The sequence below is a fragment of the Phytohabitans aurantiacus genome (genome assembly GCF_027923225.1).
GTDB classification, from domain to species: domain Bacteria; phylum Actinomycetota; class Actinomycetes; order Mycobacteriales; family Micromonosporaceae; genus Phytohabitans; species Phytohabitans aurantiacus.
On the sequence record NZ_BSDI01000047.1, the window covers coordinates 1 to 57,671 of the forward strand.

Here is a 57,671-nt window from a genome sequence, read left to right on the forward strand (position 1 = left end):
CGCCCCCGCGCCCCGCCGCCTCTAGCTCAGCAGGGTTACATACACCAGGCCCAGCACGACGACGACGAACAGCAGCACCAGGCCGCCGACCAGCAGTGTCTCGCCCATGCCGCCGCCGTCGCGCTCATCACCCGTGGCCGGCACGTTGTTCCTCCAATTTCATCCCACCTGGACTTCGCGGAGGTTAGCGAGGAAGATCTACAAGCCACGAGAGTCCATTCCGCACTGCGAAATGGACAAAGTGCCTTTAAACAGGCTGCGTCCGAGACAGTACGCGGAGTATCAGCTGGCCGGTCTCGTCGAGCCGCCGCCGCGGGAACCGGGCCGACGCGCCGACCACCGCGAGCGCACCGGCTACCCGACCGTCGACGAACACCGGGGCGGCCGCCGCGGCGGTACCCGGCAGGAACTCGCCCGACTGGACGGCGTACCCGGTCAGCCGGCATGCCTCCACCGCGGACCGCAACCGTTTCGGGTCGACCACCGTGAGCGCCGTGCGGGCGGCGAGCCGGAGTCGCGGTAGGACGGCGGTCAGCTCGTCCGGCGGCAGAGCGAGCAGGATGGCCTTCGCCAGGCCGCCGCTCGCGAGCGACATGCGGCGGCCGACCGGGGAGATGGCCGGCGGCGGGTGGTCTCCCGCCCGCTTGCCGATGATGACCACGCTGAGGTCGGTCCAGTCGACCTCGGCGACCAGCACTGTCTCGCCGGTGAGCCGGACCAGTTCGTTGGCCGGCTCCTCGGTGAGGTGGGTGATCGGTGAGCTCTGCGCCACCTGGCTGCCGAGTTCCAGCAGGCGGATGCCGAGCAGGTACGCGCCGTCCGGGTCCTGTCGCAGGAAGCCGCGGTCGATCAGCGAGGCGGCGATCCGGTGCGCGCTCGGCCGGGGCAGGCCGACCGCCTCGGCCAGTTCGGCGAGTTGCAGGCGGGGGTGCGCCGCGCTGAAGGCGCTCAGGATGTCGAGCGCCCGCTCGACGGAGCGCACCCCCCGCCGGCGATCAGGATCGGTCACGGAGGGTTCTGTATCGCGCCACGAGGTCAGCGGTGGACGTGTCGAGGCCCGGCACCGTCTCACCGGAGGTCAGGGCCGGCTCGATGCGCTTCGCGAGCACCTTGCCCAGCTCGACGCCCCACTGGTCGAAGCTGTCGATGTCCCAGATCGCGCCCTGCACGAACACCTTGTGCTCGTACAGCGCCACCAGTTGCCCCAGCACCGACGGGCTCAGCTGGTCGGCGAGGATCGTCGTGGTGGGCTTGTTGCCGCGGAACGTGCGGTGCGGCACCTGCTCGGCGGGCACTCCCTCGGCGGCCACCTCGCCGGCCGTCTTGCCGAACGCGAGCGCCTGCGCCTGCGCGAACAGGTTCGCCATCAGCAGGTCGTGCTGCGCGGCGAGGCGCGGGCTCAGCTCGGCCACCGGCCGGGCGAACCCGATCAGGTCGGCCGGGATCACCTTGGTGCCCTGGTGCAGGAGCTGGTAGTACGCGTGCTGGCCGTTGGTGCCGGGCGTGCCCCAGACCACCGGGCCGGTCTGCCAGCGCACGGGGTGCCCCGAGCGGTCGACCGACTTGCCGTTGGATTCCATGTCGAGCTGTTGCAGGTACGCGGGGAACTTGGCCATGTAGTGGCTGTACGGCAGTACCGCGTGCGACTGCGCGCCGAAGAAGTTGCCGTACCAGATGCCCAGCAGGCCGAGCAGCAGCGGCGCGTTCGCCTCCGGCGGCGCCGTGCGGAAGTGCTCGTCGACCAGCCGGAACCCGTCGAGCATCTCGCGGAACCCGTCCGGCCCGATCGCGATCATCAGCGACAGCCCGATCGCGGAGTCGTATGAGTAGCGGCCGCCCACCCAGTCCCAGAACTCGAACATGTTCGCCGTGTCGATGCCGAACTTCGCCACCTCGTCGGCGTTGGTCGACAGGGCCACGAAGTGCTTGGCCACGGCCGACTCGTCGCCGCCCATGCCCTCGACGAGCCAGGCGCGCGCCGAGTGCGCGTTCGTGATCGTCTCGATCGTGGTGAACGTCTTCGACGCCACGATGAACAGCGTCTCCGCCGGGTCGAGGTCGCGGGTCGCCTCGTGCAGGTCGGCGCCGTCGACGTTGGACACGAAGCAGATGCCGAGGTCACGCTGTGTAAACGGGAGCAGCGCCTCGTACGCCATCGCCGGACCGAGGTCGGAGCCGCCGATGCCGATGTTGACGACCGTGCGGATGCGCTTGCCGGTCGCGCCGGTCCAGGCGCCGGAGCGCACCGCCTCCGCGAACGCCGCCATCTTGTCCAGGACCGCGTGCACGGCCGGTTCGACATTCTCGCCGTCGACCTCGATGACCGCGTCGCGCGGCGCGCGCAGCGCGGTGTGCAGCACGGCGCGGCGCTCCGTGACGTTGATCTTGTCGCCGCGGAACATCGCGTCGCGCAGCTCAGCCACCCCGCGGGCCGCCGCCAGGTCGCGCAGCAAGCCCAGCGTCTCGTCGGTGACCAGGTGCTTCGCGTAGTCGATGAAGAGATCACCCACCTGGACGGTGTACCGCTCGGCGCGGCCCGGATCGTCGGCGAAGAGGTCGCGCAGGTGCGTCTCGCCAAGCTCGTCGCGGTGCTTCGCCAGCGCCGCCCACTCCGGCGTCTGGTCGAGGCGCGTGCTGTCAGGCATGCCTTCGTGCTCCCTGGTCGGGGTCGTGTCGTCAACCCCCATCCTGCCTCAGCGGATGACGAGCACCCGGTATACCCGCGCCCTGATCATGAGTGGAGGTGCGCCGCTACCTCCTCGGCGGCCAGACGAGCGGCGCGCTCGGCGGTTTGCCTGGTCGCACCGGCCAGGTGGGGGGTCAGGACCACGCGGGGCGCGGTCAGGAGGCGGGACGCCGGCGGTATCGGCTCCTCGGCGTACACGTCGAACGCCGCACCGCCCAGATGCCCCGACTCCAGCGCGTCGACGACCGCTTCGTAGTCGAGCAGACCGCCCCGAGCCGTGTTGACCAGTACGGCACCGCGGGGCAGCCGGGCCAGCTCCTTGGCGCCGACCATCCCGGCTGTCTCGGGGGTCAGCCGCGCGTGCAGGCTGACCGCCGCGCTGCGCTCCAGCAGCTCGTCGAGCCCCACCGACGCGACGTCAGGGGCGTACGGGTCGTGGACCAGTACCGTGGCGTCGAAGGCGCTCAGGATCCGGCCCACCCGCTGCCCGATCGCCCCGTATCCGATCAGTCCCACTGTCGCGCCACTCAGCTCGCTGCCGACCGCGTCCAGCGCGTACAGGTCGCTACGCCACTGGCCCGCCCGCACTCCATTGTGGATGTCCGGGATCTGCCGAAGGGCGGCCAGCAGAAGGGCGATCGTGTGTTCGGCCGCCGCGACCGCGTTGCGGCCGGGTGTCGCGCGCACCGAGACGCCGGCGGCGCGGGCGGCGTCGAGGTTGACGTTGACGGGGCCGCCCCGGCAGACGACCACGAGCCGCAGGGACGGGGCGGCCGCGAGCACCCGGGCGGTGAACGGTGCCATCTGGGTGATTGCGATCTCGGCGCCGGCCACCGCCGCCACCAACGTTTCCTCGTCGCCGGACGCCTCGTCGACCTCGGCCACCGGCCCGAACGGCGTGTGCGGCCACGGCAGCGTCAGCTCGTGTATGTCTAGTGTGGTCATCGCGGAGCCGAGACGGTCGCGCAGGGCCTCGACGATGAGCGTGGGAGTGACGAAGTGGTCGCCCGCCACCAGTACCCGGGTCATGATGTCCCCTCCCCGGCCCAGAACGGTCGCGCCTGGGCGATGTGGTGCAGGTACCGGGAGTACCCGGTCTCGTAACGGTCGCGGACGCTGGGATCCGGCGCGAAGGTCTCGCCCTCGGGCGCCGGTAGTGGCGGCAATCCGAGCACGCGCCGCGCGGCGAGTGCCGCGCCCCGCGCCCCGATCTCCTGCCCGCCGAGCACCCGCACCGGCCGTCCCAGCGCGTCCGCGAAAATCTGCGCCCACTCGGGCGAGGCGACGCCACCGCCGCACGCGGTCAGTTCGCCGGTGAGGCCGGCCGCTTCGAGGTTGTGCCGGGCGCTGTAGGCGATCGCCTCGCAGGTGGCCCGCACCACGTCGGCGCGGTCGGTGCCCAGGTGCAGCCCATCGATGCGGGCGCGGGCGCGCGGCGCGACGAACGGCGCGCGTTCGCCCGCCTCGGCGAAGAACGGCAGCACGGTCAGCCCGTCGGCGCGCCCGGCGGCGAGCAGCCCCGGCAGGTCCACGATGGACGCACCGACGAGACGCAGCACCCAGTCGAGTGCGGCGGTGCCGACCATCGCGGGCAGCGCGCGCAACCAGCGGCCGTCATCCCACGTACTCAGGGTCAGCCCGCTCGGTTCGCCATCGGTGTCCACTGTGTCCGTCAGTACCTGGCACGCGAGCGTGGTGCCGACGATGAGGAGGCCGTCGCCGACAGCGCCGACGCCCGCTCCCCAGGCCGACGCTGGCAGGTCGTAAGGCGCCGCCACGACGGTGGTGCCGTCTGCCGCGACGCCGTGCGGCGCCGCCGTGACGGGCGCCAGCAGATCCCGCCGGTGGTCCAGGCCGCACGCCGCGATCAGCTCTTCGTCGTACGCCCGGCGGCGCGGGTCGAGAAACGGTGCCGACGCGTCGGACGGGTCGGTCGCGCGCACGCCCGTCAGCCGCTGGAGGATGACGTCCTTGCAGTACGCCGCCGTGGCTGCCCGGTCCAGTGTGGCCGGCTCGTGCTTGTCCAACCAGGACAGTAGCGGTCCCGCCGAGCCAGGGAAGAGGTGGTTGCCGGTGCGCCGGTACACGAGATCGAGCAGGCCCTCGGCGGACCAGGTGTCGAGCACGGGCGTCGCGCGCGCGTCGAGCCAGGATATCGCCGGCCGGACCGGCCGGCCCTCGGCGTCGACGAGCCAGAGCCCGTCTCCCTGCGCCGTGACCCCGACCGCGGCGATTGGACTGTCCACTGTGGCCCGAAGCTCCGCGAGCACGGCCTCGACGGACGCGACGACCTGGTCGGTGTCCTGTTCGTACCGTCCCTCGCCGGCCCGGTCGAGCACGGTGGGGCGGGCCGCGCGGGCGAGCGGCACACCATCCCCGTCGAACGCCACCGCCTTCGTGACGGTCGTGCCCGCGTCGACGCCGATGACCACGCTCTTAGCTGATCTCGTACCGGACACCGTTCTCCCGCATCTCCTGGAGCGTGCTCTCCGGCGCCTTGCCGTCGGTGAGCACCAGGTCGAAGTCGCTCAGCGGAGCCAGCCGGTGCAGCGCCGCCCGGCCCAGCTTGGTGTGGTCGACCATCAGCACGCTGCGCTGTGCGGCCTTGATCATCGCCCGCTTGACCAGCACGATCTCCTGCTCCTGGTGGTACGCGTACCGGCCGGAGACCGCCGACGTCGACGCGAAAAGCAGGTCGACGCGCAGCGACTCGATCGCCTCCACGCACGGCACGCCGAGGAACGAGTCGTGCGTCGGGTAGTACTCGCCGCCGAGCGCCAGCAACCGCAGCCCCTGCACGCCGGAGAGCAGCTTGATTGTCTCGAGAAAGTTCGTGATCACGGTCAGTGGACCCGCGTCTTCGAGGAGCTTGGCGACCTCGAGGGTGGTGGTGGAGTCGTCGAGCATGACCGCCATGCCGGGCTCGATCAGCGTGCGGGCGCGCCTGGCGAGGGCGAGCTTCTCCTCCTTGGCGGCGCGCAGGCGGTACGACACGTTCGACTCGAACACGCTCGACGGCTGGGCGCTGACCCCGCCCCGATACTTGCGCACCACGCCCTGCCGCTCCAGCTCGTCCAGGTCGCGGTGGATCGTCATCAGGCTGACGTGGAACATTTCGGCCAAATCGTTCGCCGACACCGACCCGTGCTGCAGGACGTGCTCGGCGATCTCGGCCTGGCGCTGGGCGGGCCGGCCCCGTTCGGGCGTGTCGGTCGCGGTCATGCCATCCATCCTTGGGCCACCGGCACGTTGTACGCCAGCAGCGCGGCCGGTCCGCCCGGCCGGTCGTACCGGAGGGTGGTCGCCGCGACACTGTCGTACACCGGCAGCCGCCGCCGGTACTCACCCAGTGGCACGCCCAGCACGGCGCACGTGACCAGCCGGATCAGCGTGTTGTGCGCGACGACGAGCACCTTGCCACCCGGGTCGGCGGCCACCAGGTCGGCGAGGGCGGCGCGCGCCCGGTCGACCGCCTCGGCCGGCGGCTCCCCGTCTGGAAAGTGGTACTCCGCCGGATTCGCCTCGAACCACGCGACCGCCTCCGGATCGTCCGCCCGGACCTGTTCGAGCGTGCGCCCCTCGGCCACCCCGAAGTCCAGCTCGCGCAGTCGGGGCTCGACGGTCGGCGCCAGGCCCGTCGCGGCCGCCACCGGCGCGAGTGTGGCGACCGCCCTGCCCAACGGCGAGCTGACCAGCGATGTGAACTTCTCACCCGCCGCCCAGCGTGCCAGCGCCTCGGCCTGCGCCTCCCCGTGAGCGTCGAGCGGCACGTCCGACCGCCCCGCGTACCGGTTGGGGTGATGCCAGACCGTCCGCCCGTGCCGGACCAGCACCACGGTCGTCCTCACGATCCCTCCTTCGCGTACGCGGCCAGCGCCCCGTCGAGATAGCCACGCTCGGCGAGCGCGTCGACGAACCGGGCGTAGGGCTCGGCGAACCGCTCGGGCCCACCTGGCCGCGGCGACACGACCTCCGCGATCCGCACCATGCGGGCGGCCGCGGCGCCGACCGAGCCGTCGCCGGCCGCCGCGACCACCGCCATCCCGAACGCCGGCTCGGCCGCCGCCGGAAGCACCACGTCGCGGCCGAGGACGTCCGCACGGAGCTGGCACCAGTACTTGCTCCGAGTCGCGCCGCCGGTCAATGACAGTGAACCGTCGACCATTGCACCGAGGCGCTTGAGGTACTGATAGCAGAGGCGCTCGACGAAAGCCACTCCCTGCAATGTGGCGGCGTACCGGTCAACCTCACTCGCGAATGCACCGAGCTCGAACGGCTCAGCGCTCGGATCCACGAACGGAAATCGCTCGCCGCGTCGCACGAGCGGATACGCGAGACCGCCCGACGGTTCGTACCGAGCCGCCTCCACGTCCATGACCGCCGGGTCGACGCCCGGAAAGCGCAGCTTGAGCACACCCGCGCCGACATTCGAGGCGCCGCCAGGCAGCCAGCCGCCGTCGGGGTGACGGTGCGAATAGACCGCTCCGTGCGGGTCGGCGAGGCGCTCCGTGCTCACCCCCTTGAGGACGAGCGTGGTACCGAGTACCGAATTCCAGCTGCCGGGTTGCAGCGCGCCGGCCGCCACCTGCGCCGCACAGCCGTCGGTCATACCGGCTCGCACCGGCACCCCGACCGGCAGCCCCGTATGCGCGGCGCCCGCCTCACCGACCCGGCCGATCGCCGTGCCCGGCCGCACCACGTCGGGCAGCACCTCGACCGGGATCGCCAGCTTCTCCAGCACCGCCGCCGGCCACGCCCCACCATCGAGGTCGTACCCGGTCTTGAGCGCGTGGCTCCAGTCCGTCGCCACCGGCGCGCCGGTGAGCCGCCCGGCCAGGTGGTCCGCGCAATGCTGCAACGTCAACTCGCCGCGCCCGGCCGCCGCCCGCACCTCGGCCGCCCCGTGACGCAGCGTCCACAGCAGCTTCGGCAACGCCCAGGACGGCTGCATCCGGTGCCCCAGCGCCGCCCAAAGATCAGCGCCGGCGGCCGCGACCTCTTCCGCTTCGACCGCGGCGCGCGCATCGTCATACATGAGTGCGGCTGTACGCGCACGGCCGTCCCGCCCAGCCAGTAGAAAGGTGCCGGACGTGCCGCAGATCGCGACACCCGTCACGCGCTCGGCGTCGACTCCCCGCAAAGCCTGCCGGCACGCCCGCCCGAGCACCGCCCACCACTGCGCCGGGTCCTGCTCATGCCGCTCACCCGCACGCACACTGTCGAGCCGCCCGGCCCCCCGCCCGACGACGTCACCCGTGCCACTGACAACGAGCACCCGCAAACTCTGCGTGCCAACATCGACACCGACGCAGAGCCCGCGCTCCAGATCTACCACCATTGCGCGTTAACTTAACACACTGATGTGTGCACCTAACACCACTCCTTGCGACAACCCCCACCCACCTCTTCCCCCTACGCCCCCGCCCACCCCCCGTCGGCCGCCCTTCGCGCGCCCACGCACCCCCTTCGCGCGCGCCCACGCACCCCCTTCGCGCCGATCAAGGGCGAATGCACGTGGTTGGATCTCTTTCCGCGTGCATTCGCCCTTGATCGATGGAGATCTCCTTGATCCGCGAGCCAGCAAGGTCGTAGGTGTCGTCGTCCGCGGATGCCGGGTCATCCCCCGACCACGCCCCCGTTCACCGATCGCTTCGCGGCGCAAGCGCGCGAAGCGCCGCGCCATGCGCTAGCAGACACCCTCGCGCGGAGATCTTGGAGCTCTACCGTCGCCAGGACGACGGTAGAGCTCCAAGATCTAGCCATGGCGGTCGGACGGCGGCCCGCAGCCGCCGCAGCCCTGCGGCGATCTTGCAGTTGTCATGACCCAAACCGGGGCAATCCACCAGGCAACCGCAAGATCGCCGCAGGGCTCGGAACAGAGCCGCGGTCGCCGGCGCCGCGCCGCCGGAGGCGGCGGGCTCCCTTGCGCTGTTGCCGTCGATCAGGGACATCTCCATCGATCAAGGGCAAAAGCACGCGGAAAAGAGATCCAACCACGTGCATTCGCCCTTGATCGGCTAAGAGAGACGGCGCGGCGCGGCGCGGGCCAAGCGGCGCGGAACGGCCCAAGCGGCGCGGCGCGGCCCCAGCGGCCCCGCCGCACGCGGCCTCGTCGCGAGCGGGGAGGCTGACCCACTCGGCGGCGCAGTGGGATGGGGTTAGAGGGGTTTGGCGTAGCAGAGGCTGGTCTGCCAGCCGTCGTACGGCGGGTAGTTGGGGATGCGACTGAAGCCCGCGCGCTCGTACACCGCGATCGCTTCCGGCTGGCGTACGCCGGTCTCGAGTTTGATGCGGGTGCGGCCCAGTCGCACCGCTAGGCGCTCCGCCTCTGCCATCAGCATGCCCGCGATGCCGCGCCCGCGCATATCCGGCGGCACATACATGCGCTTCAGTTCGCTGTCGCCGTCGTCGAGAGGCTGGACCGCGCAACAGCCCGCGGCCACGCCGTCCACTGTGGCCAGTAGGAAGCGGGCCGCTTCCTTTACCGTGGGATGCTCGAAGTCGATTTCCTCGGGGTAGCGCGCGTCCAGCTCCGCGCGCAGCGCGGCCACCAGCGGTGCCAGCCGCCCGTCAGCAGGATCCACCTCGATGATGTCCATCGTTACGCTCCCATGCAGATTAGTTCCAGTTGCTTGTCGATGACCCGCGCGACGAGGTCGGGCGGGTACGAGTCGGGGGTGGCGACCGCGCTGAGCGCCAGGCCGTCCAGGCAGGCGACGAGGGCGCGCACCCGCACGTCGAGGTCGTCGGGTGGCGGGGTGCTCGCTTCGGCGTACACGTCGCGAAGCAACCCGGTCAGGCGCCGCACCCATGATTCGTGCCGCACGGTGTGTTGGGTTTGCAGTTCGGGGTCGGTGCGCGCGGCGAGCAGGAAGTGTGCCCAAACGGTCGAGCCGAGTACCCGGTCGTCGTCGAGCGGGAGACCTTCGAGCAGTACCGCGCGGAGGCGGGCGCGGGCGCCGGGCTGTGGCGGGAGTGCGTCGATGCGCGCGGCCATCCGGCGGTGCATGACGTCGCGGGCGTGCGTGAGCAGGGCGTTCTTGTCGCGGAAGTAGTGGGCGACGCGGCCGGTGGTGCAGTCGGCCGCGGCCGCCACCGAGCGCATGGTGAGCCCTTCCAGGCCCCGCTCGCGTACTACCCGCCAGACGGCTTGCGACAGCTCGCCGCGGCGCTGGTCGTGGTCGACATACCTAGGCACAGCACCCCCGTTGCATCACGGTTGTTACGTAACAAGCGTGACGGTACCACACGTTACTATAAAGAACATTTACTGATCTACAGGAGGGTCCATGGGCGTGATTCCCGCACCGATGGAGGTCCGGCCGGCACCGGGGCAGGACTTCCGGCTCGGCCCGGACACGGCGATCTTCACGGAACCGGGCTCCGCGGAGGCGCGCCGCATCGGTGAGTACCTCGCCGCCCTCCTCCGGCCCGCCACCGGGTACCCGATCCCGGTCACCGACGAGAACACAGCGACCATCACGTTGCGACTCGGAGGTGGCGGGCTCGGGCCCGAAGGGTACCGGCTGACGACCAATGTGGATGGTGTCAGCGTCCGCGCGGACGCCCCCGCCGGGCTCTTCGCGGGTGTGCAGACGCTGCGCCAGCTCTTGCCCGCGGACATCGAGTCACCGGCCCTCGTCGCTCGTGAGTGGACGGTGCCAGGCGGCGCGATCGCCGACCGCCCACGCTTCCCGTACCGGGGCGCGATGCTCGACCTGGCCCGGCACTTCCACACGCTCGACGAAATCAAGGCGTTCGTCGACCAGATCGCCGCGTACAAAGTCAACCACCTGCACCTGCACCTCACCGACGACCAGGGTTGGCGTATCGAGATCCTGAGCTGGCCGAAGCTGACCGCCGGCGATGGTGGGTCCGGTGTGGACGGTGCGGGGGGCGGTTACCTGACGCAGGCCGAGTACGCCGAACTGGTGGCCTACGCGGCCGAGCGCTACGTCACCGTGGTACCCGAAATCGACATGCCCGGACACACCAACGCGGCTCAGGTCGCGTACCCCGAACTCAACGGCGGGATCGCCGCGACGCCGCGCACCGACACGGCGGTCGGTTACAGCTCGCTACGCGGCGGTGACGAGGTGACGTACGCGTTCGTCGAGGACGTGGTGCGCGAGCTGGCCGCGCTGACTCCCGGCCCGTACCTGCACGTGGGCGGCGACGAGGCGGACGCCACACCCGACGGCGACTACCGCACGTTCATGCGCCGGATCATCCCGATCGTCGAGCGGCACGGTAAGAAGGTGCTGGGCTGGCACGAGATCGCGAAGGCCGACCCGCCCGCGTCGGTGGTGCCGCAGTTCTGGGGCAGTGCGGGCACGCACCCCGAGGTTGCCGCCGCCGCGACCCGGGGCGCCCGCGTGCTCATGTCACCGTCCAACCGCGCGTACCTGGACATGAAGTACACGCCGGACACCCCGCTGGGCCTGGACTGGGCCGGCTACATCGAGGTGCGCGACGCCTACGAGTGGGACCCTGCCGCGCAGATCGAGGGCGTGGGTGAGGCGCACGTGCTGGGCGTCGAGGCACCACTGTGGTCGGAGACCATGCGCACGCTCGCCGACGTCGAAACCATGACGTACCCGAGGTTGCCGGCCATCGCCGAGGTGGGATGGTCCGCTGTGGACCGGCGCGACTGGGAGTCCTTCCGCCACCGCGTGGCCGCCCACGCTCCACGATGGACACTGCGCGGCACCGCCTTCCACCGCTCTCCGCAGATCCCCTGGGAGTATGATCAATGACGCATTGATCAAGGGGAGGCATTTCGGATGCAGCGACGTACCATCCTGCGCGGCCTGGCCGCCGGCGCCATCGCCGGACCCACCGCCGCCGTGCTCGGCTCCAGCGCGGCCCAGGCCGCGACCAGCTACTACGTGGCCACGACCGAGCAGGTCAAGAACAAGGTCATGGTGTGGCACAAGAGCAAGACCTTCACGGACGCCAACCTGCACTGGAGCTTCAGCCCGGGCGGCGGGGTGTGGTCGAACCTGTCCGACGTGAAGATTCGCAGCACGTCGGCGCAGGGCTGGATCGCGCTGGTCTGCGCGTCGGGCGGCAAGGCCGGCATCATCGACATCGGCAGCGAGAAGGCCACCGAGCGGGGCGATCTCAAGTGGAGCGCCACGCCGGGCGGCAACCCGCACGCCATCGAGCGGATCCCCGGCAACGGGTCCGTCGTGGTCGCCAGCTCGAACGGCTACCTGACGCTGTACGCGCCGAGCGCGGTCAGCAACCTCGGCAGCCTCGCCAAGGTGCAGACGGTCAGCCTGGCCGGGGCGCACGGCGTGCTCTGGGACCCCACCTACAAGCTGCTGTGGGCGATCGGCAAGGGCACGCTGCGCGGGTACGCGGTCGAGGGCACGTACCGCAACACCCGGCTGCGCCACTACGGCGCCGCGGTCAGCCTGGGCAGCTCCAACCTGGGCCACGACCTGCAGCCCGACTACTCCAACACGCAGCGGCTGCTGTGCACGGCCACCGACGGCGTGTACGAGATCAGCACCGCGGGCGGGTCGTTCAGCAAGCGCAAGATCTCCAGCGAAACCAGGGTGAAGGCGTACGTGCGCCACTCGTCTGGCGAGGTGCTGTCGGTACGCGCGGACAACGCCGGGTCGCGCACCTGGGGTAGCCCCACGGTACGGTTTTCGCAGTCGCCGGATCGCACCCGGTCCGGCGCGGAGTTCTACAAGGCGCGGATCTGGACCCCGGACTTCCAGTGATCCACCGGTCTCCCGGTCTCGTGCCACGTGTCATCGCGGCGACTGCCCGCCCGGCGGCCGGCCTTCTACGGTGTGGCATCGGCGCGAGACCTGGGGAGGCACCGTGTCGCCACGTCGCATCACCACGCCGCCGCTGGTCGGGCGCGCCGCCCAGCTCGAACAGCTGGATCGCGCGCTCGCCGCGGTGGCCGCGGGCCGGTTCGCGGCTGTCGAGGTGTGCGGCGAGCCCGGTATCGGCAAGACCCGCATGCTCGACGAGCTCGGCGAGCGGGCCACCGCCGCCGGACTGACGGTCTGCGGCGGGCGGGCCACCGAGTTCGAGCAGGAAGTGCCGTTCGCGATGTACGCGGAGGCGCTCGAACCGGTCGGCGCCGACCTGTGGGCGATGGGCAGCGAGGTCGACCGGTACCGGATCTACTCCGGCGTCCGGCGCGCGCTCGACGGCGCCGGGGTGGCGCTGCTCCTCGACGACCTGCACTGGGCTGACCAGGCGTCCCTGGAGCTGACCGAGTACCTGCTCCGCAAGCCGCCCCGGCCACCGGCGCTGGTGGCGGTCGCGTTCCGCCGGTCGCAGCCGCCCGCGCGGATCGTCGACGCGGTCGCCCACCTCGGCACGACGGCTACCCGCATCAGCCCGCCCCTGCTCGGCCGGGACGAGCTCGCGGCGCTGCTCCCGCTGGTGCCCGAGCGCCGCCGCACGCTGATCCTGCGCGCGAGCCGAGGCAACCCGCTGTATGTGCAGGCGCTCATGCGGCTCGGCGACGACGCGCTGGTCGCGCTCGTCGCCGACGACAGCATCGACGACTCCGAAGGGCACATCCTCACCGGGCTGGCCGCCGAGATCACCGCGCTCGCCGAGCCGGCCCGTCGCGTCGCGCACGCCGCCGCCGTCGTCGGCGACCACGCCGCCATCGACCTCGTCGCGCACGTGGCCCGGCAGCCGATCGACACGGTGGTCGAGGCGGTCGACCAGATGTACCGGCGTGGCCTCGTCGACGTCGACGCCGCCCGGCTGCGCTTCCGGCACCCGCTCGTGCGGGCCGCCGCGCACCAGCTCGCCGGGCCCGCGTGGCGGATCACCGCACACGCCCGGGCCGCCGACCACCTCCGGGCGCGCGGCGCGCCACTCCAGGTGGTCGCGCACCACACCGAACGCTCCGCGCGGCAAGGCGACAGCATCGCCGCCGAGGTGCTGATCCAGGCCGGGCTCGCGTTCGCGTATGGCGCGCCGGCCCAGGCCGGACGCTGGCTCGGCGCCGCGCTGCGCATCCTCCCCGACCCGGGCGCGCTGCGCGAACGGCCCACGGTCCTTCTCCAGTACGCGCGCGTGCTGGGCCTGAGCGGCGACCTCGAACGCAGCCGCGAGGTGCTGCGCGAGCTCCGCGACGCCGATGAGCCGGTACGCACCGAGGCGGCCGTCTTCGGCGCGGTGGTGGCCCGATTGCGCGGCGACATCGACGAGGCCGCCGACCTGCTCGACGCCGAGCTCCACGGTGGACGGTTGCGGCCGGCCGCCATCGGCAAGCTCCACGTCGAACTGGCCGCGATCGCCGCACTCCGCGACGACGACGCCGGCGCGATCCGGCACGCCGAGCACGCCCTCGACCTCCTCGGTGACCGGCCAACCCTCATCGCGGCGGCCCAGACGCTGCGCGCGTTCGGCGCCCTGTACTCCGGCGACCCCGAGGCCGCCCGCCAGCATGCCGCCACCGCCACCCGCCTGGCCGGCGCGGCCGGCGACGCCGCCCTGCGGCCGCACGTCGAGCTGTTCGGGCCGCTAGCCTGGGTGCACATGCAACTCGGCGACCTGGAGGCCGCCGGCCAGCAGCTCGACCGCGCCGACGAGGTGATCGGCAGCGTGCGGCAGAGCAGCGCCACGCCCTACGTGCTGGTCGTGCGCGTCGCGCTGCTCACCCGCCAGGGGCGGTTGGCTCAAGCGGTACAGGTAGCGGAGGAAGCCGCCGCGGCGGCCAGGCGCGTCGGCAGCGCCGAGATGGCCGCGATGGTCGACGCTGTACTGGTGCGGCCGTTGCTCTGGACCGCCGGCCCGGAGGCGGCGCTGGCGGTGGCCAACCGGCTCGTGGCGGCCGGCTACCCCCGATCCCGCATGTGGTGGCGGGTGGCCCAGGTCAACCTCGCGGTCACCCATCTTGCGGCCCGCGACCCCAAGTCCTGCCTGTCCGTACTCGCCGGCCCAGACCCCACCGCGCCCATCGCCCCCGGCGACGCCGTACCGCCGGCTGGCGCGGCTTCCACGCGCGGCGCGGCCGAGGTCGACGCGGCTGGGACGCGCGATGTCGGGTGGCCGGCGGGTCCGCCGACGGCCGTGCCGTGGCACGCGCTCCGGGCGCTCGCGCTTGCCGCCGCGGCACCCGCACCTCTCGACGCCACCGGTGCGATGTGGGCCGGCGCGCCGGACTCGGCGCTTGAGGGCGGCGCCCACGCCACCGCCGCCGAGGTCGCCCGCGAGGCGGCCACCGCCGAGGCCGGCGGGCAGACCGGTGGGGCTCGGGCCGGCAAGCGCCGCACTCGTTCGCGGGGCACGAGCGAGGACGCCGCTGCCCCCGCTGCCGCTGCTGGTGCCGTCGTCGCTGGTGCTGTCGGTGCTGGCGCTGTCGGTGCTGCTGGTGCTGGTGCTGTGGCCGCGCGGGAGGCGGAGCGGGCGGCCGCGCTGGCCGAGAGCGCCGGGCTCGCGTACGAGCTGGGACTCTCCGGATACGCACACGCGACCGTCGCGATGCGAGCACATCGGCACGCGGACGCCGCCGCGCTCGCGACCGCCGCCGCGACCCGGTTCGCCACGGCGGGCGCACCAGTCGAGGAGGCGCTCGCCCTACACCTGGCCGGCCGCGCGTACACCCGCGGTGGCGTCCACCAGCGTGGCAAGGAGGCCCTGACCCGCGCCGCCGCTGTCTACGAAGCGTGTGGGGCGACCTGGCTGAGCTCGATCGTCGACCGGCACCTCCGCACCGCTCCGGCCGCACTCCAGCGCCCCGCCGACTCCCTCTCCGCCCGCGAGCGCGAGATCGCCACCCTGGTCGCCGCCGGCCTCAGCAACCAGGAGATCGCGTCCCAGCTCTTCCTGAGCCGGCGCACCGTCGAGTCACACCTGTCCCGCATCTTCGCCAAGCTGGGCGTACGATCCCGGACCGCGATGGCCAACCGCCTCGCCGACGGGGGATGATCGCGGGATGAGCGCTGACCTGCCGATCTGCGTGACGTGTGGCGTCCAGTACGGCGCCCAGGACTTCGACGCCGAGGTGTGCCGCATCTGTGCGGACGAGCGGCAGTACGTCGGCTGGGACGGCCAGCGCTGGACCACGCTCGGTGCACTGCGGGCAGACGATCACCGTGGCGTGGTCCGGGAGGAAACGCCCGGCGTGTGGGGTATCGGCTCGGAGCCGAAGATAGGCATCGGCCAGCGGGCCCTCCTTGTGCCGGGCGAGGGCGGCAACGTGCTGTGGGACTGCGTCCCGTACCTGGACGACTCGACCGTCGCCGAGGTACACCGACTGGGCGGGATCGCGGCGATCGCGGTGTCCCACCCGCACTTCTACGGCTCGATGATCGAGTGGAGCGAGGCGTTCGGCGGCGTCCCGGTGTACGTACACGCGGCCGACCGTCAGTGGGTCTGCCGCGACGGCAACGTGGTCTTCTGGGAAGGCGACACCCTGCGGATCCTGCCCGGCCGCACACTAATCAACTGCGGCGTACATTTCGCGGGCGGCACCGTGTTGCACTGGGCCGACGGAGTGGACGGGCACGGCGCGCTGTGCAGCGGCGACATCTTCCAGGTGGTGATGGACAGGCGCTGGGTCAGCTTCATGCACAGCTACCCGAACCTCATCCCCGAGCACCCCGAGACCATCCGTCGCGCCGTCGACCTGGTCCGCCCGTTCGCGTTCGAAACCATCTACGGCGCATGGTGGGGCCGCGTGGTCGCACAGGATGCCAAGGAATCCCTGACCCGCTCAGCCGCCCGCTACTACCGCCACATCGGCCACACTCCATAACGGCACGGACGCACCGCCGCGCGACCCCCCGAACGGCTCGGGCGCGGGGCGCGGACACGCGGTGCGAAGCGCGGAGCGCGTCGCCGCGCTGGCCGCCGATCAAGGGCGAACGCACGTGGTTGGATCTCTTTTCCGCAGGCATTTGCCCTTGATCGATGCGAATGCCCTTGATCGGCGGCGTCCCGGGGGCCGAGCTTGGCGCAGCGCCGCCCTCGGCCGCCGTGCGCGTGGAGCGACAGCCGCGCGATCCGCAAGCGGCTCCGCGCCAACGCCCGAACGCGCATGTTCGGGGATATTGCTGCTTCATCGCGGCCTGGATGCCGCATCTTCAGGGATAGTGCTCGGTCCTCCCCCAGCGCAGGTGGTCGGGCGCCGTGGTCGTGGGCCCAGCGGGCGGTTGCGGCGCGGGGTTTGATGCGCTTCGCGTGCGTTGCGGTCAGAGCGCCGCGAATGCGGCGCGCACCGCCGGCCAACGCCGCGGACCGCGGGCAGCGCCGCGCACTGCCGTGCAGCGCCGCGCCGATCAAGGACATCTGCATCGATCATGGGCAAATACACGCAGAAAAGAGATCCAACCACGTGCATTCGCCCTTGATCGACGGCCGGAGGCGCGCGCAAGCGCGGAGGCGCGCGGAGGCGCGCGCAAGCGCGGAAGCGGGCGGGAGCGGGCGGCGCGACAGCACGCCGGTGGGCCTTCGGGCGGGAAAAGTCGTACGGCGCTGCCATCATGGCGCGCGTGTGGGAGGCAGACAGTCACGATGTCATCGAAGTGCGCGGTGCGCGCGAAAACAACCTCAAGGACGTCTCGGTCGACATACCCAAGCGCCGGTTGACGGTCTTCACCGGGGTCTCCGGCTCCGGCAAGTCGTCGCTGGTGTTCGGCACGATCGCCGCCGAGTCGCAGCGGCTCATCAACGAAACGTATACGGCGTTCATCCAGTCGTTCATGCCGAGCCAGGGCCGGCCCGACGTCGACTCGCTGCGCAACCTGAGCGCCGCGATCATCGTCGACCAGGAGCGCATGGGTGCCAACTCGCGCTCGACGGTCGGCACGGCCACCGATGCGTACGCGATGTTGCGGATCGTCTTCAGCCGGCTCTCGACGCCCCACGTGGGCACGTCGAGCGCGTTCTCGTTCAACAATCCCGAGGGCATGTGCCCCGCCTGCGAGGGGCTGGGGCGGGTGTCGACGATCGACGTCGACGCGCTGGTCGACCGCGACAGGTCGCTCAGCCAGGGTGCGATCACAGTGCCCAACTTCGGCCCCGATACCTGGTATACGCGGTTGTTCACCGAGTCTGGCCTGCTCGACCCCGACAAGCCGCTGCGCGACTACACCGAGCAGGAGTGGTTCGACCTCCTGCACAAGCCGCCGACGAAGATCAAGCAGGCCGGCTTCAACGCCACCTACGAGGGGCTGCTGCCCAAGGTGCAGCGGCTCTTCATCGACAAGGACCGCGAGTCGGCGCAGCCGCACATCAAGGCGTTCGTCGACCGCGCGGTCACGTTCGCGGCGTGCGATCAGTGTGGCGGCACCCGGCTCAACGAGGCGGCGCGCACCGCCACCGTTCAAGGGTGCACGATCGCCGAGTGCTCGGGGATGCAGGTCAGCGACCTCGCGGAGTTCGTGGCGGCGCTCGACGAGCCGGCGCTCGCCCCGCTGCTGGCCACGCTGCGGCAGACGCTGTCGTCGCTGGTCGAGATCGGCCTGGGTTACCTGAGCCTCGACCGCGAATCGGGCACGCTGTCGGGTGGCGAGGCGCAGCGGGTCAAGATGGTGCGGCACCTGGGTTCCAGCCTGAGCGACGTGACCTACGTGTTCGACGAGCCCACCGTCGGCCTGCACCCGCACGACATCCAGCGGATGAACGACCTGCTGCTGCGCCTGCGCGACAAGGGCAACACGGTGCTCGTGGTGGAGCACAAGCCCGATGTCATCGCGATCGCCGACCACGTGGTCGATATCGGCCCGCGCGCGGGCGCCGCGGGCGGTCACATCGTGTACGCGGGCGACGTCGCCGGCCTGCGCCGGTCCGACACGTTGACGGGCGTCCACCTGGACCGCCGCGCCGGCCTGCGCAAGGATCCGCGCGTGCCCAACGGGCACCTGGCGATCCGCGACGCCCGCTCGCACAACCTCAAGGGCGTCGACGTCGACATCCCCCTGGGCGTGCTGACCGTGGTCACCGGGGTGGCCGGCTCGGGCAAGAGCTCGCTCATCCACGGGCACCTGCCGGGGCGCGACGGCGTGGTCGTGGTCGACCAGACGGCGATTCGCGGCTCCCGCCGCTCCAACCCGGCGACCTACACCGGGTTGCTCGACCCGGTCCGCACCGCGTTCGCCAAGGCCAACGGCGTCAAGGCGGCCCTGTTCAGCGCCAACTCCGAGGGTGCCTGCGCCAAGTGCAAGGGCATCGGGCTCATCTACACCGACCTGGCGATGATGGCCGGCGTGGCGACCGTGTGTGAGGAGTGCGAGGGCCGGCGGTTCACGCCCGAGGTGCTCACATACACGCTGCGCGGCAAGGACATCAGCGAGGTCCTCGCGATGTCCATTGAGGAGGCCCGCGAGTTCTTCACCTCGGGCACCCCGCGGCGCATCCTCGACCGGCTCGTCGACGTGGGGCTGGGCTACCTGACGCTGGGCCAGCCGCTCAACACCCTGTCCGGTGGCGAGCGCCAGCGCATCAAGCTGGCCAACCACATGGCCGGCGACGCCGCGGTGTACGTGCTGGACGAGCCGACGACGGGCCTGCACATGGCCGACGTCGACCAGTTGCTGGGCCTGCTCGACCGGCTTGTCGAGCTGGGCAACTCGGTCATCGTCATCGAGCACCACCTGGCCGTGATGGCGCACGCCGACTGGATCGTCGACTTGGGGCCCGGCGCGGGTCACGACGGCGGCGAGGTGGTGTTCACCGGTCCACCGTCCGCATTGGTCGAGGCCGGCACGTTGACCGGTCAGCACCTGCGGGCGTATGTGACGTAGCGATAGCCGGCGGAGGCTAGCGTGGAGGCATGCGGGAACGAGTGATCCTCGTCGTCGGTTACGACGGGACGGAACTGCTCGACATCGGCTGCATCACCTCCAGTCTCGCCATCGCCAACCGCATCGGCGCCAACCCGCCCTACCGCTGGGTGTTCGCGACGCTGGGCGGAAACACGATCACGTGCGACTCGGCGTTGCAGGTGCATTCGCAGGCGGCGGTCGAGCGGTTCAACGAGCCGCTCGACACGCTGCTGGTCTGCGGGGGCCTCGGCCACACCCGGGCCGCGGAAAACCAGCTTCTCGTCGGCCACGTCCGCCGGCTGTCGACGCTGGCGCGCCGCGTGGCGTCGGTCTGCACGGGCGCGACCGTACTGGCCGAGGCGGGCCTGCTGGCCGGCCGGCGCGCCACCACGCACTGGCAGTTCGCGGAGGAGCTCGCGCGCAAGTACCCGGATGTGCTCGTCGACCCTGACCCGATCTACATCCGCGAGGGCGACATCGCCACGTCGGGCGGGGTCACCAGCGCGCTCGACCTGACCCTGTCGTTCATCGAGGAAGACCACGGGATGGCGCTGGCGCGGGGCGTCGCGCTGGGCGTCGTGGCCTACCTGCAGCGGCCGGGCGCGCAGGCGCAGATGAGCATGTTCGTGTCGCGGCACTCGTCCGACGATCTGGTGGTGCGCCGCACGAGCAACCACATCGTCAGCCACCTCGGCGAAGACCTGAGCACGCCGGTGCTGGCCCGGCTGGCCGGGGTCAGCGAGCGGCACCTGTCGCGGCTGTTCCTCACCTATGTGCACGAGACGCCCGCGCAGTACGTGCGGCGGGCGCGCGCCGAGGCCGCCGCCCACCTGCTGCGCTCGACGGAGATGCCGGTGGCGGCGGTGGCGCGGCGGTGCGGGTTCGGCACGACCGAGTCGCTGCGGCAGGCGTTCATCACCCACTATTCGGTGCCGCCGTCCAAGTACAGGCAGGATCACAGCGCAGGATTAGCGCGGCGCGGCGCAAGATTCCGGACATCATCGATGGCCGGGGCAGCGCCGGATCGTGCGCCACGCGCACGATCGACGGCATGACGGGGTTGATGAATCGCTGGCCGACGGCCCTCGCGCTGGTCTCGGCCGCTGGCGGGATTCTGGTACTGGTCCTGCTCGACCGCGACGCCGAGCTGTTCGGCCCGCTGGTCGCCATGATGGCGGCGATCTACCTGATGGCGTACGCGATCGGCCGCCCGGTGTCGGTGTGGGTGGCGCTGATCGTGCTGAGCACGCTGAACTCGGTGTTCCAGGTCCTGGACGACCGGGACGCGCTGGGTGTCCATCCGGGCGTGGCGATGGCGATCGTGCTGGTGTTGACGTGGTTGTGGACGGTGGCCCGGCGGCGGTACGCCGACTCCGGCACGTTCTCGCTGCAGACGCTCGGCATGGTGGGCTTCGGCGCGGTGACGCTGGTGGCGGCGGCGGTGGAGCCGCGGGCGGCCGTGGCGCTCGCCGGCGTCGGGTTCCTTGCGCACGGCGCCTGGGACGCGTATCACTACAGGGTGAACAAGGTCGTGCACCGGACGTACGCGGAGTTCTGCGGGGTCGTCGACCTCGTGACCGGGACGGCGCTGCTCGTCGCGGCGGCGACATCGTGACCGAGCGATCTGGCGCGACGCGCGGGCGGCCGCTGCGGCAGACCGCCGACCTCGGCCAGTACCCGGATCTCGTGGTGATCTATCTCGGCATGCGCGCGCGGTCGCCGCGCGGCATGGCGACGCTTTTCCGGTATGGGCCACGGATCCAGAAGTCGGCGGCGGCCAAGCCCGACGGCCTGCTTCGCCACGAGATGGTGACCTGGGGCCTGATCCCGCCGCACCTGGGGATGCGCCAGTACTGGCGTGACTTCGACTCGCTGGAGAAGTGGGCACGCACCGACCCGCACGCCCTGTGGTGGCGTGACCTGCTGAGTGACATGGGCGGCACCGGCTTCTGGCACGAGACGTACTTCGCGCGCGGCGGCATGGAGTCGGTCTTCCTCGACATGCCGCCGACCGGCTTCTCGGCGTTCGCGCCGGTGACCGACGCCCGCCAGTCGCTCTTCTCGGCCCGCCGCCGCCTGCGCCTGGCCGATGGTGAGGGGGCGGCACCGCCGCCGGTGACCGAGCAGCAGCTCTACGACACGTGAAAAGGGCGCCGGGCCAGTGGCCCGGCGCCCTTTTTGGGACCCCCCGGTCAGGCGGTCACAGTGATGGACGACGCCGGGTCCGTGGTGTCGGTGATCTCGTAGGTGGCGCTGAACGTGGCGCTGGTCGCGGCGGTCGGGCAGCCGAAGCCACCAGTCACCACGATCGGCACGTCGACGCCGGCCGAGAAGTCGAGCACGGAGGCGGAGCCGCCGGAGCCGTTGGTCCACGGCCCGGTGACCGTCGCGGGACCGTTCGGCGCGACCGTCACGGTGCACGAGGCGAGGCCGGAGATCTGCGTGACCACGCCGCCGGTCGGGATCGTCAGGGTGCCCGTCGATCCGGCCGGGTCGTACTGGAGCGAGATCGTCCAGTCGCCGCTCGTCGTGCTGGTCGCGTTGGTGAGGAAGACGCTCGTCGGGCACGCGCCGCCGTTGTTGTTGAACGTCGGCGCCGCGACGGACGACGTGACCGCCCCATCGGGGCTGGCGTTGCCGGGCTCGGCCGGCACGGCGCCGGACGTGCTCGACGTGTTGCAGTTGACGCTGACGGCGCCGACCACGAAGTCAGCCGTCGTGCCGGACGCGAGGGCGGCGGAGAAGCCGTGCCCGGCCGGGGTGACGGTGGTGGAAGACGCGGCGAGCGCGGGGGTGGCCGAGACGGCGAGGGCGACGGCGAGACCGCCGATGACCAGGCCGAACCTGCCTGCCATCCGATTGAGCATTGGAGTGAGCGTGGGGGACGTGGGTGTCATCTCGAACTCCCTGGGGGTGGAGCGAACCGAGATCCAGAAAAGGACGATTTTCTGGATTACCCGAACGGTATGTGCATGCCTCGATCTAAGTCAAGGGCGGGAGAGCGGGATCCCCGCTCCCCCGCCCTCGCGGAGAACCAAACCTGCTAGAAGCACTCGTCCTTGCCGCGCTTGATCTCCATGTGCAGGCCCGACAGCTTGAAGGTTCCGGCGGAGGTGGCCCAGGCCACCTGGCGCAGGTCTTCGATGTGGACCACGTCGGCCTGCTGGCTGAAGAGGCTCTGGAGCCCCTTGCTGCCGGGCGGGCCCTTGTCCAGCGTGGACGCGTCCCGACCGATCTCCATGTTGGTGAAGGTCGCGTTGCCGTCCATCTGGGACATGTCGACGAACATGTTCGTGGCCACCACCGGGGTGTCCTTGCCGGCGGTCAGCTTGAGGCTGATGTCGCCGACGACCGGGAGCGTGGTGAGCACGGACTGGCACAGGTTCGTCAACTCGGCACGCTTCATCGCGGCGATCGCGACCGGCTCCGGCGAGTTGCCGGCGTGCTGGTCGATCCATCCGTAGTTGACGAAGCCGGTGGCGTCCAATGTGTCCGCCGATACCTTGAACTGCTGGCCGGAGACCAGGAAGGTGGCCGCCAGCGCGCCGTTCGATATGAGCGCCAGGACCCCTACGGTCATGGCGGTCACCACACCCGCGGCCATCCCGAACCGGCGCCAGTTCGTGCGGCCCTGCGGCAGGGTGCGGTCTGAATCACCCATGCGTTCTCCTTCAATGACGATGGGATCGATCCAGAAAAGAGCATAGTTCTGGATAGACGCAACGTAGCCCCGGAGCGAACAGCCCGTCAAGGTCGTCGATCGGTTCACCGGACTGCGCCCGTTTTCCTTAAGTGCTCCTTAAGTCTTCCTTTGCGTCGATCCAAGCATGGCCAGCCGGCGTACCAGACGGAAAGATCACGGACGGTTGGGGGACCACGTGCACCACGTCAACGAAGCTCGGTACCGGGTCCGCCTGACGACCTCGCGCGGAAGCTAGGAGGCGGCCATGGCCATCACCGTCAGCAGCATGCGCGACGCCTGGTCGCGCCGCCCGGCGCCGCCGCGCGGTCGCCACTCGCGGACCGAGCGGGAAGAGGAGTACGCGCCACCGACCGGCCGCACCGGCATCCACCGGGCCGAGGGCGGTCTACTGCGCAGCCTGTACGACCAGCACGCCGAGCCGCTCCTCATGATCATCCTGGAGATGACCGACGGAGACCGCAGGCTCGCCGAGGAGGTGGTACGGGAGACGTTGCTCCGCGCGTGGCGCGAGGTCGACTCGATCGACGTCGCCGCCTCGTCGCTGCGCCCGTGGCTGGTCAGCCTCGCCCGGCGCATCCTGCGCGACATCGAACGCGACATGGAGTTCGAGGAGGAGCCACCACAACAGCGCCCCGTGTACCGCGAACCACCCGACCGCTTCCCCGTGCTCGACATGGCCGACGACGTCGGGGCCGCGCTCCAGCGAATGATGGTGCTCGACGGCCTGCGCGCACTGCAGCGACCCGACCGTGACATCCTGGTCGAGGCGTACTTCCGCGGTCGGGGCGTGCGCGACGTGGCGGAGGAGCTCGACCTGCCACCGGAGACAGTGAAGTGGCGGCTCTTCTTCGCGCTTCGTGCGCTACAGAAGATCCTGCTCGGCGCCGGGAGCGAGGATGCCTGACGAGCACTGCGTCCACCCGGACGTGGGTGCGTACGCCTTAGGGTTACTGGAGCCCGACGAGCGCGCGCGGTACGAACTGCACCTGCGCGGCTGCGCCCGGTGCAGCAGGGCGGTGCGCAGCCTGGCACCGCTGGTCGAGCTGCTCGGCGCCGTCGACGCGCGCAGCCTCCTGGCCGCCACCGATCCTCCGGTGCCGACCTCGCTGCGCATACCGGCTCCCCGCGTCGCCGACTCGCCGGTGACGCCGCGGCCCGTCACCCCGCCGGCCGCGCCCGCGTCCACCCGGTGGGCGCGCCACAGCCACCTGCTGCGCTGCGTCACCATCGCGGCCGCGGCGTCGACCGTGCTGGTGCTGGTTGGCTTCGTGACGTTCGCGGCCCGCTCCAGCGTCCACGAGCCGCCCATGGCCGCGGGTGCCACCACGGTCGAAGCCTCTCCGACGGGCGCCACCCCGGCGCCGAACCGGCTGCGCTCGGGCACCCGGCCACGCCCGTCCACTCCGACGGTCGCACCCACGACGCCACCACCCGCGCAGACTCAGCCGCCGGCGACCACGCCGCCGGTCGAGGAGGAGCCCGACACGCTGAGCGCGGTCGGCCCGCAGCCGGCCAGCGACACGCACGTCGCGCAGAACCCCGAGACCGGGGCGCACGCGACCGTCGAGACCACCGAGGCCGACACCGGGACCGTCCGCACCGACCTGACCGTCGCGCTGACGAAGGTCGACGGGCCGCGCGAGGGCGTCGTCATGGTGACCACCACGGCGGGCGAGACGACGGTCGCGACAAAGTGGCACATCGCGGAGGGCGGCGACGGGTCGACGGTATGGGCCAGCGCGCCGGTCGGTGCCGGCGAGATCGCTCGGGTCGACGTCGTCGACCACACCGGCACGGTGCTGGTCTCGGTGCCGGTCAACCCGGTCGACCCCAAGAAGTAGTCAACTCCAGATCGTGACGTAGACAGGCGGGCGGAACCGGGACGGCGGAACCCCCCGACCGGGCGCCGCCATGAGCTGCATCGCGTCCGGAGTGCTCAGGAAGTTACGTAACCGGCGCGCCGCCTCGGACCGGCGGTCGGGGCGCAGCGTCGTCACGTACCAGCATCCGTGCGCCGGCGTACGCTCACTGTCCACAATGGACAACTCGCCGCGGCGCAGGCGCCGGGCCACGAGGCTGGCCACCGCGGGCGCCACGCCGCCGCCATCCGCGGCCGCGGCCCACGCGGCGGTCTGGTTGGGAAACACCCGGATCTGGGCGTCGGGCACCCGAAAACCGCGCAACAACCGGCCCGTGTCGCTGTCCGGGTCCGTCGCGGAAGGGTCGACGAGCCACGGCCACCGCCGAGGGTCGCTCTGCGAGCGGAAGCCGGGCGCACCGACGAGGACCATCCGGTACCGCAGCAGCGGTTCCGACGTCAGGCCGAGCTCCGGATCGGCGCCCAGGTCTGGCCCGAGCGCGACGTCGGCGAGCCGGTTCGGCAGCAGTACCCGCATCTCCGCACCCGTCGCGACGCCGGACGACGCCTCGAACGCCCCCGCCCACCGCCTTGTGAAAGCCTCGACCAGCGGCGTCGCGATGAACTCGGCGATCGTGCTGGTGACCAGCAGCCGCAACTGGGCGGGCGCGCCCCGCCCGGCGCGAACCGCGGCCTCCGCCTCGGCGCCGAGCGCGACCATCTGCGACGCGATGGCGAAGAGCCGGTTGCCGCCCTCCGTCAGCGTCATCGCGTTGCCGTCGCGCACGACGAGCTGGTCGCCCATGTGCTGGCGGAGCGCGGCCAGCGAGCGGGAGACGGCGGGCTCACTGACGCCCAGCACGTCGGCGGCCGCCTTGACCGACCGCAGCCGCGCCACGAGCACGAACACCCCGAGCTGAGTGAGTGTCACGGGCCCACAATACGGCGGCTAACCGTTTGGTTATCGGCCCGTTGCCATGCCTTCGCGCGGGCGCGGAGGATGGCGCGATGCAGGTACCCGCGCACTTCGAGTACGAACGGGCGACCAGTGTGGACCACGCGATCACCCTCCTCGCACGTTGGGGCAGCGAGGCGAGGGTGGTCGCGGGAGGTCACAGCCTCATCCCGATGATGAAGCTGCGGCTGGCCCGGCCGGAGGCCCTGATCGACATCAATGAGCTGGCGGAGCTGGTGTACATCCGGCTCGCCGACGGCGTGCTGCGGGTGGGAGCGATGACCCGCCACGCCGAACTTCTCGCCAACCCCGTGGTCGGCGAGCACTATCCGATTTTCCACGACGCGGAGCGGGTCATCGCCGACCCGATCGTGCGTAACCGGGGCACAGTGGGCGGTTCGCTGTGCCAAGCGGACCCGTCCGAGGACCTGTCGGCCGCGTTCGCCGCGGTCGACGCCTTGGCCGTCGTCCGCGGGCCGGGCGGTGAGCGCACCGTGCCGATCCGCGAGTTCCACATTGGACCGTACGAGACGGTGGTCGAGCCCGGCGAGCTCCTCACCGAGATCCGGGTGCCGGTGCGCCCGGGCGGCAGCTCGGCGTACGAGAAGGTGGAGCGCCGGGTCGGCGACTGGGCCGTGGCGGCGGCCGGCGCGGCCGTGTGGCTCGACGGCGACACCATCGCCGACGCGGGCGTCGGCCTCACTGCGGTCGGCGCGGACCACTTCTGCTCGCCGGCGGCCGAGGCGGTGCTGCGCGGCGCGCCCGCCACCGAGGAGACCTTCGCCGCCGCCGGACGGGCGGCGGCCGAAAGCTGCCGGCCCTCCGCCGACCAGCGCGGACCGGTCGACTACAAGCGCCACCTGGCGGGCGAACTGACGGTACGGGCACTGCGCCGGGCGGTCGCTCGGGCACGGGGACAGGAGGCATGACGAACATGACGACGCGGATCACCGTCACAGTGAACGGCGAGGAGCACACCGCCGAGGTCGAGCCCAGGACACTCCTCGTGCACTTTCTGCGCGATCAGTTAGGCCTGACCGGCACGCACTGGGGCTGCGACACGTCCAACTGCGGCGTCTGCACGGTCACGCTCGACGGCACGCCCGTCAAGTCGTGCACGGTACTGGCCGTGATGGCGCACAACCACAGCGTCGGCACTGTGGAGGGGCTGGAGCGAGACGGCAAGCTCGACCCGGTGCAGCAAGGATTCGTCGAGTGCCACGGACTCCAATGTGGATTCTGCACGCCGGGCATGATGCTCACCGCCCGCTGGCTGCTCGACAACAACCCGGACCCGTCGGAGACCGAGATCCGCGAGGCGATCTCCGGCCAGTCCTGCCGGTGCACCGGTTACGAGAACATCGTGCGGTCGGTGCAGTGGGCGGCTCGCCAGGAGGTCACGCGATGACCACTGTGGACAAGCCCTCGATGGGCTTCGGTCGGATGCACCGCAAGGAAGACGCGCGCTTCATCCGCGGCCGCGGCACGTACGTCGACGACGTGCGCCTGCCCGGCATGCTGCACGGCGCAGTGCTGCGCAGCCCGTTCGCGCACGCCCGCATCGTCTCCATCGACACCCGCGCCGCCGAGGCGCACCCCAAGGTCAAGGCCGTCATCACCGGCAAGACCCTGGAAGGGCTCAAACTGGCCTGGATGCCCACCCTCTCCTACGACACGCAGGCCGTCCTCGCCACCGACAAGGTCCGCTTCCAGGGCCAGGAGGTGGCTTTCGTCGTCGCCGAAGACAAGTACTCCGCGCGAGACGCCCTGGAGCTCATCGACGTCGAGTACGAGCCGCTGCCCGCCGTCGTCGACGCCCGGCGCGCGCTCGACCCCGACGCCCCGGTGATCCGGGACGACAAGGAGAACCAGAACGGCAACCACATCTTCGACTGGACCGCGGGCGACAAGGCGGCCACCGACGCCGCGTTCGCGCGCGCCGAGGTGGTCGTCAAGCAGGACGTGCTGTACCCGAGGGTGCACCCGGCACCGCTGGAGACCTGCGGGGCGCTCGCCGACTTCGACAAGGTCACGGGCAAGCTGACGATGTGGTGCAACACGCAGGCACCGCACGCGCACCGCACGGTGTACGCCCTGGTGGCGGGCCTGCCCGAGCACAAGATCCGCGTGATCTCGCCCGACATCGGCGGCGGCTTCGGCAACAAGGTGCCCATCTACCCCGGGTACGTGTGCGCGATCGTCGGCTCGATCGTCACCGGCAAGCCGGTCAAGTGGATGGAAGACCGGTCGGAAAACCTGATGAGCACCGGATTCGCCCGCGACTACCACATGAGTGGCGAGGTGGCCGCGACCCGCGACGGGAAGATCACGGCCGTGCGGGTGAAGGTGATCGCCGACCACGGGGCCTTCAACGGCACCGCCCAGCCCACCAAGTATCCGGCCGGCTTCTTCCACGTCTTCACCGGCTCGTACGACCTCGAGGCGGCGCACTGCGAGGTCACCGGCGTCTACACCAACAAGGCGCCCGGCGGCGTGGCGTACGCCTGCTCGTTCCGGATCACCGAGGCGGCGTACCTCATCGAGCGGCTGGTCGACGTGCTCGCCTTCGACCTGGGCATGGACCCGGCGCAGCTGCGCATGAAGAACCTGCTGCGGGCCGAGCAGTTCCCCTACTCCAGCCCGACCGGCTGGGAGTACGACTCCGGCGACTACCCCCGCGCCCTCCAACTCGCGCTCGACATGGTCGGGTACGACGAGATCCGGCGCGAGCAGGCGGCGGTGCGCGAGCGGTGGGCGGCCGGCGACCGCTCCGGCACGCTGCCGGGCGTCGGCATCAGCTTCTTCACCGAGGCCGTCGGCGCCGGGCCGCGCAAGCACATGGACATCCTCGGCCTCGGCATGGCCGACGGCGCCGAACTGCGGGTGCACCCCACCGGCAAGGCGGTGCTGCGGATCTCGGTGCAGAGCCAGGGCCAGGGCCACGAGACCACGTACGCCCAGATCGTCGCGCACGAGCTGGGCATACCGCCGGACGACATCGAGGTGGTGCACGGCGACACCGACCAGACGCCGTTCGGCCTCGGCACGTACGGGTCGCGCTCCACACCGGTCTCCGGCGCCGCCACGGCGGTGGTCGCCCGCAAGGTACGCGAGCGGGCCAGGCTGGTCGCCTCGGCGATGCTGGAGGTATCGGCCGACGACCTGGAGTGGGACGGTGCCGGGCGCTGGGTGGTGCGCGGCTCCACCGAACAGGGCCGCACCATCCAGGAGATCGCCCTCGCCGCGCACTCCAGCCTCGAACTGCCCGACGGCGTCGAAGGCCACCTCGACGCCACCACCGTCTACAACCCGCCCAACCTGACGTTCCCGTTCGGCGCGTATGTCTGCGTCGTCGACGTCGACCCGGGCACCGGCCAGGTGAAGGTGCGGCGGTTCGTGGCCGTCGACGACTGCGGGGTACGCATCAACCCGACGATCGTCGAGGGACAGGTCCACGGTGGACTCGCCGACGGCATCGGCATGGCGCTGATGCAGCTGATCGCCTTCGACGAAGACGGCAACTGTCTCGGCGCGTCCTTCATGGACTATCTACTCCCGACATCGGTCGAGTGTCCATCGTGGGAACTCGGCGAGACCGTCACGCCGTCGCCGCACCACCCCATCGGCGCGAAGGGCGTCGGCGAGTCGGCCACCGTCGGATCGCCGGCCGCCGTCGTCAACGCGGTCGTCGACGCGCTCAAGCCGTACGGGGTCCGGCACGCCGACATGCCGCTGACCCCGGCGCAGGTGTGGCGGGTCATCCAGGGCAGCCCGCTCCGCACGGACCTGGCGATCACATGACCGCCGCCCTGGAGGTGTCCGCCCGGGCCGAGGCGCTGCGTGCCCGGCGGACACCGTTCGTGCTCGCCACCGTCGTACGGGCGCAGCGGCCCACCAGCGCCAAGCCGGGCGACCGCGCGCTCGTACTGCCCGACGGCACGCTCGACGGGTTCGTCGGCGGCACCTGCGCCGCCGACGCCGTCCGGGGTGAAGGGCTGCGGCTGCTCGCCACCGGCGATTCGACGCTGCTGCGGATCACCCCCTCGCCCGCTTCTTCGGGTTCCCCGGAGGACGAGGAGGGGCTCGTGACGGTCAGCAACCCGTGCCTGTCCGGCGGTGCGCTCGACATCTTCCTGGAGGCGAACGTGCCGCCGCCGCTCGTGCGGATCTTCGGAGACGCCCCGGTGGCGCGGGCGCTCGTCGAGGTCGGGCGCGCCATGGGGTACGAGGTCGAGGCGACCGCCGACCCCACGGCACCGACACCGGCAGACGCCGCCGCGATGGTGATCGCCTCGCACGGCCGCGACGAGGAACCGGTACTCGCCGCGGCCCTCGCCGCCGGTGTGCCGTACGTGGCACTGGTGGCGAGCCGCAAGCGGGGCACGGCGGTACTGGGCGCGGTCGAGGGTGCGGCTGGCAAGGTCAGCTCCCCCGCCGGCCTCGACATCGGCGCCCGCACCCCGGCCGAGGTCGCCATCTCCATCTACGCCGAGCTGATCAAGTCCCGCCGCGCGGCGCCCCGCCCCCGCACCCAACTCCCCCTCCTCCCCCCTGCGGAGGGTGCCTGCTGCTCCCACCCCCACTCCTAGTGATCAGGGCGTCCCTGAAGTCCCTCTAACGACTTGAGGGACGCCCTGATCACAGTTCTGCCAGGCGGCGTTCGAGGTAGCGGCGCTCGGGCTCATTGCCTACCAGAGTGAGGGCCTCGCGGTACGCCGTGGCGGCCTCGTCGGCGCGCCCCAGGCGGCGCAGTAGGTCGGCGCGGGCGGCCGGCAGGAGGTGGTAGCCGGCCAGGCGGCGGTCGGCGGCCAGTTCGTCGAGGAGCGCCAGGCCCGCCTCGGGGCCGTACACCATGGCGACGGCGACCGCTCGGTTGAGGTCGACCAGCGGCGACGGGGCGATCGTGCGCAGTACGTCATAGAGTGCCACCACCTGCGGCCAGTCCGTTGTCGCCACGTTCGCGGCCTCGTCGTGGACGGCGGCGATGGCGGCCTGGATGGCGTACGGGCCGGGGCGCCCGCCGGACAGCGCCTCGACCACCAGCCGGCGCCCCTCCGCGATCTTGTCGGCGTCCCACAACGACCGGTCCTGATCGTCGAGCAGTACCAGCTCGCCGTTGGCGTCGACGCGGGCGGCGCGGCGGGCGTCGACGAGCAGCATGAGTCCCAGCATCCCGGCTACCTCGCGCTCGTCGGGCAGCAGCCGGTGCAGGATGCGACCGAGGCGGACGGCTTCGTCGGCGAGATCGGCCCGGACGAGCTCCGCCCCGTTCGTGGCCGCGTACCCCTCCGTAAAGATCACGTACACGACGCGGAGCACGGCGGGCAGCCTCGTCGGCAGTCCGGCCGCGTCCGGTACCCGGAATGGAATGCGCGCGTCGCGGATCTTGCGCTTCGCGCGGACGACGCGCTGCGCGATCGTCGGGGTTGGCACCAGAAACGCCCGCGCGACCTCGGGTGTCGTCAGGCCTGCCAGGCACGTCAGGGTCAGCGCGATCTGCGCCTCCAGCGCGAGCGCAGGATGGCAGCAGGTGAAGAAGAGGTGCAGCCGCTCGTCGGGTTCGTCGTCCCAGTCGGGCTCGGACGGCGCGGGCGGCGGCTCGGGCCGGCCCGCCTCGACGCGGAGCAGGGCCAGACGGGAGGCGAGCGTGCGGTTCTTGCGGACGATGTCGACCGCCCGGTGGCGGGCCACGGTGAGCAGCCACGCCGCTGGGCGGGCGGGCACCCCGTCACGGGGCCACCGCGCGAGGGCGGTGGCCACCGCGTCGGAGGCGACCTCTTCAGCAAGGTCAAGATCGCCGAGGGTACGCACGAGCGTCGCGAGCAGGCGGCCCCACTCCTCGCGGAAGACCGCCTCGACGGAGTCGGCGGCGCTCGTCACTGGCGGCTCACTCGGGTTCGTCGAACTCCATGATCGGCCGGACCTCCACCGCACCGTACTTGGCACCCGGGCAGCGAGCGGCCCACTCCAGGGCACTGTCGAGGTCAGGCACGTCGATCAGGTAGTACCCGCCGAGCACCTCGCGGGTCTCGGCGAACGGTCCGTCGGTCACCAGCCGCTCCCCGTCCTTCAGCCGGACGGTGGTGGCGGTGGTGGTGGGCTGGAGCGCGTCGCTGCCTTCCTTGACGCCAGCGTCGGCGACCGCCTTCTCGTACGCCCAGTACTCGCCCATGACCTGCTCCACCTCGGCCGGATCCGGCGCGCCGGTCTGCTCCTCGGTGTAGATCAACAACATGTACCGCATGGTGTCTCCCAAGCTCCGTGGTGGCCGCCTACCGGTCACCTCTCATCCTGACGACGCGGCACCGATCCGAAATCGACATCACCGCCAAACTTTTTCTTCCGCCGCCCCCGCTGCTCGGCTATCCCGCCAGCGGGCACCGCCCGATCCGCCCGTTTGCTCCCACCCGTTCGCTCCGCACCAGCCCTTTCTCCGCCGCCCCGGCCTCTCCGCCCGCAGGCCACTCTCCGCCAGCAGGCCCTCTCCGCCGGCAGGCCCTCTCCGCCCGGCAGGCGCTCTCCGCCGGCGGGCGCTCTCCGCCCGGCAGGCGCTCTCCGCCGATCAAGGGCGAAGGCACGTGGTTTGATCTCTTTTCCGCGTGTTTTTGCCCTTGATCCATGCAGATCCCCTTGATCGGCGCGGCGCGGCGCGACCACGGCACGGCACGGCGCGACCACGGCACGGCGCGGCGCGAGCGCGGCGCGGCGCGGCGCGAGCGCGGCGCGGCGCGGCGCGAGCACGGCGCGGCGCGGCGCGAGCACGGCGCGGCGCGGCGCGAGCACGGCGCGGCGCGAGCACGACCCGGCGCGGCGCGAGCACGACCCGGCGCGAGCACGGCGCGGCGCGGCGCGAGGACGGCCTCTCGCAAGCCCCGCCGCGATCAAGGAGCGGGCTGATCTGGCCTCCCTGACAATGAGGCGCTAGGTTAGCCTTGCCTTACTATCAGGTCGAGCAAGGTGGTGACGTGGGGGTCCTGGGGCGCGCGGTCGCCGGCCAGTGGCGGTACGTGGCGGTCGCGGCGGTGCTGGGCGCCGGCCACCAGGCGGGCGAGGCGCTGGTACCCGTCGTCATCGGCGTCGTCATCGACGAGGCGGTTTCGACCGGCGACAGCAACGCGCTGCTGTTCTGGATCGCCGTGCTCGCGGTCGTATTCGCCGGGCTTTCGGCGAGTTGGCGGTTCGCGGCCCGTGCCGCCGAACGCGCCGCCGAACGCGCCGGCCACGACGTCCGGGTCGGCATCACGCGGCGGGTGCTCATGCCGCGCGGCGGCGCCGAGACCGGCCGGCTCGCCGGTGCGCTCGCGAGCATCGCCACCAGCGACGCGCGCCGGGTCGGCATGGTCAACACGGTGCTGCCGGCCGGAACGGCAGCGCTGAGCGGCATCCTGGTCACCGCCGTGGCGCTGCTGCGCATCTCGGTGCCGCTCGGGCTGCTCGTGCTGCTCGCCGCGCCGCCGGTGCTGTGGGCCGGCCACCTGCTCGGCTCGCGGCTCGAACGGCGCAGCGCGGTCGAGCAGGAGCGCGCCGCCCACGCCTCGGGTGTCGCCGCCGACCTGGTCGCCGGGCTGCGCGTGCTCAAGGGGATCGGCGCCGAGGGCGCGGCCGTCGCACGGTACCGGCGCACCAGCCAGGAATCCCTCGCCGCCACGCTGCGCGCGGCCCGCACGCAAGCATGGCACGACGGCGCACTCCTGACCCTCACGGGCGTTTTCATCGCGGCGGTCGCGCTGGTCGGCGGCCGCCTGGCCGCGCGCGGCGACATCAGCGTCGGCGAGTTGGTCGCCGCCGTGGGCCTGGCGCTGTTCCTATTAGGACCGCTGCAGCTTCTCGCGTGGGTCAACGGCCAGGTCGCGCAGGGCCGCGCCTCCGCTGCGCGGGTCGCGGACGTGCTGGCCGCGCCGCCACTGCTCTCCTCCGGCAACGCACGGCCACACGAGGTTCTTGGCCGTGTACTTGTCAACGGCGTCACCCACGGCCCGCTGCGCGACTTGCGACTGGAGGTGGCTCCCGGCGAGTTGCTCGGTGTGGTGGCCGCCGATCCGGCAGCCGCGACGGCGCTGCTGGAATGCCTTGCCCGCACGGCCGATCCGGCCGCCGGCACCGTGGAGCTGGACGGGATACCACTGTCCACACTCGACCCAGCCGAGGTACGCGTCGTGATCCTGCCGGCCGCGCACGACGCCGAACTGTTTGAGGGCACACTCAGCGACAACGTCGCCGCCGCCGCTCGGGCCGGACGGATACCCGGGGCGATGGCCGCTTCCGCCGCGGACGAGGTGGCCGCGACGCTGCCGGACGGCGGCGACACCGTGCTCGCCGAGCGGGCCCGTTCCCTGTCGGGTGGGCAGCGCCAGCGTGTCGCGCTGGCCCGTGCACTCGCCGCCGATCCACCGGTACTGCTGCTGCACGATCCGACGACAGCCGTCGACGCGGTCACCGAAGCGCGGGTGGCCAACGGGATTCGCGAGTTGCGCCGTGGGCGTACCACAGTAATCGTGACGACCAGCCCGGCGCTGCTCGCGGCGACCGACCGCGTCGTGGTCGTGACCGATGGCGCGGTCGTGGCCGAGGGACGGCACGCCGACCTCGTTCGGTCCAATGCGGACTACCGCGCGACCGTACTGTCCTAGGAGGACCATGGAGCTCCTGCCCACCGCCGAGCCGGGCCGCGTGCGCGCGGTCGTGGCGGGGCTGCTCCGCGCGCGCCGAGGGCTTGCCGTCGCCGCGTTCGGGGTCCTCGTCGGGGCGACCGCCGCCGGACTGCTGACCGCCCCGCTGCTGGGCCACGTCGTCGACCTGGTCGCCGACGGGCGGCCGCCCAGCGCGCTCACCACGCCGGTGGTGCTGCTCGTGCTGATCGCGGTGGTGCAGGGCGTGCTGACCGCGTACGGCGTGAGCCTGGTGGCGCGGCTCGGCGAGGGGATGCTGGCGGAACTGCGGGAGCGCTTCGTGGAGCGGGCGCTGCGGCTGCCGCTCGACCGCGTGGAGCGGGCCGGCTCTGGCGACCTGACCGCCCGCGTGACGGCCGACGTGTCGATCGTCGCCGAGGCGGTGCGCCGCGCGCTCCCCCAGCTCGCGCGGTCCGGGCTGACGATCGGGCTGACCCTGGTCGGGTTGGCGGTGCTGGATTGGCGCTTCTTCGTCGCGGCGCTGCTGGCGGTGCCGATCCAGGCGCACACCGTGCGATGGTATGTGGGGCGGGCGATCCCGTTGTACGCCAAGCAGCGCGTCGCGGTGGGCGCACAACAGCAGCAGCTGCTCGACACGGTGGGCGGCGCGGCGACGGTGCGTGCTTTCCGCCTCGGCGACCGCCACGTCGGGCTGGTCGCGGCGCGCTCGGAGGAGACTGTATCGCTTGCCCTGCGCGCGATCCGGCTGATGACGCGTTTCTACGGCCGGCTCAACGTGGCCGAGTACGTGGGTCTGTCGGCGGTGCTGATCGTCGGGTTCCTGTTGGTGCGCGCGGACGCGGTGACCATCGGCACGGCGGCGGCGGCCGCGCTGTACTTCCACAACCTGTTCACGCCCATCAACATCGCGCTGGCGCTGGCCGACGACGCCCAAGTGGCGGCCGCCGGTCTGGCCCGCCTGGTGGGCGTGGCCGACATGCCCGCGCCACCGGCGCCACGCATTCCGGCGCCACGCCCGGCATCGGACACCGGGCGACCCGCGCCTCCGGTGGCGCATGTGGACGGTGCGGTCAAGGTCGCGGGCCTGGGACACCAATACGTGGCGGGCCATCCGGTGTTGCACGGCGTCGACCTGGACGTGGCGCCCGGCGAGCGGGTCGCACTGGTAGGCGCGAGCGGCGCGGGCAAGAGCACCGTGGCGAAGCTGGTCGCCGGCGTGCACCACCCGACCGCTGGCACCGTGACGATCGGCGGCACCCTGGTCGACGAGTTCGCCACCGGCCGGACGGTCGCCCTGGTGACCCAGGAGGTGCACGTCTTCGCCGGGCGCCTCGACGACGACCTACGGTTGGCCCGCCCGTCGGCACCTGACAAGGAACTGCGAGATGCCCTCGCGATGGTGGGCGCGCTCGAATGGGCCGAGGCCCTGCCCGACGGGCTGGCCACAGTGGTCGGTGAGGGTGGCCACAAACTGACCGCGACCCAGGCACAGCAGCTGGCGCTCGCCCGCCTCGTCCTGGCCGACCCGCCCGTGGCGGTACTCGACGAGGCGACCGCCGAAGCCGGCAGCGCGGGCGCGCGGGTGCTGGAGGAAGCGGCGGCGCGCGCCCTGGACGGCCGTACGGCGCTGGTGGTGGCGCACCGGCTGACCCAGGCCGCAACCGCCGACCGCGTGATCGTCCTGGACGCCGGCCGCGTAGTCGAGTCCGGCCCTCACAAGGAACTCCTGACGGCGGACGGCCCATACGCCACCCTCTGGACCGCTTGGTCCGCCACCCGCTAACCCGTGATCAGGGCGTCCCTCAAGTCGTTAGAGCAACTTGAGGGACGCCCTGATCATGCTTGGCGGAGGGACTTGGGGCGGAGGTCGCGCCAGTGGTCTTCGACGAACGCGAGACAGGCGTCGCGGGTGTCGTCACCGAAGATGGCCGTCCAACCGTCCGGCACCGCCACGAAGGACGGCCACAGCGAATGCTGTTCCTCGGCGTTGACCAGGACCAGGTAGCGGCCGTCGGGGTCCTCGAACGGATTGGTCATCACTTCTCCCAGGTGAATGCGGTCAGGGCGCGGAACCACGCCTCGGCGAGGTCACGAACAGCGGGCTCGGGCAGGACCGCCGCGGGCCAGATCCAGGTGGCGCACAGGTGCGGCCCGTCGGGGCGGTCTTCGGTGTGCGCGTTGACGGACAGCGCGAACCGGTGCGGCATGTCCGGGTCGACGCCGACGTCGAGCGCGTCCGTCTCCGGCGCGAATGCCCAGTCGACCCTATCGGGCAGGTCGAACCTACCGAGGTAGTTGAACTCGATCGGCGGTACGCCCAGGGCTTCGAGCGCCGGCCCGGTGCGCGGGTTGAGGTGGCGCAGCAGGCCGTACCCGAGGCCACCGTCCGGTATGGACGCCAGTGTCGCGCGGATCCGCGCGATGGCGGCCGCGTGCGGGAGGCCGGGCTCGCCGGGGTTCAGCAGGATCGGGTACAGGTTGGTGAACCAGCCGACCGTGCGGGACAGGTCGACGCCGCCGCCCGCCTCTTCCTGCCGGCCGTGCCCCTCCAGCGCGACCGTCACCGATCGACCGGATCCTCCGCGCCGCTCGCGCCATTCGGCCACCGCCAGCGCGAGCCCGGTCAGGAAGATGTCGTTGACGGTGGCGTCGTGCGCGGCCGGTACCGAGGTGAGCAGCTTGCCGGTGACGTCCGGCGGGAGCGTGAGGGTGACCTGCCGTGCGGTCGCCGCCACGTCGCGCGCCGGGTCGACGGGCCGGTCGAGGGGCAGCGGGTCGCCGCCGGCCAGCATCTCCGTCCACAGTGGCAGTTCGGTCTCTCGCGCCGGTTCGGTGGCTCGCGCGGCGAGCAGCGTGGCCCAGCGGCGGAACGACGTGGGCACCGGCGCGGGCGGGGTGCCGTCGCGCCACGCGGCTTCCAGGTCGGCGAGGATCACCCGCCACGACACCCAGTCGACCGCGAAGTGGTGGGCGACGAGCAGCAGCCGGCCCGGCTGGGAGCCGGCGTCGAACCACACCGCTTGCACCAGTACACCATTGGCGGGATCCAGACGGCCTTGCGCCGCCCGTGCCTCGGCCGCGATGACGCGGCGCGCGTCACCACCGCCCGTCTCCACGCGCCTCAGGGAGAAGCAGGGCGAGCCGGGTGGCGGCACCTCCATTATGGATTCTGCCAGCCGGGCGCGCAGCAAGTCGTGCCGGTCCACCACCTGGCGCAGGGCCGCGGCGAGCCGCTCCTCCCCGAGCCCGGCGGGCACCTGCAGTAGCACCGACTGGTTGTATCCGCGCAGGGAGCCGCCGCCCTCCCGCACCCAGTGCAGGATCGGGGTGAACGGCACGCTGCCGGTGCCGTCGTCGGAGGTCACCGCGTTCGCCGCGTCCACGACCGCCGCGAGCCCGGCGACCGTGCGGTGCTGGAGCACCATGCGCGGTGTCACCGCGAGCCCTGCCTGCCGCGCGCGGCGGACGAGTTGGATCGCCACGATGCTGTCGCCGCCGAGCGCGAAGAAATCGTCGTCGACGCCGACCTCGGGCACCTTCAGGATTTCGGCGAAGAGCGCGCAGAGCGCCCGTTCCCGATCGTCGCGCGGTGGCCGGCCGGTGGCGGCGAACACGGGTGCGGGCAGCGCGCGCCGGTTCAGCTTGCCGTTCGGGGTGAGCGGCAGCGGCCCGTCGAGCAAGACCACCGCTGCCGGCACCATGTAGTCGGGCAGCAGCGCGGCGACGTGCGCGCGCACCTCCGCACCGTCGATCGGACCCCTGAACTGGTCGGGGCTCGCTCCGCTCGCGCGGCCCCCGAGGCCCAGGTGGCGCCGTCTTCCCTCGTCGCTTCGCTCCTCAGTCCAGAAGGCGCCGGCCTCGGAGGCCGGGACGGCATACCCGATCAGGCGCTTGCCGTCGGCGACGACGGCGGCCTGCGCGACGCCCGGATGGCGCGCGATCGCCGCCTCGACCTCGCCGAGTTCGACCCGGAAGCCGCGGATCTTCACCTGGTCGTCGACCCGGCCGAGGAAGTCGATGGTGCCGTCGGGCCGCCAGCGCGCCCGGTCGCCGGTGCGGTACATCCGGGCGCCGGGCGGGCCGAACGGGTCGGCGATGAACCGGGACGCCGTCAGCCCGTGCCGCCCGAGGTATCCGCGCGCCAGGCCGCGCCCGCCGACGTACAGTTCGCCGACCACACCCGGCGGCACCGGACACATCGCACCGTCCAGGATGTACGTGCGGGTGTTGGGATCCGGTACGCCGATGGGGATCGCGCCGTGCCAGCCCGGCTCCGCGTCCCACAGTGTGGAGTTGACTGTCGCCTCAGTCAGGCCGTACGCGGCGAAGAGGCGCAACCGCTCGGCCCACCGCCCGATCAGGTCCGGTGGCACGGTCTCGGTGCCGACCAGAAGCACCGCGCCCTCGGGCAGTTCGCACTCGGCCGGCAGCGCCGACACCAGCGACGGCGGCAGGATCATGTGGCTGATCCGCTGCTCAAGGAGCAGGTCGGTGAGCACCTTGTCCGGCACCCGCGCCTCGTCGGGTACGAGCACGAGGGTCGCGCCCACGCAGAGCGCCATGGCCAGCTCGAAGACCGCCACGTCGAAGCCGAACGACGCGAACTGCAGCACCCGGCTGTCCGGCCCCACGCCCATCCGGTCGATCGCGGTGGCCACGAGGCTGCTGATGCCCTCGTGCGGCACCACGACGCCCTTGGGGCGGCCGGTCGAACCCGACGTGTAGATGACGTACGCCGCGTGGTCCAGCGCGACGTCGACCGCGGGTGGCGGCGTCCCGAACGCCAGGTTCGACGGCGTGAGCACAATGGACGCGCCGGAGTCCGCCACCATGTAGGCGAGCCGGTCCTCGGGCTGGTTGGTGTCGAGCGGCAGATAGGCGGCGCCGAGGCGGAGTACGCCCAGGACGGCGGCGACCATCTCGACCGACCGCGGCACCGCGATGCCGACCACTTCTTCCGGCCCCGCGCCCTTGGCGGCGAGCCCACCGGCGATCCGGCTCGCGAGCGCGTCGAGCTCCGCATAGGACACCGAGCGGTCGCCGTCCACGACGGCCACCTCGTGCGGCCGTTCGGCCACCTGCCGGGCGAACAGCACCGGGAACGGCTCCTCGGGCACCACCCGGTCGGTGGCGTTGAAGTCGCGCAGCACCAGCCGGCGCTCGTCGTCGCCGAGCACGTCGACCCGGCTGACCGGAGCGGCGGGATCGGCGGTGACGGCCTCGACGAGCCGGACCAGCCGCTGGCCCAACCGGGCAACCGCGTCGGCTTCGAAGAGCCCGGTGCGGTACTCGATGAGCACGTCGAGCCCGTCGGCCCGCTCGACGAAGGCGAACACCAGGTCGAACCGGGCGGTGCCGGTCTCGCCGTACTCCGGGGTGACCGCCAGCCCGGCCAGGTCGAAGTCCACATCGGACCGGTTGCGGTACACCACCATGACCTGGAAGAGCGGGTTGCTGGCGAGGGACCGGTCCGGGTTGAGGGCCTTGACGACCGCCTCGAACGGCACGTCCTGATGCGAGAACGCGGCCAGATCGGCCTCCCGCACCCGGGTCACGAGGTCGGCGAAGCCGGGGTCGCCCGACAGGTCGGTACGCAGCACCAGCGTGTTGACGAAGAAGCCGACCAGATCGTCGAGCGCCTCGTCGGTGCGGCCGGCTATTGGCGCGCCGAGCGGGATGTCGGTACCGGCGCCGAGGCGGTACAACAGCGCGGCCACGGCGGCGTGGGCCAGCATGAACATGCTCGCCCCGGACTCCTGCGCGAGCCGGCGCAGGCCCTGGCTGGCGGTGGCGCCGAGGTCGATGCTGAGGGCGGCGCCGCTGTTGCCGGTGTCGCGACCGGTCGCGCCGGGCAGCTCCAGCCGCTCCGGCATGCCGGCGAGGGCCGTACGCCACCACGCGAGCTGCCGTCCGGCGAGACTGTCCGGATCGGACTCGTCGCCAAGCAGCTCGCGCTGCCACAGCGTGTAGTCGGCGTACTGGACGGGCAGCGGCGCCCACTCCGGTGCCGCGCCGGCAGTCCGGGCGGCGTACGCGGTCGACAGGTCGCGCAGGAACGGACCATCCGACCACTCGTCGGTGGTGATGTGGTGCAGCAGCACGACGACGACGTGCTCGTCCGTCCCGTCGGGCACCATGGTCACCCTGATCGGCAGCTCAGCCGCGAGGTCGAACGGCCGGCGCACGGCCGCCTCGACCACCACCGCCGGGTCACCCGCCACGATGTCCACCGTGGGGCGGGCCGACTCGATGGGCACGATCCGCTGGATCGGCCGCCCGTCCCGCTCGTCGAACACGGTGCGCAGCGCCTCGTGGCGCGCCACCACGTCACCGACCGCGGCTTCGAGAGCGGTCACGTCCAGCGGGCCGCGCACCCGCATGACGATCGGGAAGTTGTACGCCGCGGTACCGCCGTCGAGCTGCTGGAGCACCCAGAGCCGCTGCTGGGCGTACGACGCGGGGATCTCGTCCGGCCTCGGCATGGGCGCCAGCGCGGGGCGCCGCTCTGATCCGCCGCCCGCCCGCGCGGCGAGCTCGGCAACGGTACGAGCCTCGAACAGGTCGCGGATGGCCAGCTCGGCGCCCAGCGCTGTTCGTGCCCGGCTGATCAGGCGGGTGGCGAGCAGCGAATGGCCGCCGAGGTCGAAGAAGTCGTCCTCGACGCCCACCTCCGGCAGGCCCAGCACCTCGGCGAAGAGTCCACACAGGACCTCCTCGGCCGGGGTCTCGGCGGGCCGGCTCTCGCCGCGCTGCACGGCCGGCTCGGCGTCCGGCAGCGCCTTGATGTCGAGCTTGCCGTTGACGGTGAGCGGCAGCCGGTCGAGCGTCACGAAGGCGGCTGGCACCATGTAGTCGGGCAGGGTCCGCTTGAGATGCTCGCGCAGGCGGTGCGCGAGGGCGCTCGCGTCCCGGGCGGCGGCCGGGTCGTTGGTCAGCGGCCAACCACCGGTGGGTACGTGCGGCACGACGCCCGGCGACGGCAGGAACACCGCGTCCAGGCTGCCGTCGCCGTCCGCCGACCACGTCACATGGTCGGCACCCATCTCGTACAGGTCCTCGACCTCGACACCATCATCGACGAGCCGCGCGTTGGGTATCCCCGTGACCCGCACCGCGCGATCCGAGCAGGTGACCGCCGAGGTGTGGAGGATGGCGTCGTAGCGGTATCTCGTCAGTTCGTTGTGGTGGCGGCCCCTACGGACGCGCACCGACGCGGTAGCGCCGGGCAGCGTCGCGAAGTAGTCGGGGTCGACCAGCAGTTCCTTTTCGGACACCGCCGCACGGCGAACGGCCGCCACGCTCGTGTGGAAGTGCTCGGCGAGCCGCAGGTTTCGCACGTCGCCGACGAAGACACGCCCGCCGGGCGCCACGAGGTCAAGCGCGGCGGTCAGCACCGATGTCAGGTACGCGGCGCTCGGGAAGTACTGGATGACGGAGTTGACGACGACGGTGTCGAAGTACCCGCGCGGCAGCCCGGACAGGTCGTCGGCCGGCTGGCACCGCAGCTCCACCCGGCCACTGAGCCGCAGGTCAGCGGCCACGCCGGCGCGCAGCGCCTCGATGACGGACGGCGCGAAGTCGGTGCCCCAGTACGCCTCGCAGTCGGGGGCGAGCCGCCCGAGCAGGAGTCCACTGCCGACCCCGATCTCCAGGACGCGACGGGGGTTCAGGGAGCGGATGTGCGCGACCGTGGTGTCGCGCCACTCGCGCATGTCGTCGAGCGGAATGGGCTGACCGTCGTAGCTGCTGTCCCAGCCGGAGAAGTCCTCCTTGGACAGAGCGGTGCCGATCTCGGCGTACTCGGCGTCGTAGATCTGCTGCCACTCGCCGATCTGGGCCTGCTCGACTTCCGGTCGCCCGGATGAGAGCGGGGCCGGCACGACGTACCCGATCAGCCGGTCGTCGCGAACGGCGACGGCCGCCTGCGCGACCCGCTCGTGCGCCCCGAGCACCGACTCGATCTCGCCCAGCTCGACCCGGTACCCGCGGATCTTGATCTGGTCGTCGGTGCGGCCGAGGAAGTCGATGTTTCCGTCCGGCCGCCGCCGCACGAGGTCGCCGGTGCGATACATGCGGCCACCGGGCGGCCCGAACGGGTCCGCGACGAACCGGTGCGCGGTCAGCCCCGGCCGGTCGAGGTAGCCGCGCGCCAGCCCGACGCCGCTGATGTACAGCTCACCGGCCGCCCCGTCCGGCACCGGCCGCAGCCACGTGTCGAGGATGTGCGCCCGGGTGTTCCAGATAGGACGGCCGACGGTCGGGGTATCGCTGTCGAGCGTGCCGCCGCCGAGCGTGTTGATGGTGTATTCGGTTGGCCCGTAGAGGTTGTAGCCGAAGGTGCCCTCGGTGTCGCGCAGCCGCGCCCACACCGCGTCGGAGACCGCCTCGCCGCCGAGCAGCACGAGCGGTGGCCGGTGCGCCCCGTCCAGCAGCCCTTCCGCGAAAAGGTGGTGCGCGTACGTCGGCGTCACGTTCACGACGTCGATCTCGTGCCGGTGGCAGTACGCGACCAGCGCCTCGGCGTCGCGGCGCAGCTCTTCGTCGCAGACGTGCACCTCGTGGCCCTCGACGAGCCAGAGCAGCTCCTCCCACGACATGTCGAACGCGAACGAGACGGTGTGCGCGATACGCAGCCGGCGGCCGCCCGCCGACGCGATCGTCGGGTCGAAGATGGCCTCGCGGTGGTTGAGCTGCATGTTGGTCAGGCCGCGGTACGGCGTGACGACGCCCTTCGGGCGGCCCGTCGAGCCGGAGGTGTAGATGACGTACGCCGGGTGCTCCAGCGCGAACCGGCGCTCCAGCGGCGTGGCCTTCAAAGTGGACAGTTCCGCGATCACGGCGGGCTCGTCGACCGATACGCACTCGCCGGGCAGCCGCGCCGCCACCGCGCGGGTCGACAGCACGCAGACCGGCCGCGCGTCGTCGAGCATCATCGCGAGCCGCTCGACCGGATGGTCCAGCTCCAGCGGCAGGTACGCGGCACCGGTGCGCAGCACCGCGAACAGGGCGACCACCATGTCGATGGAGCGCGGCAGCGCGAGCCCGACGACGGCTTCGGGTGCGGCGCCCCGCCGGGCGAGCAGCCTCGCCATCCGGTTCACGCGCGCGTCGAGCTCCGCGTAGGTGACCCGCTCCGTGCCGAAGACGAGCGCCACCTCGTCGGGTGTGCGGGCGGCCTGCGCGGCGAGCAGGTCGGCCACGGTCTCGTCGCCGACCGGGTGCGCGGTGGCGTCCCAGTCTCGGGCCAGCCGGTCACGCTCGCTGCCGGGCAGTACGTCGAGGCCGCCGACCGGCGCGTCCACATCGGACGCCAAGGCGTCGAGGGCGGCCGCGAACCGGTCCAGCACCTGCGCCGCCAGGCCGGCGTCGAGCACGTCCCGCCGGTACGCGAGCGTGGCGCGCAGCCGGTGTGCCGGGGTCACCACGACCGCGAGCGGGTAATGGGTCGCGTCGACGCTGCCGACCTCGACGATGCCGTGGCGCTTTCGCAGGGCGGCCAGCTCGTCCTCGTCACCGATGTTCTGCAGCGCGAAGAGGGTGTCGAAGAGCCGCGGATGCGGGGTTTCCCGCTGCACGTCGCCGAGGCCCAGGTACTCGTGCGGCATCAGCGCGGTGCGCTCTGCCTGGAGCCGGCGCAGCAGCGAAGCGACGCTCTCGCGCGGGTCGAACGCCACCCGCACCGGCACGGTGTTGAGGAAGAGGCCGATGGCGTTCTCGATGTGGTCGATGGGCGCGGTGCGACCGGCCACCGTCGCGCCGAACACGACGTCGTCGCGGCCGGCCACGTTGGACAGTACGAGCGCCCAGGCCGCGTTGAGCACGGTGTTGAGGGTGACGCCGAGCCGGCGGGCCGTGCCGCGCAGCCGCTCACTGACCTCCTCGCTCAACTCCAGCCGCAGCCGCTCCGGCAGCCCCGCGCCGGTCTGGGTTCCCCCCACGAGGGTCGGCTCGTCGAGGCCGGCCAGGGCGTCGTGCCAGGCGCGGGCGGACGCGGTCGTGTCGCGGGTGCCGAGCCACGCCAGGTAGTCGCGGTACGAGCCGGCGGGCGCCACGTCGCGGTCGTCGCCACCGCTGGCGTACAGGCCGAGCAGCTGCTCCAGGAACACCGACGCCGACCAGCCGTCCAGCAGCAGCACATGGTGGCTGATGACGAGGCGGTCGCCCGCGTCGCCGCGCCGGATGAGCAGCATCCGAAATAGCGGCGGGCGCGCCAGGTCGAAGCGCCGAGCCCGGTCCTCGGCCACCAGTTCGTCGAGCCGGGCGCCCCGCTCCTGCTCCGTCAGGCCCGACAGGTCCACAACGGACAGCGGTACCTCGGGCGCCGCGGCCACGAACTGCACGGGCTGGGACAGGCCGTCGCTGGTGAAGCCGGCCCGGGTGCCCGGGTTCCGGGCGAGCAGCGCCGCGCACGCCGCGCGCAGCCGCTCCGGGTCGAGGCCGGCCGCCACGTCGAACGCGGCCTGCGCGGTGTAGACGTCGATCCCGCCGCTGTCGTAGCTGGCGTGGAAGTACAGCCCCTCCTGGAGCGGCGACAGCGGCCACACCTCGTCGAGCGCGCCGCCGCAAACCCGGCGCACCCGATCGAGTTCCTCGGCGGTGAGGGCGACCAGGGGGCGTTCGAGCGCCGCGCCTTCGACCTCCGCTGTGGCCGCGAGCGCGGCCAGAGCGGCCGGAGTGCGGTGCGTGAACACCTCGCGCGGCCCGATCTCCAGCCCGGCCGCCCGCGCCCGGCTGGCCACCGCGATCGACAGGATGCTGTCGCCGCCGAGCGCGAAGAAGTCTTCGGCTACGCCGACGTCATCGAGTCCGAGCACCTCACCGTAGACCTGGCAGAGGAGCAGTTCGCGTTCGTCGCGGGGTGCGCGCGTCGCGGCCCGCTCGGCGACGGGGGCCGGCAGTGCGGCCCGGTCCACCTTGCCGCTCGGCGTGCGGGGCAACGCGTCCAGCAGGACGAGCGCGGACGGCACCATCGGCGCCGGCAGCGTCGCGGCCAGGGCCGCGCGCAGCGCCTCAGCGTCCACTGTGGTGTCTGGCTGGGGTACCGCGTACCCGACGAGCCGCACGCCGCCCGGACCGTCCGCGCGCGCCACGACGGCCGCCTCGGCGACACCCGGCTCGGCGCGCAGGCGGGCCTCCACCTCGCCCGGCTCGACCCGGTTGCCGCGGATCTTCACCTGCTGGTCGGCGCGGCCGAGGTACTCCAGCGTCCCGTCAGCGCGCCGCCGCACGAGGTCGCCCGTGCGGTACATCCGCTCGCCCGGCCCACCGAACGGGTCGGCGACGAACCGGTCGGCCGTCACGCCGGGGCGGCTGTGATAGCCGCGAGCCAACTGGACACCGGCGATGTACAGCTCACCGGTGGTCGCCGGGCACAGCGCCCCGTCGAGCACGTACAGCCGGGTGTTCCACACCGGACGTCCGATGGGGACGGTGCCGGTGCGCTCCACGCCCGCCTCGTGACACGTGACCTGGATGGCGGCCTCGGTGGGGCCGTACACGTTGTAGACCGGCACGCCGGTCGCGGCCCGCCAGCGGGCGGCCGCCTCGGCGGGCAGCGCGTCACCGCCGGCGAACACCCGCCGCAGGCTCGCGAACACGCCGGGTTCCGTGGCGGCCGCGTCCGCGAAGGCGCCCAGCACCGAGGAGACGGTGGTGAGAGTGGTGGCGCCGTGCTCGCCGATGAGGCGGGCCAGTACGGCGGGATCACGGTGCGCGCCGGGCGGGGCGAGCACCACGGTGGCGCCCGCGCCCAGCGGCCAGAAGATCTCCAGGATCGACGGGTCGAAGCTCGCCGAGAGCTGGTGCAGCACCCGATCGTCCGGGCCGAGCGGAAACCGGTCCTGCGCCCACGCGAGCTGCGCCGTCACCGCGCGGTGCGTGACGAGCACGCCCTTGGGCGTACCGGTCGACCCGGAGGTGTAGATGAGGTAGGCCGGGCCGTCGGGGTGAGCCGTGGCCGGGACGGGCGCCCCGTCCAGGTCGGCCATGACGGACGGGGTCACCACGAAGGCGGCACCGGAGTCGGCCAGCATGAACGACACCCGGTCGGCGGGATAGTCCACATCGACCGGCAGGTACGCGGCGCCCGCCTTGAGCACGCCCAGCAGCGCGGCGATCAGGTCGGTCGAGCGCGGCAGGGCCACCGCCACGACCTGTTCTGGCCCGACGCCCCGGGCGCGCAGCAGTCCGGCGAGGACGGAAGAACGGTGATCCAGCTCCCCGAAGGACACCGACCTCCCGCCCTCGACGACCGCCGTCGCACTGGGGCGCCGGGCGGCTTGCGCGGCGAAGGCGTCCACCAGCGTGGCCGGCGGGAGCTCGCGCACCTCGCCAGCCAGCGGGGCGCTCTCCTCCACCGTGGACACGTCCACCCGGCCCACCGGCCGGTCGGCGTCGGCCGCGATCGCCGACAGCACGCGTACCAACTGGTCGGCGACCCGCCGCGCGGTCGCGCCGTCGATCCGCGCCGCGTCGTGCTTGAGCCGCAGCTCAAGGGTCTGTATCGAAGCTGAGCGCTCGGCGGGCAGCACGATGACCGCTAGGGGGTAGTGGCCGGTGTCCACGTAGTCCAGTCCGGTGACGCGCAACGCGCCGCTGGGGTCGCGCAGCTCGCCGTCGACCGGGTAGTTCTCGACCACCACGAGGGTGTCGAAGAGGTCGCCGAGGCCGGCGAGGCGCTGCACCTCGGCCAGCCCGACGTGCTGGTGGTCCAGCAGGTCGGTCTGGCTCGCCTGGAGGCGCCCGAGTACCTGGCTGAGCGGCTGCTCAGGCCGGCACCGCATCCGCACCGGGAGCGTGTTGATGAACAGGCCCACCATCGACTCGATGCCGTCCACCTCGGCCGCACGGCCGGACACGGTGGTGCCGAACACCACGTCCGAGCGACCGGTCAGGCGGCTCAACAGCAGGCCCCAGGCGCCCTGGACGGCTGTGCCGAGGGTCAGGCCGCGCTCGCGGGCGCGGGCGGTCAGGGCCGCGGTCAGCTCGGCCGGCAGGGCCACGCGGACCTCGGCGGGGCGGGGAGCGGCGGCCGCGGCACCTGCCTCGGCCAGCAGGGTGGGCTCGTCGACGCCGTCGAGGGCGTGCCGCCAGGCGTCCAGTGCGGCTGTCCGGTCGCGCCCCGACAGCCATGCCAGGTAGGCCGGGTACGGGGTGACCGCAGGCAGCTCGCCGCCGCCGTACCGGGACAGCAGCTCGCGCAGCAGCACGGACACCGACCAGCCGTCCGCCACGATGTGGTGGAACCGCAACACCAGCCAGTGCCGCGCCTCGCCGCCCCGGATGAGGGTGAACCGCACCAGCGGTGGCTTCGCCAGGTCGAACGGCTCGTTGTCGCCGACCGCCGACGCGCGCGCGGCTCGCTCGCTGTCCGGGTACCCGGACAGGTCGACCTCGCGCCACGGCACGACACCGGCAGCGCCCGCCGGGGAAATCACCTGGACGACCCGGCCGTCGGCGCGCTGGTGGAAACCGGCGCGCAGCGGCGCGTGCCGGTCGAGCAGCGCCTGCGCCGCGTCGCGCAGCGCCGCCGCGTCGAGCGGGCCGTGCAGCTCCACCATGAGCCGGACGGCGTACACATCGGACGCCGGGTCGAGGTGGGCGTGGAAGAAGAAGCCCTCCTGCAGCGGGGTGAGCGGCAGGTCGCCGGTGAGCTCGCCGATTACTGCCGGGCTCGACACGGTGCCGGCGGCGGCCGCGAGCGCGGCGACGGTGCGGCGCTGGAACACATCCCGCAGCGACAGGGCGATGCCGGCCTTCCGTGCCCGCGCGAGCAGCTGCACGGCGAGGATGCTGTCGCCGCCGAGCGCGAAGAAGTCGTCGTCGATGCCCACCCGCGGCACGTCGAGCAGCTCGGCGCAGAGCGCGCAGAGGGTCTCCTCGCGGGCATCGCGCGGCGGGCGGCCGGTGGCGAGCGCGGCGAAGTCGGGTGCGGGCAGGGCGGCCCGGTCGAGCTTGCCGCTGGTCGCGATCGGCAGGCGGTGCAGCGGCACGATCGCGGCCGGCAGCATGTACTCGGGGAGCCGTTCCCGCAGGTACGACCGCACGGCACGGGTGAGCGCGTTGACGTCCGGGAACGGCGCGGGGGTGTTGGCGTACGGCCGGGTGGTGCCGCCGGGGCGGTAGGCGCCACCGGAGCCACCGTGCGAGAACACCGCGTCGAACTCGCCCGCGTCGCTGTCCGCCGACCAGGTGAGGGTCACCTGGTACCCGAGCGTCTCGGCCAGTTCCCGCACCGCCTCCGGGTCGACGCCCGCCGCCACGGGCGCACCGCGCAGCGCCGCGAGGTCCGAGGCGAGCCGGGCGTTGGGCACCCCTTCGAGGCGCAGCGCCTCGGGCCGGTGCTCGCCCAGGTACGCCGCCACCTCGCCGAGGCCGGCCCACCGGTGTACCGGCGCCGGCGGACCAACGGTCGACACTCCCTTGTGGACCACCACGTCGTACCGGTACCGGGTCAGCTCGTTGTGGTGCCGGCCCTCTTTGAGCAGGATGTCGGCGCGGCCGGAGCCGGCGAGAGCGGTGAAGTAGTCGGGGTCGAGCAGCAACTCGCGCTCCCAGGCCACGTCGCGCGCCACGGCCGCGGGATCGGCGGCCCCGGACCGGGAGGCGAGCACGCCCGCCCGCAGGCACGGCAACAGCCGCAGGTTGCGTACGTCGCCGACGAACAGCCGCCCGCCCGGCGCCACGAGGTCCAGCGCCTTGGAGAGCACCCCGGTCAGGTAGGACTCGCTCGGGAAGTACTGCGCCACCGAGTTGACGACGACCGTGTCGAAGTACCCGGAGGGCAGGTCGCCGAGGTCGTGTGCCGGCTGGGTACGCAGCTCCACCCGGTCGCTCAGGCCGAGTCCGGCCACCCGCTCGCGCAGCGCCTCGATAGCCTCGCTCGACAGGTCGATGCCCCAGTACGCCTCGGTGTGCGGCGCCACGCCGGTGAGGATCAGTCCACTGCCGACACCGATCTCCAGGACCCGGCGCGGCGCCAGCCCGAGCACCCGCGCCACGGTGGCGTCGCGCCACTCGCGCATCTCGTCTGGCGGGATCGGCTCCCCGTCGTAGCTGCTGGTCCAGCCGGCGAACATGTCACCGGCGCCGGCCGCGAACAGCGCGTCGTGCGCCTCCCGCCAGCCGGTCAGCAGCGCGTCCTGGTCCGCCGCGGCGAGGTCCGGCACCACGTACCCGACAAGCCGCTTGGCGCCGCCACCGTCGGCGCGTGCCACGACGGCCGCCTGCGCGACCGCCGGGTGTCCACGCAGGACGGACTCGATCTCGCCCGGCTCGATCCGGTACCCGCGGATCTTGACCTGATCGTCGGCGCGGCCGAGGAAGTCGAGCCGACCACCGGACAGCCGGCGCACCAGGTCGCCGGTGCGGTACATCCGCTCCCCCGGCGCGAACGGGTTGGCGACGAAGCGCTCGGCGGTCAGCGCGGGGCGGCCCAGGTAGCCGCGCGCCAGGCCGGACCCACCGAGGTACAGCTCGCCTTCGGTGGTGGGACGCAGCGAAGCGTCGAGCACGTACGCCGCTGTTCCCGGGTCCGCGACTCCAATGGGGACCGACGAGCCTTCCACAGCATCGGGATCGCATGAGCCCAAAGTGGAGTTGACGGTCGCCTCGGTGGGACCGTACGCGTTGAACATCTTGAGGTCGCGGGCGTACCGGGCGACCAGCTCCGGCGAGACCCGCTCGGTACCGGCCAGCAGCGTGGCGCCCGACGGCAGCGCGCAGTCCTCCGGCAGCGCGGCGAGCAGCGCGGGCGGCAGGATCATGAAGGTGGCGCCGTGCGCGTGCGCGTACTCGGTCAGCGCCGGACCTGGCACCCGCCGGTCGGACGGTACGACGATGAGGCGGCCGCCGGAGAGCAGGCCGAGGCACAGGTCCCAGAACGCCACGTCGAAGCTCGGCGAGGCGAACTGGAGCACCCGGCTGTGCGCCCCCACACCAAGCCGCTCGGTCTGCGTGGCGATGAGCTTCGCGATGCCCGCGTGCGATACCACGACACCCTTGGGGCGGCCGGTCGAGCCGCTGGTGTAGATGACGTACGCGGCGTTCGCGGGGCTGAGTCGCGGCTCAGGGTCGGTGTCCGGCTGCCCGTCACCGAGACCGTCCACCGTGGAGAGCCGGCACACCGGCGCCGCGTCGGCCAGCATGTACGCGATCCGCTCGGCCGGGTAGTCCGGGTCGATCGGCAGGTACGCGCCGCCCGCCTTGAGGACGGCGAGCTGCGCCACGATCATGTCCGCCGATCGGGGCAGCTCCAGCGCCACCACGCGTTCCGGCCCCACTCCCTGGGCGATCAGGGCGTGCGCGAACCGGTTGGCGCGGGCGTTCAGCTCCGCGTACGTGAGCTCGGTGTCCTCGAAAACCAGGGCCAGGGCGTGCGGAGCGCGCCGGACCTGTGCTTCGAACAGCTCCGGGAAGGTTGCCAGGTTCACGGGCGGCCCACCGCCGCCGGCTGGCGGTCCACGATGGACCCGAGGATGTCGGCGACCCGGACGGCCGTGTTCGACAGCAGCGACGACGTGATGCCGTGCGTGTGCTCGGTGCCGCCCTGCAGGTATACGCCGGCGCGCAGCTCGGGCGCGGTGACGACCCGGTAGTCGCGGGCCACCCGCAGGCGCCCGCGCTCGTCCTGCCGGCAGTACCGGGCGAGCCCGCCCAGCAGGTGGGCCGGATCGGCCGGCTGGTATCCGGTGGCGTAGATGACCACGTCGGCGTCGAGCACGCTCTTGGTCCCGGTGGCGAGAGACTCGACGGTGACCTCGACCTTTCCGCCGCCGGTACCGAAACCGCCGGTCTCGACCGCCTCGACGACGCGCGAGACGTTGAAGAGCCGCAGCCGCTGCTCGCCGAGCACCTTCTCCCGGTAGACCCGGCGGTACAGGTCGGCGATGAGGTCGACGTCGACGACGGAGTAGTTGGTGTTGCCGTGGTAGTCCACCAGGGCCTGCTTGACGTCCTGTGGCGCGTCGTAGAACTCGCCGACCGCCGCGGGGTCGAAGATGCGGTTGGCGAAGGAGCTGTCGTCGGCCGGGCTGTACCCGTACCGGGAGAAGACCGCGCACACCTCCGCGGACGGGTAGCGCTGATGCAGGTGGCCGGCGACCTCGGCGGCGCTCTGCCCGGCGCCCACCACGACGAACCGGCGCGGCTCGTCGGAGAGCCCAGCGAGCCGGTCGAGCAGGTCGCTGTTGTGCCAGATCCGGTCGGTCACCGTCACGCCGTCAGGCACGCAGGGGCGCAGGCCGGTGGCGAAGACGAGGTTGCGTGCCAGGTACACCGCCTCCCGGCCCTCGGCGCGCGCCCGCACCTCGACGAGCTCGATACCGTCCGCACCGGACACCGGCTCGACGGCCACCACCTCGTGCCCGTACCGCACCTGGTCCTCGACCCGGGCGGCGGCCCACTCGAGGTAGTCGTGGAACTCCACCCGGAGCGGGAAGAGGTTCTTGTGGTTGATGAAGTCGATCAGCCGGCCCTTGCTGTGCAGGTACCGCAGGAACGTGAACTCGCTGCCGGGATTGCGCAGCGTCACGAGGTCCTTGAGGAACGAGACCTGCATGGTGGCGTCGTCGAGGAGCATCCCTCGGTGCCAACCGAACCGTGGCTGGCGTTCAAGAAAGATCCCGTCGAGCGATCCGCCACTCTCCGTCAACGCGATGGCGAGCGCCAGGTTGGACGGGCCGAAGCCGATCCCCACGACGTCGTACACCGGTAGCTGTGACATGCCCGTCCCATCACTCGGCGTTGCGAACTTAGGACAGCCTTGCTTAAGTTACCGTGTTAGGCAAGCCTCAGATAACCAGAGATAACCAGGTCACGTTTCGCGGAGGGGACATTCATGCGGGTAGTCATGTTCGGATACCAAACCTGGGGTCATCGCACCCTTCAGGCCCTGCTGGACTCCGAGCACGAGGTCGCGCTGGTGGTCACCCACCCGCCGAGCGAGCACGCGTACGAGAAGATCTGGGACGACTCGGTGGCCGAGCTGGCCGAGAAGCACGGGGTGCCGGTGCTGATCCGCAGCCGGCCGGACGACCTCGTCGAGCCGCTGCGCGCGGTCGACCCCGACGTCATCGTGGCCACCAACTGGCGCACCTGGATCCCGCCGGAGGTCTTCAACCTGCCGCGCCTCGGCACCCTCAACGTGCACGACTCGCTACTGCCCGCGTACGCCGGCTTCTCGCCCCTGATCTGGGCGCTCATCAACGGCGAGCCGGAGGTCGGCGTCACCGCGCACATGATGGACGAGGTGCTCGACGCGGGCGACATCGTGATCCAGCGGTCGGTGCCGGTCGGCCCGACCGACACCACCACCGACCTGTTCTACCGCACCCTGGAGCTGTTCGGTCCAATCACGACGGACGGGCTGGCGCTCATCGCCACCGGGCGCACCGACTGGGTCAAGCAGGACCGGTCGAAGGCGAGCTTCTTCCACAAGCGGTCCATCGAGGACAGTCGCATCGACTGGACCTGGACGGCCGCGGAGATCGAGCGCCTGGTTCGCGCGCAGTCCGACCCGTACCCGAACGCCTTCACCTATCACCGCGGCGAGCGACTGCGGGTGGTGTCGGCGGCGGTCTCCGAGGGCCGCTATGGCGGTACCCCAGGCCGGATCTTCATCCGCGAGGGTGACGGCGTCGTGATCGTCGCCGGCGCGGACGCGCGCCGCGGCCGCGATCCCGGCCTGGTCGTGCGCCGCGTCCGCACCGAGGACGGCACCGAGCACGCCGCCACCGACTACTTCCGCACGATGGGCGGCTACCTCACGAATCACCCCGCGTGATCAGGGCGTCCCTCAAGTCGTTCTAACGACTTGAGGGACGCCCTGATCACGGGGCCTGGGGCGGGACGTAGAACGCGGTCGTGTTGGCCACGCGGCGGGCCGTGTCCTCCGGGTCCCACCCACTGTCCAACATGGCCGTGCCCCACGCTTCGCTGCTGCGCGTCGCGAACTCGCGGCCCTCCGGCGACGCGTCGAACGCCGCGCGCTCCTCGGGTGTGAGCCCGCCACCACTCAGGTACAGGGCGATCCCGAGGAGCGCGAGGTCCCAGCCGACGCCCACCGCGCCCGGCCCGTACTCCTCGTCCATCTTCGGGTCGACGACGGCGGCGTGCACCAGTTCGAACGCGGTCGTGGCGCCGCCCGCCTCGGGCGAGAGCCGCACCGTCACCTCGGAGACGTCGGTCGGTTTGGGGTTCTCCCCGTAGACCCAGGTCACCTTGAGGTGCCGCGGCGGTTCACAGTGGAGGATCTCGCCGCCCGCGTTGCCCACCAACTGATAGCGCCCGCCGACCTTCAACTCCCCCGTCACCGGCATGAACCACCGGTTGAGGCGCTCGGGGTCGGTGATGGCGTCCCACACGTCTTCTATGTCGGCGGGATAGCTGCGCTTCAACGTGACCGTCGCGGCATCGCCGGCCGGGATCGCGGCCCGACCGAGTCCACGTTGGACAGCGGCCAACTCGTCGAGGATGTCCTTCATGCCTCATCCTTCTGCTTCAGGCGGCGCTCCCGCTTGCCGCGGGCGAGCTCGGTCGCCAGCGCGTCGAGACGCTGGTCCCAGAAGCGCCGGAACGTTTCCAACCAGAGGTCGACCTCGCGCAGCGGCGCGGCGTCGACGGCGTACAGGCGGCGGGTGCCCTCGGCCCGGACGGTGGCGAACCCGTTGTCGCGCAACACGCGCAGGTGCTGCGACACGGCGGGCTGCGAGATCCCGAACTCCCGCTGGATGGCAGCGGTCACCGCACCGGAGGTCTGCTCACCCTCGGCGAGCAGCTCCAGGATGCGGCGGCGGACGGGATCACCGAGGACATCGAACGCGTGCACGGCCAACAATAACGGCGACGGCTTATATAAGTCAATCCTGGTGTTCGTCCAACAACTCCAAGAGCCCCAGGGCGTGAGCGGTGGCCAGGGCGCCGGCCCGGTTGCGGGCACCGAGCTTGCGGAACAGCCGCGCCTGGGTGTTCTCCACGGTCTTCTCCGCGATGCCCAGCGACCGCGCGGTCTGGCGTACCGTATGGCCGGCCGCGATCGACCGCAGGATGTCGCCCTCGCGCGTGGTGAGGTCGGGCAGGCCGCCGTCCGGCTCGCCGGCGCGGTTGCCGACGGCGTCGATGAGCCAGGCCGCGGCCGCCGGATCGACGGTCAGGTGGCCGGAGACGACCAGCGTGAGCGCGGGCACCAGCGCCGCGCCGATCCGCTCCGCCGCGACGATCCCGATCGCGCCCCGGCCAAGGGCTTCGAGGATATCGCCGCGGGTCATCGGCGCCGAACACACCAGCAGCACCGGTACCCAGGACTGGCCCAGCCGCGGCCAGTGCTCGGGTCCGGGGTCGACCAGGATCACCGGCGCGGCCGACGATCCGACGTAGTCGTCGACCTCCTCGCCGTCCGGCGCGGTGTCGGTGACGAACGGAATGTGCTGCGACAGCAGGGCCGCCGCGGCCTGGTGCCGGGCGGGCACATCCGGGCCGCGCAGCACCGCGAGTCGCAGGCCGCCCATCGCATACACCCTGGGGCGGCCGGGCGGCAGGCGGTTCACCAGGCCGAGGGCCGCCGCGCGGGCGACCGCGTGACTCTGGCTCGACACCGCGAGCTTCTGGTAGATCCGCCGTTTCGCGTTCTCCACTGTGCACGGTGTGAGCCCCAGCAGCTCCGCGATCCGGCTCACCGTATGGCCCGCGGCGGTCAGCGTGAGGATTTCGCGCTCCTGCTCGGTGAACCCGACACCGTTCTGGGTGCCACCGCCGGCGCGCACGGCCTCGGCGTGCTGGTGCAACAGCATCAGCAACGCGTCGAGGCCGTGCGACGACGGTACGAGGGTGTCGACACCGGCCTGCTGGCTCGCCGCCAGGTCGGAGGACGACAGTCGCTCGTAGACCACGACCAGGCGCAGGAACCGGTACCGGCCGCGCAGGTCGGTCAATGTGGACAGCGCCTCGGTGAGGCACGGCCCCGCGTCGTAGATGACCACGTCGGGACCGCACAGGTCACACAGGCCGAGCAGCGCACCGTCATCGGCGACGTGACCGACCACCGTGAACTCCGGTTGTGCGGACAGGCAGACAGCCAGCGTGTCGCGGAACAGCCGTCGGCTCGACCGTATAGCGACCCTGATGACGCGACCGTTCGACAACATTGTCCGCTGCACGGCCTGCCTCCCCGGCATCCGTCCCCAGCCCAGTTTCCAGTTTGTTACATAGACTTCCGTGAGTGTCGGACTTTTAACTCAGATGGCGCATCACCCCTGGGGGATTCTTGTCCAGATGTCCGGTTAACCTCCGCGGCTTACTGGGTCAACCCGGGCGTAGCGCAGCAAATCTGTCATGCGGAAGGTGCCCGCCGCCTGGCTCGGCAAAGTCGGCTTCCAGGTCGGCGCGACCGCGAGGTACGAGTTGGGGTCCAATTGCAACAGACCGATGAACACCTCGCCGACGACCGTACCGCCAACGGGCCCGAGCCGTCGGCCGCCGGCAAGGATCTCCGCCTCCGCCAGCGTGTAGTACCAAAGTGGCGTCTGGTTCTCCAGCGCCACCCCGTAGCCCGCGAGCTCGGGAAGGTGCAGCATCGGCGCACCGATGGTCTGTGCGATCCGCTGCCCGGCGGGGATCGACCAGGTGACCTGCCGAAGCAGGTTGCGCTGGGGCAGCGAGATCGGCGGGTCGCCGCTCGCGATCGCGCCCAGTGGCAGCCGGAACAACGGCGTCGAGATCTTGCGGTCGATGAGCTTGTTGTTGCGGACGACCCCGTCTCCGAAGTCGAAGAACGTCTGCCAGCCGATGAACCGCCGGGGCGCACGGGCACCGCCGCGCATGTCCTCCGGGTCCGCCTGACCCTCCGCCGCCGGGTCGAAGATGAACGCGAAGAACTGCGTGTTGCCCGGGTTTCCCTGGAAGTTCACCCGGTACGACGGGCGCACCTGGCTGTGGCCGAACCGGTAGCAGGCGCCCTGGAACTCGACCGGGATGAACGCCGGGCCGGGCTCCGGCCGGTACCAGCGCCGCCCGCTGTTGAGGATCTGCCGCACCAGGTCCTGGCCGATGGTCAACGGCAGGAACTCGTTCACGATGATCCACTGGTAGTGCCAGGTGACGAGCCGCCGCGCCTGCGCGAACTGGTTCGCCGCCGGTACACCCTGCGCCCGCAGGTCGTCGACCACCCGGTTGTGGGTCAGGATCATCGCGGCCTGCAAGCCCGCGATGACCAGGTTCTCGTCGTTGCGCGGGTCGGCGATGATGGCCGACCCGTCGGAGTTGCGCGGCAGGTCCTCGAAGCGGCCACCCGACTCGATGCGCAGCTTCACCCGGTCCGCCTGGTACAGGTTCGGGCTGGCGGCCGGCCCGCCGCCGTACACGGAGTCGAGGTCAAGTGCCGGCGTCCGGACGTTCTGCGTGCTCTCCGGCGGCGTAGGTACGCCGAGGACCGACGTCGTGTCGAACGTCATGTCGTGATCGAGGAACTGCCCCAGGAACGTCATGCCGGCGGTCATGCCGGGGTTGTCGGGGTTGTTCGCGAACGCCGCGGGATCCGTGATCAGCTCGACCGGCGGCCTGGTCAGGTCGTCCTTCGCGTCAAGCAGGCCACCGACCTTGCCCATGTCGATAAGGGCCGCGCGGCGCCGGTCGTCGGCGGGGACGAACGGCGGCAGGTTCGGGAACATGCGGCCGAAGCGGTCGGCGGGGGTCGCCGCGACGACGAGCGTTTCCGGGGGTGCGGCGAGCGCGCCACGAGGACCGAGCGCGACAGCTCCCGCCGTACCGGCACCCAGGCTGGTAATGACGGAGCGGCGGCTGACCTTGGGCGTTCGACGTTCTGATCGTGGGGTTTGGGTCATGGGGGATGCCCACCCTTCGTCCGTGGGCGGCGCTCGGACCGCGCCGGGATGACCACGGAGTGACCCAAATTCTTGAACGATTAGCAATCACGCCATACCGCCCCAAGGGGATTCAGTGGGAGCGCGTCCATGCCCGTTTCGCGCGTCCCGTCCCGGGTATCCCGGGGGCCTAGGCAGGAAGGAGTCCCCCATGGAGAGCCGTGTCAAGGCACTCGGCCACCCTGTCCACCCGATGCTGGTGATGTTC

At 71.9% G+C, this 57,671-nt stretch carries 40 protein-coding genes and 1 pseudogene (1 of these 41 running past the window's edge); 19 read left to right on the forward strand and 22 right to left on the reverse strand.

From position 1 onward, the window contains the following. Window positions 1-21 precede the first annotated feature (21 nt). The 10 genes from QMG73_RS34365 to QMG73_RS34410 all read right to left on the reverse strand — a co-directional run bounded on the left by QMG73_RS34365 (window position 22) and on the right by QMG73_RS34410 (window position 9,884). Window positions 22-144 carry a hypothetical protein gene (locus tag QMG73_RS34365; RefSeq protein ID WP_281902768.1) on the reverse strand — a complete coding sequence of 41 codons (123 nt, stop codon included), beginning with the start codon at window positions 142-144 and terminating at the stop codon, window positions 22-24. Window positions 145-247: 103 nt separating this feature from the next. Further along, entirely contained in the window at window positions 248-1,009 is a 762-nt protein-coding gene (locus QMG73_RS34370; RefSeq protein WP_281902771.1) for an IclR family transcriptional regulator, read from the reverse strand. Then, window positions 996-2,645, reverse strand: coding sequence for a glucose-6-phosphate isomerase (gene pgi / locus QMG73_RS34375; protein WP_281902774.1), 1,650 nt, complete (start codon window positions 2,643-2,645; stop codon window positions 996-998). The genes QMG73_RS34370 and pgi overlap by 14 nt, the downstream gene beginning before the upstream one ends. A gap of 86 nt (window positions 2,646-2,731) precedes the next feature. Beyond that, the gene (locus QMG73_RS34380; RefSeq protein WP_281902776.1) at window positions 2,732-3,715 is read right to left on the reverse strand and encodes a 2-hydroxyacid dehydrogenase; all 984 of its coding nucleotides are present in this window, start codon (window positions 3,713-3,715) and stop codon (window positions 2,732-2,734) included. Next, a complete protein-coding gene (locus tag QMG73_RS34385) occupies window positions 3,712-5,145 on the reverse strand; it encodes an FGGY family carbohydrate kinase (protein WP_281902778.1) in 1,434 nt (477 codons plus the stop codon). Before QMG73_RS34385 ends, QMG73_RS34380 begins: the two co-directional genes overlap by 4 nt. Next, the gene (locus QMG73_RS34390) at window positions 5,123-5,908 is read right to left on the reverse strand and encodes a DeoR/GlpR family DNA-binding transcription regulator (RefSeq protein WP_281902780.1); all 786 of its coding nucleotides are present in this window, start codon (window positions 5,906-5,908) and stop codon (window positions 5,123-5,125) included. The genes QMG73_RS34385 and QMG73_RS34390 overlap by 23 nt, the downstream gene beginning before the upstream one ends. Then, window positions 5,905-6,534 carry a histidine phosphatase family protein gene (locus QMG73_RS34395; protein ID WP_281902782.1) on the reverse strand — a complete coding sequence of 210 codons (630 nt, stop codon included), beginning with the start codon at window positions 6,532-6,534 and terminating at the stop codon, window positions 5,905-5,907. The genes QMG73_RS34390 and QMG73_RS34395 overlap by 4 nt, the downstream gene beginning before the upstream one ends. Continuing rightward, a complete protein-coding gene (locus tag QMG73_RS34400) occupies window positions 6,531-8,024 on the reverse strand; it encodes an FGGY-family carbohydrate kinase (protein WP_281902784.1) in 1,494 nt (497 codons plus the stop codon). The genes QMG73_RS34395 and QMG73_RS34400 overlap by 4 nt, the downstream gene beginning before the upstream one ends. 820 nt (window positions 8,025-8,844) lie before the next feature. After that, window positions 8,845-9,285: a GNAT family N-acetyltransferase gene (locus tag QMG73_RS34405; RefSeq protein ID WP_281902785.1), complete on the reverse strand. Its 441-nt coding sequence runs from the start codon at window positions 9,283-9,285 to the stop codon at window positions 8,845-8,847. Window positions 9,286-9,287: 2 nt separating this feature from the next. After that, complete coding sequence (locus tag QMG73_RS34410; protein WP_281902786.1) at window positions 9,288-9,884, reverse strand: TetR/AcrR family transcriptional regulator; 597 nt, start codon at window positions 9,882-9,884, stop codon at window positions 9,288-9,290. A gap of 91 nt (window positions 9,885-9,975) precedes the next feature. Here QMG73_RS34410 and QMG73_RS34415 point away from each other — a divergent pair, with 91 nt between their 5' ends. The 8 genes from QMG73_RS34415 to QMG73_RS34450 all read left to right on the forward strand — a co-directional run bounded on the left by QMG73_RS34415 (window position 9,976) and on the right by QMG73_RS34450 (window position 21,588). Further along, window positions 9,976-11,442: a beta-N-acetylhexosaminidase gene (locus QMG73_RS34415; protein WP_281902787.1), complete on the forward strand. Its 1,467-nt coding sequence runs from the start codon at window positions 9,976-9,978 to the stop codon at window positions 11,440-11,442. 27 nt (window positions 11,443-11,469) lie between these two features. Continuing rightward, complete coding sequence (locus tag QMG73_RS34420) at window positions 11,470-12,420, forward strand: DUF6528 family protein (RefSeq protein ID WP_281902789.1); 951 nt, start codon at window positions 11,470-11,472, stop codon at window positions 12,418-12,420. A 103-nt stretch (window positions 12,421-12,523) separates the two neighbouring features. Then, complete coding sequence (locus QMG73_RS34425; RefSeq protein ID WP_281902791.1) at window positions 12,524-15,604, forward strand: helix-turn-helix transcriptional regulator; 3,081 nt, start codon at window positions 12,524-12,526, stop codon at window positions 15,602-15,604. Between the two features lie 7 nt (window positions 15,605-15,611). Next, the gene (locus tag QMG73_RS34430) at window positions 15,612-16,433 is read left to right on the forward strand and encodes an MBL fold metallo-hydrolase (RefSeq protein ID WP_281902793.1); all 822 of its coding nucleotides are present in this window, start codon (window positions 15,612-15,614) and stop codon (window positions 16,431-16,433) included. A 727-nt stretch (window positions 16,434-17,160) separates the two neighbouring features. After that, window positions 17,161-19,422 (forward strand): excinuclease ABC subunit UvrA, encoded by a 2,262-nt coding sequence (locus tag QMG73_RS34435; RefSeq protein WP_281902794.1) that lies wholly within the window; start codon window positions 17,161-17,163, stop codon window positions 19,420-19,422. 29 nt (window positions 19,423-19,451) lie between these two features. Continuing rightward, the gene (locus QMG73_RS34440; RefSeq protein ID WP_281902796.1) at window positions 19,452-20,498 is read left to right on the forward strand and encodes a GlxA family transcriptional regulator; all 1,047 of its coding nucleotides are present in this window, start codon (window positions 19,452-19,454) and stop codon (window positions 20,496-20,498) included. Beyond that, on the forward strand, window positions 20,495-21,058 hold the full coding sequence (locus tag QMG73_RS34445) for a hypothetical protein (protein ID WP_281902798.1): 564 nt from the start codon (window positions 20,495-20,497) through the stop codon (window positions 21,056-21,058). The genes QMG73_RS34440 and QMG73_RS34445 overlap by 4 nt, the downstream gene beginning before the upstream one ends. After that, the gene (locus tag QMG73_RS34450) at window positions 21,055-21,588 is read left to right on the forward strand and encodes a monooxygenase family protein (RefSeq protein WP_281902801.1); all 534 of its coding nucleotides are present in this window, start codon (window positions 21,055-21,057) and stop codon (window positions 21,586-21,588) included. The genes QMG73_RS34445 and QMG73_RS34450 overlap by 4 nt, the downstream gene beginning before the upstream one ends. Before the next feature lie 47 nt (window positions 21,589-21,635). Here the strand turns inward: QMG73_RS34450 and QMG73_RS34455 are convergent, their stop codons facing one another. Together QMG73_RS34455 and QMG73_RS34460 are read right to left on the reverse strand one after the other, a co-directional pair. Beyond that, window positions 21,636-22,298, reverse strand: coding sequence for a hypothetical protein (locus tag QMG73_RS34455; RefSeq protein WP_281902803.1), 663 nt, complete (start codon window positions 22,296-22,298; stop codon window positions 21,636-21,638). 188 nt (window positions 22,299-22,486) lie between these two features. Beyond that, on the reverse strand, window positions 22,487-23,104 hold the full coding sequence (locus QMG73_RS34460; RefSeq protein ID WP_281902805.1) for a DUF6230 family protein: 618 nt from the start codon (window positions 23,102-23,104) through the stop codon (window positions 22,487-22,489). Between the two features lie 286 nt (window positions 23,105-23,390). Here QMG73_RS34460 and QMG73_RS34465 point away from each other — a divergent pair, with 286 nt between their 5' ends. After that, entirely contained in the window at window positions 23,391-24,050 is a 660-nt protein-coding gene (locus QMG73_RS34465; RefSeq protein WP_281902807.1) for a sigma-70 family RNA polymerase sigma factor, read from the forward strand. Continuing rightward, entirely contained in the window at window positions 24,043-24,987 is a 945-nt protein-coding gene (locus QMG73_RS34470; RefSeq protein ID WP_281902808.1) for a zf-HC2 domain-containing protein, read from the forward strand. The genes QMG73_RS34465 and QMG73_RS34470 overlap by 8 nt, the downstream gene beginning before the upstream one ends. Here QMG73_RS34470 and QMG73_RS34475 read toward each other — a convergent pair whose 3' ends face one another. After that, window positions 24,988-25,935, reverse strand: a complete 948-nt coding sequence (locus QMG73_RS34475) for a LysR family transcriptional regulator (protein WP_281902812.1) — start codon at window positions 25,933-25,935, stop codon at window positions 24,988-24,990. A gap of 77 nt (window positions 25,936-26,012) precedes the next feature. Between QMG73_RS34475 and QMG73_RS34480 the strand changes: the two genes are divergently transcribed. From QMG73_RS34480 to QMG73_RS34495, 4 genes are read left to right on the forward strand one after another with little or no spacing between them, the layout of a single operon-like run. Continuing rightward, a complete protein-coding gene (locus QMG73_RS34480; protein WP_281902813.1) occupies window positions 26,013-26,888 on the forward strand; it encodes an FAD binding domain-containing protein in 876 nt (291 codons plus the stop codon). 5 nt (window positions 26,889-26,893) lie between these two features. Continuing rightward, window positions 26,894-27,367, forward strand: a complete 474-nt coding sequence (locus QMG73_RS34485) for a (2Fe-2S)-binding protein (protein WP_281902816.1) — start codon at window positions 26,894-26,896, stop codon at window positions 27,365-27,367. Then, window positions 27,364-29,760: an aerobic carbon-monoxide dehydrogenase large subunit gene (locus QMG73_RS34490; protein ID WP_281902819.1), complete on the forward strand. Its 2,397-nt coding sequence runs from the start codon at window positions 27,364-27,366 to the stop codon at window positions 29,758-29,760. Before QMG73_RS34485 ends, QMG73_RS34490 begins: the two co-directional genes overlap by 4 nt. Beyond that, a complete protein-coding gene (locus tag QMG73_RS34495) occupies window positions 29,757-30,548 on the forward strand; it encodes an XdhC family protein (RefSeq protein ID WP_281902821.1) in 792 nt (263 codons plus the stop codon). Before QMG73_RS34490 ends, QMG73_RS34495 begins: the two co-directional genes overlap by 4 nt. A gap of 49 nt (window positions 30,549-30,597) precedes the next feature. Here QMG73_RS34495 and QMG73_RS34500 read toward each other — a convergent pair whose 3' ends face one another. Together QMG73_RS34500 and QMG73_RS34505 are read right to left on the reverse strand one after the other, a co-directional pair. Next, on the reverse strand, window positions 30,598-31,839 hold the full coding sequence (locus tag QMG73_RS34500) for an RNA polymerase sigma factor (protein ID WP_281902824.1): 1,242 nt from the start codon (window positions 31,837-31,839) through the stop codon (window positions 30,598-30,600). A 7-nt stretch (window positions 31,840-31,846) separates the two neighbouring features. After that, entirely contained in the window at window positions 31,847-32,203 is a 357-nt protein-coding gene (locus QMG73_RS34505) for a YciI family protein (RefSeq protein WP_281902825.1), read from the reverse strand. Window positions 32,204-32,577: 374 nt separating this feature from the next. Here QMG73_RS34505 and QMG73_RS34510 point away from each other — a divergent pair, with 374 nt between their 5' ends. The 3 genes from QMG73_RS34510 (at window position 32,578) to QMG73_RS34520 (ending at window position 36,372) form a co-directional block, all read left to right on the forward strand. After that, window positions 32,578-32,856: a hypothetical protein gene (locus QMG73_RS34510; RefSeq protein ID WP_281902827.1), complete on the forward strand. Its 279-nt coding sequence runs from the start codon at window positions 32,578-32,580 to the stop codon at window positions 32,854-32,856. A gap of 68 nt (window positions 32,857-32,924) precedes the next feature. Continuing rightward, a complete protein-coding gene (locus tag QMG73_RS34515; RefSeq protein WP_281902829.1) occupies window positions 32,925-34,589 on the forward strand; it encodes an ABC transporter transmembrane domain-containing protein in 1,665 nt (554 codons plus the stop codon). 7 nt (window positions 34,590-34,596) lie between these two features. Continuing rightward, on the forward strand, window positions 34,597-36,372 hold the full coding sequence (locus tag QMG73_RS34520) for an ABC transporter ATP-binding protein (protein WP_281902830.1): 1,776 nt from the start codon (window positions 34,597-34,599) through the stop codon (window positions 36,370-36,372). Between the two features lie 53 nt (window positions 36,373-36,425). Here QMG73_RS34520 and QMG73_RS34525 read toward each other — a convergent pair whose 3' ends face one another. The 3 genes and pseudogenes from QMG73_RS34525 to QMG73_RS34535 all read right to left on the reverse strand — a co-directional run bounded on the left by QMG73_RS34525 (window position 36,426) and on the right by QMG73_RS34535 (window position 52,311). Beyond that, entirely contained in the window at window positions 36,426-36,629 is a 204-nt protein-coding gene (locus QMG73_RS34525) for an MbtH family protein (RefSeq protein ID WP_281902832.1), read from the reverse strand. After that, window positions 36,626-50,980 (reverse strand): annotated as a pseudogene (locus QMG73_RS34530) (amino acid adenylation domain-containing protein); the annotation flags it as partial. The pseudogene QMG73_RS34530 and the gene QMG73_RS34525, both read right to left, overlap by 4 nt. Window positions 50,981-51,015: 35 nt before the next feature. Beyond that, window positions 51,016-52,311 (reverse strand): lysine N(6)-hydroxylase/L-ornithine N(5)-oxygenase family protein, encoded by a 1,296-nt coding sequence (locus QMG73_RS34535; protein ID WP_281902836.1) that lies wholly within the window; start codon window positions 52,309-52,311, stop codon window positions 51,016-51,018. A gap of 114 nt (window positions 52,312-52,425) precedes the next feature. On the opposite strand from QMG73_RS34535, the gene QMG73_RS34540 reads away from it, so the two are divergent. Further along, complete coding sequence (locus tag QMG73_RS34540; RefSeq protein WP_281902837.1) at window positions 52,426-53,370, forward strand: methionyl-tRNA formyltransferase; 945 nt, start codon at window positions 52,426-52,428, stop codon at window positions 53,368-53,370. A gap of 46 nt (window positions 53,371-53,416) precedes the next feature. Here the strand turns inward: QMG73_RS34540 and QMG73_RS34545 are convergent, their stop codons facing one another. From QMG73_RS34545 to QMG73_RS34560, 4 genes are all read right to left on the reverse strand, one after another. Further along, window positions 53,417-54,070, reverse strand: coding sequence for an SRPBCC family protein (locus tag QMG73_RS34545; RefSeq protein WP_281902840.1), 654 nt, complete (start codon window positions 54,068-54,070; stop codon window positions 53,417-53,419). Beyond that, window positions 54,067-54,414 carry an ArsR/SmtB family transcription factor gene (locus QMG73_RS34550; protein WP_281902842.1) on the reverse strand — a complete coding sequence of 116 codons (348 nt, stop codon included), beginning with the start codon at window positions 54,412-54,414 and terminating at the stop codon, window positions 54,067-54,069. Before QMG73_RS34550 ends, QMG73_RS34545 begins: the two co-directional genes overlap by 4 nt. Window positions 54,415-54,445: 31 nt before the next feature. Continuing rightward, window positions 54,446-55,741: a response regulator transcription factor gene (locus QMG73_RS34555; RefSeq protein WP_281902844.1), complete on the reverse strand. Its 1,296-nt coding sequence runs from the start codon at window positions 55,739-55,741 to the stop codon at window positions 54,446-54,448. A 123-nt stretch (window positions 55,742-55,864) separates the two neighbouring features. Then, window positions 55,865-57,424 carry a peroxidase family protein gene (locus QMG73_RS34560; protein WP_281902845.1) on the reverse strand — a complete coding sequence of 520 codons (1,560 nt, stop codon included), beginning with the start codon at window positions 57,422-57,424 and terminating at the stop codon, window positions 55,865-55,867. 190 nt (window positions 57,425-57,614) lie between these two features. Between QMG73_RS34560 and QMG73_RS34565 the strand changes: the two genes are divergently transcribed. Continuing rightward, on the forward strand, window positions 57,615-57,671 hold the start of the coding sequence (locus QMG73_RS34565) for a DUF2231 domain-containing protein (protein ID WP_281902846.1). Its footprint extends 426 nt past the window's final position; only the first 57 of its 483 coding nucleotides appear in the window; it begins with the start codon at window positions 57,615-57,617; its stop codon lies off the right edge, out of view.

Coding starts and splice junctions, on each gene's coding strand:
- pgi (WP_281902774.1), bottom strand. CDS start 2,645: ATGCCTGACAGCACGCGCCTCGACCAGACGCCGGAGTGGGCGGCGCTG.
- QMG73_RS34380 (WP_281902776.1), bottom strand. CDS start 3,715: ATGACCCGGGTACTGGTGGCGGGCGACCACTTCGTCACTCCCACGCTC.
- QMG73_RS34390 (WP_281902780.1), bottom strand. CDS start 5,908: ATGACCGCGACCGACACGCCCGAACGGGGCCGGCCCGCCCAGCGCCAG.
- QMG73_RS34400 (WP_281902784.1), bottom strand. CDS start 8,024: ATGGTGGTAGATCTGGAGCGCGGGCTCTGCGTCGGTGTCGATGTTGGC.
- QMG73_RS34405 (WP_281902785.1), bottom strand. CDS start 9,285: ATGGACATCATCGAGGTGGATCCTGCTGACGGGCGGCTGGCACCGCTG.
- QMG73_RS34415 (WP_281902787.1), top strand. CDS start 9,976: ATGGGCGTGATTCCCGCACCGATGGAGGTCCGGCCGGCACCGGGGCAG.
- QMG73_RS34420 (WP_281902789.1), top strand. CDS start 11,470: ATGCAGCGACGTACCATCCTGCGCGGCCTGGCCGCCGGCGCCATCGCC.
- QMG73_RS34430 (WP_281902793.1), top strand. CDS start 15,612: ATGAGCGCTGACCTGCCGATCTGCGTGACGTGTGGCGTCCAGTACGGC.
- QMG73_RS34435 (WP_281902794.1), top strand. CDS start 17,161: ATGGCGCGCGTGTGGGAGGCAGACAGTCACGATGTCATCGAAGTGCGC.
- QMG73_RS34440 (WP_281902796.1), top strand. CDS start 19,452: ATGCGGGAACGAGTGATCCTCGTCGTCGGTTACGACGGGACGGAACTG.
- QMG73_RS34445 (WP_281902798.1), top strand. CDS start 20,495: ATGACGGGGTTGATGAATCGCTGGCCGACGGCCCTCGCGCTGGTCTCG.
- QMG73_RS34455 (WP_281902803.1), bottom strand. CDS start 22,298: ATGGCAGGCAGGTTCGGCCTGGTCATCGGCGGTCTCGCCGTCGCCCTC.
- QMG73_RS34460 (WP_281902805.1), bottom strand. CDS start 23,104: ATGGGTGATTCAGACCGCACCCTGCCGCAGGGCCGCACGAACTGGCGC.
- QMG73_RS34465 (WP_281902807.1), top strand. CDS start 23,391: ATGGCCATCACCGTCAGCAGCATGCGCGACGCCTGGTCGCGCCGCCCG.
- QMG73_RS34470 (WP_281902808.1), top strand. CDS start 24,043: ATGCCTGACGAGCACTGCGTCCACCCGGACGTGGGTGCGTACGCCTTA.
- QMG73_RS34480 (WP_281902813.1), top strand. CDS start 26,013: ATGCAGGTACCCGCGCACTTCGAGTACGAACGGGCGACCAGTGTGGAC.
- QMG73_RS34485 (WP_281902816.1), top strand. CDS start 26,894: ATGACGACGCGGATCACCGTCACAGTGAACGGCGAGGAGCACACCGCC.
- QMG73_RS34490 (WP_281902819.1), top strand. CDS start 27,364: ATGACCACTGTGGACAAGCCCTCGATGGGCTTCGGTCGGATGCACCGC.
- QMG73_RS34495 (WP_281902821.1), top strand. CDS start 29,757: ATGACCGCCGCCCTGGAGGTGTCCGCCCGGGCCGAGGCGCTGCGTGCC.
- QMG73_RS34505 (WP_281902825.1), bottom strand. CDS start 32,203: ATGCGGTACATGTTGTTGATCTACACCGAGGAGCAGACCGGCGCGCCG.
- QMG73_RS34510 (WP_281902827.1), top strand. CDS start 32,578: ATGCAGATCCCCTTGATCGGCGCGGCGCGGCGCGACCACGGCACGGCA.
- QMG73_RS34520 (WP_281902830.1), top strand. CDS start 34,597: ATGGAGCTCCTGCCCACCGCCGAGCCGGGCCGCGTGCGCGCGGTCGTG.
- QMG73_RS34535 (WP_281902836.1), bottom strand. CDS start 52,311: ATGTCACAGCTACCGGTGTACGACGTCGTGGGGATCGGCTTCGGCCCG.
- QMG73_RS34540 (WP_281902837.1), top strand. CDS start 52,426: ATGCGGGTAGTCATGTTCGGATACCAAACCTGGGGTCATCGCACCCTT.
- QMG73_RS34545 (WP_281902840.1), bottom strand. CDS start 54,070: ATGAAGGACATCCTCGACGAGTTGGCCGCTGTCCAACGTGGACTCGGT.
- QMG73_RS34560 (WP_281902845.1), bottom strand. CDS start 57,424: ATGACCCAAACCCCACGATCAGAACGTCGAACGCCCAAGGTCAGCCGC.